This is a genomic window from Pseudomonas sp. 2822-15, assembly GCF_002742515.1.
Lineage (GTDB): Bacteria > Pseudomonadota > Gammaproteobacteria > Pseudomonadales > Pseudomonadaceae > Aquipseudomonas > Aquipseudomonas salomonii.
Genome location: NZ_LJRY01000188.1, coordinates 55,339 through 111,884, shown reverse-complemented (window position 1 = coordinate 111,884; position 56,546 = coordinate 55,339). Strand labels below are relative to the sequence as shown.

Genomic DNA, 56,546 nt, shown 5'->3' with positions numbered 1-56,546 from the left:
TGGCGCCGTTGAACAGCCACGGTGATCGTCAGGGCTGCCGCTGGCAGGCGGGCCAGGTCAGCACCCCGGACGGCTTCGTCGAGGCCTATCGTGCTTACGTCGAGGGTGGCTGGCCGGCGCTGGCGTGCGCCCAAGAGCAGGGCGGGCAGGGCCTGCCGCAACTGCTCGACGCGGCGCTGCAAGAGATGCTCTACGCCAGCAACCATGCCTGGGCCATGTACACCGGGATCGCCCACGGCGCCTACCTGTGCCTCAAGACTCACGCCGACCCTTGGTTGCAGGCACGCTACCTGCCGGAGATTGTCTGTGGCCAGGCGTTGCCCACCATGTGCCTGACCGAATCCCAGGCTGGCAGCGATGTCGGTTTGCTGCGCTGTCGCGCTGAACCCCAGGCGGATGGCAGCTGTCGCTTGAGCGGCAGCAAGCTGTTTATCTCCGGCGGTGAGCATGACCTCACGGCCAATATTCTGCACCTGGTGCTGGCGCGCCTGCCCGATGCGCCGCCGGGCAGTCGCGGCATTTCACTGTTCCTGGTCCCCAGGCAGCTGGACGATGGCCGGGCCAATGGTGTGCATTGCGACGGTATCGAACACAAGATGGGCATCAAGGGCAGCGCCACCTGCTCCCTGGTATTCAACGCCGCCCAGGGCTGGCTGATCGGCAAGGCCAATCAGGGCCTGGCGGCGATGTTCGTGATGATGAATTCGGCGCGCCTGCATGTCGGCCTGCAAGGCCTGGGGCATGTCGAGGCGGCTTGGCAGAATGCCCGGCAGTACGCTGCCGAGCGTGTGCAGATGCGTGCACCGTCCAGGCCCGAAGAGGTGGCGGCCCAGGCCGCTGACCCGATCCGTTATCACCCGGCCATGCGCCGCGTGTTGCTGGAGTTGCGCACCACCAGCGAGGGCATGCGTGCCATCGGCTATTGGGCGGCGCACCTGCTGGATCAGGCCGAGCATGGCGAGGACGCCTCGGCGGCCCGGTTGGCGCCTTTGCTGACGCCCATCATCAAGGCGTTTTTTACCGAACAGGGCTTTCGCCAGGCCAGCAATGCGCTGCAGGTATTTGGCGGTTACGGCTATGTCACCGAGTTCGCCATCGAGCAAACCCTGCGGGACAGTCGCATCGCGATGATCTACGAGGGCAGTAACGAGATCCAGGCCAATGACCTGTTGCTGCGCAAAGTGCTCGGGGATGAAGGTCAAGCCTTTGGCCTGCTGCTGGCCGTGTTGCGTGCCGAGGCCGGGCAGGGCGTGCAGTCTGTCGAGTGCGCAGGGTTCGCCCGCGCATTGGGCAGCCTGTGCGACGCGCTGGCCAGTGTGGTGAGCGCCGTGCGTGAACGCGCGCAGGAAGACAGTGAATACCCCTATCGGGCCGCGCCGGATTTCCTCCAGCTCTGTGGCGTGGCGTTGCTGGCCTTTGCCTGGGCGCGGGCTGCGCGGGTCTCCAGGGCATTGCCCGAAGACGATCCATTGCGTGCCGCCAAGCTGCAAAGCGCCGGGTTCTTTTTCGATTACCTGCCGTCGCGGCTCGCGCAACACCTGGGTGCCATAGAGGCGGCGCGCGCCGCACTGGCGTTCGTCTGACGGGATCGGATGCTTGCGGTACTATGGCAGGCCACGTGTTCTGGAAGTTGCCTGGATGAGTAAGCCCGGTCAATTGGTGCTGGTTGCACTGCGCAAGATGATTGCCAACGGTGAGTTGGTGGCGGGGGAGCGCCTGATGGAAACCCCTACGGCGCAACGCTTTGGTGTGTCGCGCATGCCCGTGCGCATGGCATTTCGTACCCTGGAGCAGGAAGGGCTGCTGGTGCCGTTCGGCGGGCGCGGCTATCAGGTGCGGTCGGTCAGCCCCAGTGACATTGCCGGCGCCGTCGAAGTGCGCGGTGTGCTGGAAGGCCTGGCTGCGCGGCAAGCCGCCGAGCATGGTCTTTGCGATGCGGCGCGTGCGGCGCTGGAGCGCTGCCTGGTGGAAGGCGACCAACTGTTCGACAAAGGCTACGTGACTGAAGAGGACCTTGAGGTTTACCACGACCTGAACATGCGCTTTCACCAGGTCATTGTGGAGGGCAGCCATAACCCGGCGATCACCGATGCGCTGGCACGCAATGATCACCTGCCCTTCGCATCGGTGACCGCGCTGGCGGTGGATCGTGAGGACATGGCTCGTGAGTACCGGCGCTTCAACTATGCCCACATGCAGCATCACTCGGTGTTCGATGCCCTGGTCAATCGCCAGGGCGCGCGCGCCGAAGCCATCATGCGCGAACACGCCAATGCGACGTTGCGTTATGCCGAGATCTTCAGTTCAGCCACCGCCGACGCGCGCATGAAGGTGATTTTGCCCGCGTCGTGACACGGTTCAGATGTCGAGCACCAACAGTGGGGTTTTCGAGCGTGAGCAGCAGGGCGTGAACTGGTCGTTCAGCGCCTGTTCCTGCTCGGTGAGGAACAGGTCGCGGTGCTCCGGGATGCCGTCCAGCACACGGGTCAGGCAGGTGCCGCAGATCCCTTGTTCGCAGGACACGGCAATCTCGATGCCCTGGCTTTCCAGGACCTGGACCACGGTCTTGTCGGCGGGGATCGTGAAGACCTGGCCGCTGCTGCCGAGCTTCACCGAAAAGCTGCCGTCGAGGCTGTTGTCCACTGGCGCCGCCGAGAAGTACTCGCGATGCAGGCAATCCTCTTGCCAGCCTTGGGCCCGCGCGCTGTCGAGCACGTGTTGCATGAAACCGCCGGGGCCGCAGACATACAGGTGCACATCGTCTGCGGGCGCAGCCAACACCTCGGCAGTCTTGAGGGCTGTGTGGGGCTGCTCATCGAAATGCAGGAACACGCGCTCGGCAAACGGTGACGCCTTTAGCCGCTGTACAAACGCCGCACGTTCACTGGCGCGGGCACAATAATGCAGGTCGAAGTCGGCACCTGCATGGGCGAGGCGCTCGGCCATGCACAGGATCGGGGTGATGCCGATGCCGCCGGCGAACAGCAGGCTGCGTCGTGCTTCATGGGCGAGGGGGAATAGGTTGCGTGGTTCGCTGATCCTCAGGTGGGCGCCCTCGTGTACCTGCTCGTGCAAGCTGCGCGAGCCGCCGCGAGAAGCCGGGTCGTTGAGTACGCCGATCAGATAGCGATGACGCTCCTCGGGGTGATTGCACAGCGAATACTGGCGCACCAGCCCGTCCGGCAGATGCACGTCAATGTGCGCGCCGGCACTGAAGGCGGGCAGCGGCTGGCCATCGACCCTGGCCAGTTCATAGCTGCAAATGTCCTGGGCTTCGTTATTACGGGATACCACCACCACATCGATCATGTTCGGTCCTCGCAGAGTTGTCGCGCCGTTCAGGCGGTGGTGGTCGTGATCAGCTGTGGTTCGAGGGTGCGTTCCTTGGCAATCAGTCGCTCCAGGATTTTGCGCGACTGCACGCCGCCGGCATCGATATTCAACTTGAGCAGGTTGCGTTGCGGGTGGGCCAGCAGGTTCTGCTGCTGACGTTCGAGCATCTCCAGGTCTTCGCTGAAAATCTTCCCTTGGCCTTCGCGAATGCTGGCGGTCAGCGCCTCATCGTGAGGGTTGAAGTTGCGCGCCATGCCCCAGAAATACCAGATCGACGTCTCGGTTTGCGGGGTGATGAAGTCGACCACGATGCTTGCCGCCTTGTGTTCGGGCGCTGCGTGGTAGCCGCCCTTGCCGGCGTGGGCCACGCCGACTTCGATCAGCACGTGGCTGGGCGGAGTGAAGCGACAGATCTGCCAGCGGTCCACCGGCACATCGTCGGCGAGGTTGTTGCCGCGCAGGGCCATGCGCCAGAACGGCGGAGCCAGGATGTTTTCCATGTGCCGGGCGGTGACGACTTCGTCGCCTTCAACCGTGGTGACGGGAGGCGCTTGATCGATTTCCTTTTGGCCGATGCTGGAAGCGTGGACGTAGGTTTCGTGGGTCAGGTCCATCAGGTTGTCGATCATCAGGCGGTAATCACACTGGATATCAAACAGCCCGCCGCCGTACGCCCACTGGTCACTCACTGCCCACTCCAGGTGATGAATCAGCGCCGGGTCGGCAAGGGCCTGATCGCCGGGCCATACCCAGATAAAGCCATAGCGTTCAACCGCGGCAAAGGTCTTGTTGCACGGAAAACCACGCACCCGCTGCCCGGGCATTTCGACGGTCTTACCGTCGGCCCCCATGACCAGGCCATGATAGCCGCACACCAGGTTGCCATTTTCGACATAACCCAGTGAAAGCGGTGCGCCGCGATGGGGGCAGAAGTCCTCGATGGCGACGACGCTGCCGTGTGGGCCACGATAAAACACCATTTTTTCACCGCAGATCTGCCGACCCAGGGGGTTTTGGGCGATTTCATCGGGTGTGCAGGCGACGTACCAAGTGTTTTTGGGATACATGGCAACTCTCTGGCTGGTTAATTATTTTTGTTTAATGGATCCATTAAATTTCCAGAGCAGCTGGGAGTCAATGTATGAATCAGTATTTTTAAGGTTATTTTGGGCGATTATCGATCAATTCGATTTTACTGGATCCATTGATCGGGAAGCGTTTGATGCGCTGATGGCAAAAAAAGGCCTGCCAGAAAATACCCTGTGTAGATCATCAGGCGTCACCAGGCCCTTCACCGGACATCCGCTACTTTCTTGCGCAGAAATGGGAAGTTGCTGCGTCATTTGGTAGCAAATCGCTTTGCCCGCTTTGCGCAATTTTCCCCACCCGAATGGAAGACTTCATTTAAATCAATGAGTAACGTTCTGGGCGAGGTGTTGGCACGCGTTATGCTTTTTGTATTCGTGGATAATTGGATACAAAAATACAAAGAGGCCGCCAATGCAATTCGCTCCCGCTTATGTTGACCGCCAGCCCCTCACTGCCGAGGAGGAGGCCTACAACTTCCTCCTCGACGCCATCTGCGGCGGTCGTTTCCGCAAGGGCGACCGCCTGATCGCCGAGGATATCGCCGGCGAGATCGGCATGAGCCGCATGCCGGTGCGTGAGGCATTCCGCCGCCTGGATGCCCAGGGCCTGGTGACGCTGCGGCCCAATCGCGGTGCCATCGTCAGTGGCCTGGATATCGCTGAGCTGTACGAAGTGTTCGAGATGCGCAGCGCACTGGAAGGCCTGGCGGTGCGCGTCGCGGTCAGCCGCATCGGTGAGCGCCAGTTGGCGGCTCTGGAGCGCTTGCTGGACGAGATGGATGACTACCGCGACGAGAGCGCCGCGTGGGTCCGTTGCCACCGTGCCTTTCACGAATACCTGTGCGGGCTCAGCGGCCGGCCACGCTTGCTCAAGCAGATTTCAGCGTTGTATTCGCTGGTGGAAGCGCCCATGCGCTTGTGGCTGCAGCACAGCGAAAAACCCCTCGGTGCGCGCCAGGAACACGCGGTAATCCTCGACGCGATTCGCGCCGGTGACGCTGCCGGTGCCGAAGCTGTGGTACGCGAACACATCGAAAGCACCGTGCCGCTGCTGATTCAATTTCTGCAATTGGAAAAATAAAAGAGGCGGGGCCCACCCCGTCCATGTTTAGACGTTGATTACTGCCCCGTTATTTAACGAAGTGGAGTGTCTGGTCATGCATAAACAACACCGCGCCTTGCTGGTGGCTGTAACCCTGGGTCTCTGTACACAATGGGCCTGCGCCGCAGTCCAGGTGCCTGAGCGCCTGAAGAGCGTCGACAAACTCACCTATTGCTCGGGGATGGACTCACCGCCCCTGGTGTCCTTCGACGAATCCCAGAAACCGCGCGGGCTCACCGTCGACCTGGGCCTGGAAATCGCCAAGCGCCTGGGCAATAAAACCGTGCAATGGCGGGTCATCCCGTTTTCCGGCCTAGTGCCGGCACTGCTTGCCCAGCAGTGCGACATGATCGTCGACCAACTGTTCGACAAGCCCGAGCGCCGCCAGGTGATCGACATCGTCAACTACATGTACTCCAGCCAGGCGGTGGTGGTGCCCAAGGGCAACCCCAAAGGCATCAAGACCCTGGATGACCTGTCCACGCGCAAGGTGGCGGTGCTCAACGGCTCTACCATCAAGACCCTGCTCGATACCCAGAACGAGAGCCTCGCCAAGGCCGGCAAGCCACCGATGAAACTGGTGGTCTACAACACCGACACCGATGCGTTCCAGGCGCTGCGCATCAGCCAGGTGGACGCCTATGGCACCACCGTGGAAACCGCCGGTTACTACGCGGCGATGGCCCCGGAGCTGTTCCAGGAAGGGGTACCTGCATTCAGTCGCATCCTCACCGGCCTGGGCATGCGCAAGGACGACCCGCAACTGACCGCCGCCGTGCAGCAGATCATCAGCGACATGCGCAGCGACGGCAGCTATGTGCAATTGCTCAACAAATGGCATGTCAGCAGCGACACCCTTGACTGAGGTTCTACCACGATGAATTTCAATTGGGATGTGTTCTGGCAATACCTGCTGCAGCCCAGTGGGGTCTACCTCACCGGGTTGTGGCTGACTTGCCTGATCAGCGTGCTGGCGATGCTGCTCGGCTGTGCGCTGGGCCTGGCGGCCGCGCTGTTGCGCCTGTCGAAGAACCCGCTGCTGCACCTGCCGGTTCGCCTTTATGTGTGGCTGATGCGCGGCACGCCGTTGCTGGTGCAGATCGTGTTTTTGTACACCGCACTGGCAGCGGGCGGGATCTTCCGCTTCGAGGACATCGAGCTGTTCGGGCTGATCATCCCCGGCAATATCCAGGCGGCGATCATCGCCCTGGGCCTGAATGAAGGCGCGTACATGGCCGAAATCATCCGCGCCGGCATCGGCGCGGTGGACAAGGGCCAGTACGAAGCCGGGCGTTCCCTGGGCATGGGGTTCGGCAAGCTGATGCGGCGCATCGTGCTGCCCCAGGCGTTTCGAGTGATCGTGCCGCCGCTGGGCAATGAGTTCAATGTGATGCTCAAGAACACCACGCTGGTGAGTGTGATCGGTGTGCAGGAGTTGTTGCTCAGCACGCAGATGGTGACCTCGGCGACGTTTCGCGTATTCGAGCTGTACCTGGTCGTCGCGATTTACTTCCTGACCTTGACCACGCTGTGGGGCTTTTTCCAACGCTGGCTCGAAAACCGTTTCGGCCAGTCCGATCGACCTTCGGCGCCACCTCCGGCCGCCAGCCGCATGTTCGGACGCAGCACCCTTAAACTGCTGAGGGGACGTTAACCATGGCGCACCAAAGTGAAGAGCTGATCATTGACGCACAGGATATCCAGAAGTCGTTCGGCGAGTTGCAGATCCTCAAGGGCATCTCCCTGCAAGTGCGGCGTGGCGAAGTAGTGGTGCTGATCGGCGCCTCCGGCTCCGGCAAGACCACCTTTATCCGCTGTATCAACCTGCTCGAAGACATCCAGGGCGGGCGCATTCGCGTCAATGGCCGCGCCATGGGCTATCGCGAACGTGCCGATGGCAGCCTGGTGCGCGATTCGGAGCGCAACATCGCCCGTCAGCGCCGCGACATCGGCATGGTGTTCCAGCGCTTCAACCTGTTCCCGCACATGACCGCATTGGAAAACATCATCGAAGCGCCGATCCAGGTGCTCGGCGTACCGCGTGCCCAGGCGCTGGAACAGGCTCGGGGCTTGCTGGCGCGGGTCGGCCTGGCGGACAAGGCCAGTCACTATCCGTCGATGCTCTCCGGCGGCCAGCAGCAGCGGGTGGCGATAGCCCGTGCGCTGGCGATGAAACCCCAGGCGATGCTGTTCGACGAGCCCACCAGCGCCCTCGACCCGGAAACCGTCGGCGAAGTGCTGCAGGTGATGAAGGAGTTGGCCGAGGAGGGCATGACCATGGTGGTGGTCACCCATGAAATGGGCTTTGCCCGTGAAGTGGCCGACCGCGTGGTGGTGCTCGACCAGGGCGAGCTGATCGAACAAGGGCCGCCGGAGCAGATTTTCAGCCGTCCCAGCCATCCGCGTACCCGGGCGTTTCTCAGCCGCGTGTTATGACCTTTTTTTTGAAGAGCCTTTGCCATGTTGAAATTCTCCGCTCACGAATACCCCTACCCGTCGCAACGCCAGAGCGTATTTGCCCGTCGCGGCATGGTCGCGGCGTCCCAGCCGCTGGCGGCCCAGGCCGGCATCGAAATCATGCAAAAGGGCGGCAATGCCATTGATGCCGCCATCGCCACCGCCGCTGCGCTGACCGTTGTAGAGCCCACCGGTTGTGGCCTGGGTGGCGATGCCTTTGCGCTGGTGTGGTGCAAGGGCCAGTTGCATGGCCTGAACGGCAACGGCCATGCGCCGGCCGCCTTGAGTATCGAGGCGGTCAAGGCGGCGGGGCATCAACAGATGCCGCTCTACGGCTGGACCTCGGTGACGGTGCCCGGTTGCCCGTCGGCGTGGGCCGAATTGTCCAAACGCTTCGGTAAATTGCCGTTTGCCGATTTGCTGCAGCCGGCCATCAGCCTGGCGCGCGACGGTTTCCCGTTGTCGCCGGTGGTTGCCCATCAATGGCAGATATCCTTGAACGAATTCAGCCCGCACCGCGATGACGTGCTGCAAGCCTGGTTCGACACCTTCCTCATTGACGGGCGCGCCCCCCGGGCCGGCGAGATTTTCCGCAACCCGGCCCAGGCCCGTACCCTGGAAGAACTCGCCGCCACCGGCTGCGAAAGCCTGTATCGCGGCGCGCTGGCCGAGCGCCTGGATGCGCATTCGCGCGCCAGCGGTGGTTACCTGCGGGCCAGCGACCTCAAGGATTACCGCGCGCAGTGGGTGGAGCCGATCCACATCAATTACCGGGGCGTGGATGTTTGGGAAATCCCGCCGAGCGGCCAGGGCCTGGTTGCACTGATGGCGCTGAAGATCCTCGAAGGCTTCAACTTCGATCACCGCGACAGCCAGCAAACCTGGCACCGCCAGCTGGAAGCCATGAAGCTGGCCTACAGCGACGGCCTGCATTACATCACCGACCCTGCGCACATGCGCGTGGCGGTGGCCGACCTGCTGAGTGACGCCTACAGCACCCGTCGCCGTGGCGAGATCGGCGAGCAGGCGCAGCCGCCCAAACCCGGCGCCCCCCATGCCAGCGGCACGGTGTACCTGGCGACCGCCGACGCCGAAGGCAATATGGTGTCGTTCATCCAGAGCAACTACCACGGCTTCGGCTCCGGCGTGGTGCTGCCCGACAGCGGCATCGCCTTGCAGAATCGCGGGCAGGAATTCAGCCTCGATGAGTCCCATTCCAACTGCCTGGCACCGGGCAAGAAAACCTTCCACACCATCATCCCGGGGTTTCTCAGCAAGGACGGCCAGGCCCTTGGCCCGTTCGGCGTGATGGGCGGCTATATGCAGCCCCAGGGCCATGTGCAGATGGTGATGAACCTGGTGGACTTCGGTCTCAACCCCCAGGCGGCCCTCGACGCACCGCGCTGGCAATGGCTGGGCGACATGAAGGTCGGCATCGAACACGGCGCGTCCCGCGACCTGGTCAATGCGCTGGCGCGACGCGGGCACAAGGTGCAGACCGACAGCGACCTGACCGACTACGGGCGCGGGCAGATCATCCTGCGTGACCCGGTCACCGGCGTGTTGTGCGGGGGCACCGAGCCACGGGCGGACTCACATATCGCGGTTTGGTGAGCGGCTACACAAGCGCTGAGCCAGACGGCTAATAATGACGGGGGGATGAGTTGTTTGATCTTCGCGACGGCGAGTGGGCGCCGCCGCAAGCCTCAATGTGCACGTTGACTCATCAAGTACGACGAGGCTCGCCCTGGGTAATTTCGCGTATCAGGCTCAGGTAACGAAGCGCGCCCAGTCCCAGGGGCCGGTTTTTTACCCAGATGATATCGACCCATAACCGCATCTGACTTGGCATGTAGTCAAACACCACCTCCGTCAATGCGCCTGAGGTGATGAGAGGGTGTACCAGCGATTTTGGAAGGTAAGCCCAACCCAACCCTTGCTGCACCAGGTCCAGCGTGGCCAGATAATTGTCGCTGTGCCAAATCCGCCGCGACAGCACAACACGTGGGTCAGAGTCTGCAGGCCCTCCTGTGGCGACGATGATCTGCCGAACGTTGACCAGTTGCTCCTCGCTCAAGGGGCTTTTCTTGCCGGCGGCCGCAGGGTGATCTGGAGCAGCAACCGCGACCAACAACTGGCTCCCGGCTTCAAGAAATGTTTCTCGCTCATCAAGCCCTGGTCGTTCAAAGCCAAGTGCCAATTGCACACGCCCTTCATGGAGCATGCGCATTGCCTCTGGATGGGACGCAGAGCGAATCTCGATTTCCAGTGTGGGAAACTCCCTGGCGATAATCGCCAGCGGACGATTCCATACGCCTGTTTGCAACTCCGGCGCCATCGCAAAGACCAGGCGCTCCTCCAGCCCCTGATGCAACTGGAGGGCATGGGCATCCAGCAGGTTTATCTGGCTCGCGACCTGGCGTGCCTGGGGCTCAAGTGCCTTGGCGGCGGCCGTTGGAATGGCTTTGCGGGTTGATCGGTCAAACAGCAACAAATCCAGCTCGGCCTCAAGCTGCGACACCGCCATGTTGATGGCCGAGGGCACACGGCCTAATTTTCGCGCCGCCGCCGAAAAGGATCCGCTGTCGATGACCGAGAGGAAAATTTTAAGTGACTCACTGGTAAACGCCATGGGAGTTGTCAGATTTTCTGATGATGATTGTCTTTATGTATCAGATTTATTCGCCTAGTTTCTACTCTCTTTCGCATTAAATACGTGGGGCACACCCTGTTGGATACGCAAATGAGAGGGCAGGTTGCGCTCATCAGTGGTGCCGGGAGTGAATCCGGGATCGGCATGGCGATTGCCCGCAGGCTGGGTGCATCCGGGGCGAAGTTGATCATCACTGCCAGCAGCAACCGCATTGTGGATCGGGTTAAAGAGCTGCGCCTTGAAGGGTTTGAAGTTGAAGGCCGGCCCACTGATCTTACCGATGAAAGTCAGGTGCGAGACTTCAGCCTCTGGGCAGAGTCAGTCTGGGGGCGGGTCGATATTCTGGTGAACAATGCCGGTATGTCCATGCACGGCAGCCCTGAGATTTTCTCGGAATTGGCGTCGACGGAACTGCATGACTGGAACCTTTCACTGGCCCGAAACCTGACCACTGCCTTTCTGCTGACCCGAGCCGTGTTGCCCGGTATGAAGGCGAGAAGTTGCGGGCGCATTGTCAATATCAGTTCCACCACGGGCACCCGCGGGAGCAATCCGGGGGAAGCCGCTTATAGCGCCGCCAAGGCCGCGATGGTGGGCATGAACATGGGGCTTGCGCTTGAAGTCGCCAGGCAGGGGATTACCGTCAACAGCGTGGCCCCCGGCTGGATCACCACGGGCTCAACCACCCCCGTTGAAGCCGAGGCGGGGCGCTTCACCCCGATAGGGCGTGCAGGCAGCCCCCGCGAAGTGGCGGCGGCGGTTGCATTTCTGGCATCGCCTGACGCCAGCTACATCACCGGGGAAGTCCTTGTGGTGGATGGCGGGAACTGTCTGGTAGAGAACAAAGCCCCTCACGGCGATTGTTAAGTTTGAATACGCTCCAGCGCGCTCAATCCACGATGGTGGGCGGGGGGCTATAACCGAGATTTATAACAGCGCGATGTATCAAGGATACAGTTGAGTTTTTTGAGCCGTATCCGGCTGTCATCGAGCAACGAACTTTTAATTAATTTGATAATTAACATGGGGTATTGATCATGTCGAAAAGTGGAATCAGTGAATCAGCGATTGCTGCTTTTACCGCCTCCGAGCGTGCCCGGTTTATACAAAACAACCCCACTTCACTGGCGCTGGCCGAGCGCGCCAAGGCGAATCTGTTCAACGGTGTGCCCATGCACTGGATGAGCGATTGGTCGATGCCTTCGCCGCTCTTCGTCCAGCGTGCCAAAGGGGCGCGCTTCACCGACGTTGACGGGCATGAATACATCGACTTTTGCCTCGGCGACACCGGCACGATGTTTGGCCATTCACCTGATCCTGTTGCCCGCGCCATCGCCGAACAGGCGAACAATGGCTTGACCACGATGCTGCCGGGCGAAGACGCAGTGGTCTGCGGCGAGTTGCTGGCTGAGCGATTCGAGCTGCCTTACTGGCAAGTGACCGCCAATGCGACTGACGCCAACCGTTATGTGCTGCGCTGGGCCCGCGCGATCACCCAGCGCAAGGTGTTGCTGGTGTTCGATGGCTGCTACCACGGCACCGTGGATGACGTGATGGTGCGCTACCGCGACGGCAAGACAGTGCACCGTTCAGGCCTTGTGGGCCAAGCCTACGACTTGAGCCAATACAGTCGATCCATCCCCTTCAACGATGTCGCCGCACTGGAGGCGGCGTTAGCCCAGGGTGACGTTTGCGCGCTGATGTGCGAGCCGGCGATGACGAACATTGGCATGGTTCTGCCGGATCCGGGGTTCATGCAAACGTGTCGAGAGCTGACCCTTAAATACGGCAGCCTGTTGGTCATTGATGAGACCCACACTATTTCCACCGGCCTCGGTGGATGCACGCGCCAGTGGGATTTGAAACCCGACTTTTTTGTGGTGGGTAAACCCATTGCAGGTGGCGTGCCTTGCGCCGTGTTTGGCGTTAGCGAGCCAATCGCCTCGGCCATGCGCGACGTCCAGAAGACCATCAGCGAGGAGAGCGGCGGGCATGGCCACAGTGGCATGGGAACGACGCTGTCGGCCAACGCACTGGCGATGCGCTGCATGCGCGTCAGTCTTGAAGAGGTCATGACCGAGTCTGCCTACGAGCACATGCTGCCCCTGGCCTCTAGGTTGGCCCAGGGGTTTCGAGGGGTGTTCAAGCGGCACCAGCTGAACTGGTCGGTAACAGAGTTGGGCGCGCGTTGTGAATTTCAATTCTGTGCCACACCGCCAAGAACAGGCGCGCAAGCCGAGGCGGCTTTTCACGACAGCCTTCAAATGGCGCTGCATCTCTATCTGATCAATCGCGGAATTCTGATCACGCCTTTTCACAACATGACCCTGTGCTGCCCGCAGACACGTGATGGGGATATCGACAGGCTGATCGCTGAGTTGGATAACGCCCTGACCACGCTGCTTGCCCTGCCTGGCGCGCGGGTTATCGCTTGATAACGGCACGTCTGAAAACGCCATTGTTCTTACATACTGCCAGTCGCTTGAATGAGCGCTAAGAGGTTTGACATGCAATTTGCGGATAAAAAAGAGGCCCTGGATTATCTGGCCGCCCACCCTGAAGTGCTGAGCATCGAGCTGTTCCTTATCGACGCGAATGGCGTTCCACGGGGCAAACTGTTGCATCGCGACGAACTGCTGGCGATCTACGAAAATGGTCGGCCATTGCCAAGTTCCATTCTCGCCTTGACCGTGCAGGGTGAAGACGTAGAAGACACCGGCTTGGTCTGGGAGGTTGCTGACGCCGATTGTTGGACATACCCCTTGGCGGGAAGCCTGACCTTGCAACCCTGGCGCACCAACCCCACCGGTCAAGTACAGGTGAGCATGCACCCGACCCAAGGAGTTCCCGCCGCACCGGCAGACCCGCGCCACGTACTGGTGAACACCATCGAGCGGCTCAAAGCCGATGGGTTGCATCCGGTCATGGCCGTTGAGTTGGAGTTTTACCTGCTGGACCGACAACGCGACGTCAACGGTCGGCCGCAGCCGGCGTTGCAGGCCAATGGCGTACGCCCTGTTGCTCCACAGGTCTATGGCGTATACGAGCTGGAGCAGCTTCAACCGTTTCTTGATGACCTTTACGCGGCGTGCGCGCTGCAGGGCTTGCCGGTACGTACGGCGATATCCGAATACGCGCCAGGCCAGGTCGAGTTGACGCTGGAGCATCGGTTCGACGCACTCCAGGCCATTGATGAAGGCGTACGTTACAAACGCCTGGTCAAGGGTGTGGCCAACAAACATGGGCTGCAAGCGTGCTTCATGGCCAAGCCATTCAGCGATCAGGCCGGCAGCGGTATGCACCTGCACGTCAGCCTGGCCGACGAGCACGGCAATAACCTGTATGCGAGCGAAGACCCACAGGGCACGCCACTGTTGCGGCACTCCATCGGCGGGATGATGGAGACCTTGTTTGACTCGCTGGCGATATTTTGCCCCCACGCCAATTCCTATCGACGCTTCCAGACCGGTAGTTACGCGCCGCTGGCTAAAAGTTGGGGCGTCAACAACCGTACCGTTTCGTTCCGCGTGCCCGGCGGCCCTGCCATCAGTCGGCATATCGAACACCGCATTTGCGGTGCCGATGCCAACCCCTATCTTGCCGCTGCTGCGTTACTGGCGGGCATTCACTACGGCATCACTCATCAAAGCGATCCCGGCGCGGCGATTGTGGGGAATGGCTATGAACAGGCGACCGATTTTCTACCCACCGACTGGCTGACAGCGTTGCAGGCACTGCAACGTTCAACCTGGGCACGGGAGGCGCTGGGCGCTGAGTTCCTGAAGGTGTTCCTGGCGATCAAGTGGCGCGAGTTCCGTCAATTCAATGCTGAGGTCGGAGAACAGGACTGGCGCTGGTACCTCACTCACGCATAAATGTTGGCCCGCCAGGCTTTACTGAGGGCGATGCCGGTACGCTATTGAGCGCACTTGCGCGTTTGCGGGGTGCAGGCGAGCGATGCGTCGAGCATTCCACGGAGCATGACGCGCTGGTGCATATGTAGCCCCTCGGCTGAAACTTGAAACGCCAGAGTGATCTTCAGCAGCCAATCCGGCCCGGAGAACACTCAATGAGCACTGACGCCTCACCGTATTTTTTCAGCGAAACCCAAACCGATCGCACGCAGCTAAGCGAGCGCCAACGCGCTCGCAATTTTACCCTCAAGGACCTTGACTGGTTCGACTCGGTCTATCTGGCCACCGATGCTTTGCGGCAGGCACACAAAGCGCCGATGCACGTCCAAACCCTGCAACTGAAGGTGCTCGGTCAACTGGCTATTGAATTGGCGGGTGCATTCGTCATGAGCCCCGCCCCAGAAGGCGGGGTTGTTCTCTATACACCCGCTCGTGGTCTGGAAAAACTGGAAAGCCATGAAACACTCAAGACGCAACTGAAGTCGCGGCTCAAAGACTCGTCACAGCGCCAGGCGTTGCTTGATTACCTTTCCATCTCCCAGCAAGTATCCCTGACGCCTACTGCAACCCTGACGATTACCGCACATACCGTGGCTGGCGCTGTCTTCGAAGCACAACATACGACCCTCTCCAATAACCTGCTCGAAAATGCGCGTTTGATGCGCGAGGAGCTGCTCAAGCTGCCCAGTTTCACTGCTCTGCTGGATGAATACATTTCCTCCAAGTTGGCGCAGTCTTTTCCGGGTGTGGATCAGCGCCAAATCCAGGTGCAGAGTTATGTCATCGACGCATCCCGCGAATCAGGCAATTCTGATACGCCAACGTCCCGACACACGACCACCCGCTCCTTGAGCGAAACCGTCCTCAGGTATTTCGTCGTCAATGGCTGGCCTGTGGGTGAAACCCGGCGCTACTACAACCCCCGGCAGCCTGTTCAAGAAGCTGATGATCAGTTGCGTTGGGACGTATCAGTCCAAGGATTGGCCCAGGGCTTGAAAGCCTATATGAAGCTACAGCCCAAGACATTTTGGGCGCTGCCGGCCGCCGCAGGGTTCTCACGGCTACAACTTTTTACCCATGCCATGGCCAATGCCTTTTTCACGGTGGCGCTGGAGCAACAACAGCAAACTAAAATTACGGTTGAGCAGCGTCTGCAACTACAGGCCTTGCCGCTCAAGGCTGCGCTGCCCGCGACAACGCTGGCTCCCGACGTTGATGTTGAAAAGGCACTGCTGAGCGAGCCTGAACAGGCCTCCGCCGAGCTGGCAGGCACACTCATCATCAGCAGTAACAAAAGCGACGATGGCTCGCCCTGGCTGCTCTATACCCCCCATCAGGGCCTGCAATCGTTTACCGAGTTGGAAGCACTCAAAACCCACCTTCTTGATGGTCTCAACTCCCGGCAGCATGCCGATGCCTGGAGAAAGCACCTGTCCAGGCCGGAACGCTATAACGAAGTCGACCTGCTGGCCTGCGACGTCACCAAAGGCCCCATCACCGGGGTTATTTTCCAGCGCATCATGGAGGGCATCATTGAGAAACAAGGTCGCAACCTTGAATACGCCCTCGATCAGTATCGCCTGAGCCAGGGCACGATGGACCTCGATGCCCTGGTCGACCATGTGCTGGATGTGCGTGACATGATTGACCCAAAAATACTGACCTTCGAACCCATGGGGCGTTGGAGTACCCAGTTGGCAGAGACCTGGACTGCGACGGCGACCGAACCCAGGGTTCCACCCACGCTTGCTGCAATGCGCACAACTGTGCATTTACTCGAAAACGTCACTGCCGAAATCGAACAACACCTAGCGTTTCGCCCCTCGCTGGAGCGTTCCGTTATCACCTGTCTCAATACCAAACTGCACGCTATCAAGCAGCAACACTTGCAGGCTGCGTGCCTCTCGGTACGCCAATACAGCAACCCGTCGAGTAACACTGGCAAGCCTGAACTGCTGTCATCGAGCAGTATGGTCGACTATTTTCTGGCGCGTTTATGTGGCGAAGCGGGCCCACTCATTGATTCGCTGAACACCCACGTTTACTCAACGGCGCCTGACAAACCCCCTACCAAGATCTCGGGCATCGACGCCGCCACCTTCAATACGCTGATCAACAGTGCAGTCGCTGAGTTTAAACAGTACCTGCGTAGAACCCACGGCGTGTCCCCCAACCTGCAGCCCTTGCTGAGAAAGGCAATGGAGATGGGCTTGACAGGGGAGGTGCAAGTCAGGCTTTGGAACAACGCTTTATTGCCCCTCGACTACGAAGTGCTGTTGACCGTGTTAGGTATTTACGCCAGAGACTTACGCCCTGGCGTCAACGGGTTCCGCCCTGATGCGTTTTCTTTGCAGGTCGTACCGACTGGGCAGAATACGCCGTTGGTACTCAATAACTGTTTCGTGCTGACCGAGCGGGGCGGGCTTGATCCTCGATATTCCGGCCGCACGCTGCTGTGGACGCCCGCGTTGGGCCTGGAAACGTTCTACTCGTTAAATGACTTCAAAGCAGAGATGGATCGACGCCTGGCAATCCCCAACGAGCGACAGGCTTTCCTGGCGAACCTGGCGCCACCGGACTGGGATGCACAACCGAGCTATGCATTCAGCGCCCTTGAACTGATCGAAGACAACCTCGTCGAGCACTTGCAACGAACCTACGCTCAACAAAAAGACCGTGAACTGGCGCACATCCTGTCCATGCAGCTGTCGGTCGAACAGTTGCGTAAGCTCTGGCAGGTTCAAGCCACACAAAGCCTGGCGCCCACCAACGTGCAGCGTGCCAAGGACATGGTCGAAGCCATGATCCTGCGACAGGGTTTGCAATGGTTGGGCAAAGCCTGTGCAGTGGATCAACAGCTCTACGTCGAATTGCTGGAGCAGTACCGAAACACTGTCACCGACAATCAGGATTACCTGCACGGGATCGACTCACTGGCGCAGTTCACGCACAAGAAACTCAGCGCTTTGCTCAAGGACCTTGACGTTCAGGACAGCGTCACACCCGATGGAGTCGAAGTCGGGTTACCGGCGCAGGGCAGTACGCCTGCCCGCAACCAATACCTGCTGGACTATGCCTTGAGTCACCAGTCGTACTGGAAGGATGAGGTGCCCCTCTTCGCCAGCACCGGTACAACGCCGTTGCCATCCACCCTGGATGGGCAGACGCTGAAAACGCGGATACAGGCGTTGAACATCAACGCGGCTTACCAAACGTACCTGAAATCCTTCCTGGGTCCTGCCAGCCCGGACTTTGAGCAACGTTCTACGCGATTCGCCAAGCAACTGCCGTGGCAATTGATGCAATACGCTCACGGCATGAGGTTGCAAGACCAGCTTTCACCGACGGCCTTCGGGCTCATTCAACAGATCATGGACATGCCCGATGCGATCGCCCGTGCGACAGTGGTGGGTGCCAACGCCATGATCCGCCCTCTGGAACTGTTGGTCGATGACGGGAAGAAAACCATCAAGATTCCCGGGGCTTATTTGATCGGCTCCGCCTCCGGTGATGAGGGGCCTCAAGTCCTGTATGCCCCCTATAGCCCAGGCTACACCCTCAAGGAATATACCGTTGAGGCTGCACTATGTGCTGAGTTGACAGCCTGCGGCGAATTACAGCGTTGGGTTCGGCAGGTGGTCCCGGCCGTTGACCTCGCAGCACTGACAAACGCACTGGAGCAACCCCAAGCCAGCACCACCCTGCAGCTGGCAAGCAACCCCATCAACGCTGCTCTGTTCAAACAGCTGTTCACCGACAATGTCGAGCTGCTGACAACGCTGCTGGGCTGCCAAAAAGCCGCTGATGCAGGCACTGCCTGGGATACGGCCAAGGCCGTGTTCTCTGAGGGTGTGCAGGCGGCCACTGTATTTTTTGCCGGTAAACTGGCCTACCCCCTGGTGGTCTGGCAGAGCTATAAACTGTTCAAGGCTTCTGCCGAAGAGCTGCAAAGCCACCAATGGCATAAGGCACTGGGGCATTTCATCAGTGGTGTCGCCTTGCTGGCCGGTTTGAGCGATTCCATGCCTCCCGTATCAGAGGGCGGCATGCCCCCGGCACCCGAGCCGATCTCGCCGCCTTCCACACCTGCGAGCTCTGTGGTGACCTGGCCCGCGCTGGACATTACCGCTGCTTCCCGCACCCGGCTCCAGCGTTTCGAAGTCCTTGAGCCGAGCTTGGCCAACCTGATCAAAGACACCTCACTCAACCTTTACCGATCGACCTCCAGCCATTACTACGCGGCGGTGGCAGGGAAAGTGTTCGAAGTCATCAAGCATGGGCTGGGTTGGCGCATCATCGGTGATGGCGAAGTCGGTCCTGAGGTACAGAACAACCCTCGACAACAGTGGATGCTCAGTAGCGCAGGTCCAGTGCTGACGGGGCGACGGGCAATTGCACGATTAATTAATCGCTTCTACTCCGAGCCCTATGCGCGCTCCAGCATGAATGTATTGGCCAGCGGGATGCGCGAGATACGAGCGCTTTACGCTCGGGAATCCTGGGTTATCACCGATGCACTTGCCTTGGCGACGTTTTATGCAAAGAACGCCCAGGAAAATTTGCGCCTGATCGCACAAACACCCCTTGCCGCACCTGAGCTCGTCAAACAGATCAAAGCGTTTTTCGGCTTGCAAACGCTCGAGGTCGAACACCTTGAAAAAATTCAGGAGATCGTCGATAAGGTCTGCAGCGCGTTGATGGAGCCCTCACTGACCTCCTCGGACTCAGCGCGATTTGTCATTGGCCGTTCGCGGTTGCCGGCTCTTCATGGCGGGCACACCTTGATGGCCTTTACGATAGTCCCAGACCCGCTTCAACTGGTGTACTTGACCGAGGTGTTTTTCGATCCAGGTCTGAACTACAGTCATTTGTTGATAAAGCCGTTCTATGTCAGCGTCCACGCCCGTGCGACGACTCTCATTCACGAAATCACTCATCATGTATGTGAGACGTTGGACTTGGCTTACGTGCATTCAACCCATCCCTTTGATGACCTGATTGATCCCCAAACGCCTGAGGGCCGTAGCACTAAAGTAACCCTGGAAAACCGCCATCTTTCAAGGCTGTCGCTCAATACCCCGCCCCATGAGTTGTTCCAGGTTGTCGATATTGCAACCGGCCTCAAAACAGACCCTGCACAGGGCACGTCAACCCAGCATGTGCTCGACAGGCTGCTCACCGTTACCGGCGCCCAAACCCTCGCCGAGGCCCGGCGAGTTTTCCGTACCAATGCGCTTAAACGCATCCTTACGGTACTTAACAACGCCGACTCCGTCGCCTACCTGATTGCACAATTGGGGCGTCGAAAAGAGATACCTGTTGGCCTGATCAGCAATTCCCCCTGATTCGCTATGCCCATGACTGCAGCGTCAGGCCTGCTCCTGTACAAGATGCGGAACAGAGGTTCGCGCGTGTTGCAGGCATCCCGCCTGACTGGGCGCACTGCATGTCGATATCAGGCGCTTGTGTGCCGCTATGAGGCTATTTTTGCGCTGGGAAGGCCGCGTATTGTGACCCGTCATTGGAAAATGATGATCGCCTGACCCTCTAGTCAGTACGTCTTAACGTCGATCAAAGAGAACAATAAGAATGATCAACAGCCCAAGTTCGAAGGATGCAAGCGGCCAGCTGGCGCAGGGTTTCAAGCCGCGTCACGTCACCATGCTCTCCATTGCAGGGATTATCGGCGCAGGGTTGTTTGTCGGGTCTGGGCACGCCATTGCGGCGGCGGGCCCGGCGGTGATGCTGGCCTACCTGTTTTCCGGCCTGCTGGTGGTGCTGGTGATGCGAATGTTGGGAGAAATGGCGGTCGCCAACCCTGACACAGGATCCTTCTCCACCTATGCCGATCAAGCCATCGGCCGCTGGGCCGGGTTCACCATCGGCTGGCTTTACTGGTGGTTCTGGGTGCTGGTGATTCCCATCGAAGCATTGGCCGCCGGGCATATCCTCAACCAGTGGTTCCCGCAGATCGACGCTTGGCTGTTTGCCTTGTTGTCGATCTTTTTGTTGGTGGTGACCAACTTGTTCAGTGTGTCCAAGTACGGCGAATTCGAGTTCTGGTTCGCGATGGCCAAGGTGGTGGCGATCATAGGTTTTATCGGCCTGGGGGGCGCAGTGTTGATGGGCTGGATTCCCGAACGGGAGGCCAGCGGTTTGAGTCGACTGATGGATGAGCATGGAGGCTTTGCGCCTAATGGTTTGTCGGCCGTCGTTGGCGCATTCATTACCATCATGTTCAGTTTTATCGGCACTGAAGCCGTCACCATTGCGGCTGCGGAGTCCAGCAACCCGGCGCAGAATATCGCCCGGGCGACACGTTCGGTGATGTGGCGCATCGGCGTGTTTTATGTGTTATCGATCTTCGTGGTTATTTCCGTGGTGCCATGGAATGACCCGTTGCTGGCGTCGGTCGGCTCTTATCAGCGTGCACTGGAGCTGATGAACATTCCCCATGCCAAGCTGCTGGTGGATGTCGTCGTGTTGATTGCGGTGGCCAGTTGCATGAACTCCTCCATCTACATTGCTTCGCGCATGCTGTATTCACTGGGCAAGCGTGGGGACGCGCCGGCCTTGATGAAAAAGACCTCGGCACAGAGTGTGCCCAGGGCTGCTGTGATCGCCAGCACCATCCTGGGCGCTGGCGTGACCTTGCTCAGTTACTTCATGCCGGCTGGGCTGTTCCAGTTTCTGCTGGCCAGTTCGGGCGCCATCGCCTTGCTGGTGTACCTGGTGATCGCCGTTTCACAATTGCGCATGCGCAGAGTATTGCAACAGCGCAATATTCTGCTGACGTTCAAAATGTGGCTGTTTCCCTGGCTCACCTGGGCGGTCATTGTATTTATCTGTTGTGCATTGGCGGTGATGCTTTTAACCCCCGAGCATCGCTTCGAGGTGTCTTCGACGATCGGCCTGGCCTTGCTGATTTCACTGCTCGGCGTCATCACCGCGCGGGAGCCCCACCCTGTACAAACACCGATTCCCGCCGTCTCGCGCCCATGAAAGCACGGCCGGTCACCGCTGCTGTTGGATCAGTTCGCCCTGACCTCGTTGGCGACTGCGCTGGCGCCGCCCTCTATTTTTTCGAGCGCGTTTTGGCTGTCGTTGGCTCTTGTGCATCGGCCAGCGCATCGCCGCCGAGGCTGCGGGTGAGTTGCACGGCGGCGCTCTGAAACAGCGGGTGCAGGGTGTGTGCCTGCTCGGCCGTCAACCGGCTGGCGGGTCCCGATAAGACAAGGGCGCCAATCAGGTTTTCCCCTGGACCGAAAATGGGCAGTGCCATGGATGACGCGTGCGGATCTGTCGCGCCTACGGAATAGATCGGCTTGATCATCTTCGCCGCCAATGAGTAGGGCGTGCGCAGCGCTTCGGCGCCGGCCGCGCCGTCCATTGGGCGGGTGTCGCCGGGTTGCAGGTGCAGGCGCAAATGATGGGGTGAGTTGACTCGATACAGGCACATTCGGTAGGCGCCATGCCTGACGTAGAACGAGGCTGTCTCACCGGTTTCCTGGGTCAGTCGATGCAGCAGGGGCGTAATGTGGCGCTCCAGATCCAGCCCGTCCTGGTAGACAGTGTTCAAGCGCATGATCTCTGTGGCCAGTTGATAGCGGCCATCGGCCAGGCGAGTGATCAGCCCGTAATTTTCCAATGAGACCATCAAGCGCATGATGGTGCTTTTGATCAGCCCGGTTCGGTCTGCCAGCTCCGCCAGTTCCAGGGCAGTGTCACCTATTTTGAACGCGGTGAGCACGGTCAGCACCCGATCAGCCGAAGCCACCCCGGTGACTGCCGGGCGCGGGCGAATTTTTACCATTGGGTTGCTCCTTGTGAGTTGCGGTGTCGGGCGGCGCGTGAACAGGCTGCAAAATACTGCCATTGACGCGTGGGGGCAATGCACACGGACCATCAGCCTGGCGCTGCAAAAAAAACGCTGCCGGCGGGCGCGACCCGACAGCAGCGAGGGTGCAGCTTTTACAGAGGTCAGCTGGCCTTGGCTTGCTTCTTGAACGCCACAGGATCACTCGATGTGTTCATGTGTTTGCGGCCGATCAACAGCACCATCATAGCGCCCAACGCGCACAGTGCCGCGAGCGGCAGCAAGGCCAGTGCGTGGCTGCCGGTGGCATGTTGGATGGTGCCGTAGACGTTGACCATCAGGCCCCCGCCGATCAGGTTGGCCATCGCGCCAACCGCCGCCAGGCCTGCCGCTGCGGTGGAGGAAGACAGCCACGTCGACACCAGTGCCCAGAACGGTCCTTTCATCGAGTAAGCGCCGATCAGCACCATGGACATCATCAGTACCGTCGCCGACAGCGAAGAGGTCAAAAGCGCCAGTAACAGGCCGACGGTGATCAGCAGCAGGGTGGTCGCGGTGTGCCAGCGGCGTTCGCCGGTCTTGTCGGAGCTGCGGCCCCACACAATCATCAAGATCGACGCCAGGCCGTAAGGAATCGCGTTGACCAATCCGATTTCCAGGTTGTTCAAGCCGAATGTCTTGAGGAGTTGCGGTGCCCAGACGCTCATGGTGCTGCCCGCTGCCGACGCGCCGGAATAGATCAGCGCCAACACCCAGATATGTTTGTGACGCAGCAGCTTCCACAGCGAGATATGCCCGATCGCGGTTTTGCGTCCGCGTTCTTCAGCCAGTCGCAGGGTCAACCAGGTGCGTTGCTCGTCACTCAGCCATTTCGCTTGCTCGGGGCGATCGGTCAGCACAAACAGGCAGGCGATACCCAGCAACACCGCTGGAATGCCTTCAATGATGAACAGCCAGTGCCAGCCGCGCATGCCGAACCAGCCGTCCATGCTCAGCAACAGGCCGGACAGGGGCGAACCGATAAAGTTGGCGCCGGGAATGGCGACCATGAAGATCGCGACCATGCGCCCACGGTACGACGCCGGCAGCCAATAGGTCAGGTAAAGCAACACGCCAGGAAAGAACCCGGCCTCCGCAGCGCCCAGCAGGAAACGCATCACATAGAGGGAGTTGGCACCCTGCACGAACGCAGTGCCCGCCGACACAAGCCCCCAGGTGATCATGATGCGGGCGATCCAGACGCGGGCCCCAAAACGTTGCAACGCTAGGTTGCTCGGCACCTCGACCAGGAAGTAAGAGACAAAGAACAGGCTGCTGGCGAAACCGAAGATCGCGGGCGTCAGCCCCAGGTCCTGGTTCATCTGCAGGGAAGCCATGCCGATATTGCCGCGGTCGATGATCGCCAGCAGGTAGCAGAGGATCAGGAACGGCAGCAGTCGCCATGCCACCTTGCGCATGGTTGAACGCTCGATGGCGCTGATTTCGGTGGAGCTGATAGACATGACGCTCTCCCATTTTGTTTTTTTTGGAGAAGTGTTCCGGCCCGTGCCTCGTTCGGAGAAGCACGGGCTATATGAGTTCAATCACTGCGCATACAGGTGACGATTGACCACTGCGCGCGGGTCGGGCGCGATACCGTCCCAGAAATTGATAATCTGCCGCACCGCCAGCAACCCCACGCGGTCCCGCGCTTCGGCGGTATTGGCGCCGACGTGGGGGGTCGCCACCAGCGTCGGCAGGCCCCATAACGGCGAATCGGCAGGCGGCGGCTCGGGGTTGAACGTATCCAGGCCGGCGCCGCCGATATGACCCGTACTCAGTGCCTGTACCAAAGCGTCGGTATCAATCAGCTCGCCACGTGCGGTGTTGATCAGCAGGCTGCCTGGGCGCATGCGCTTGAACTGCGCCTCACCGAACAGGTTGCGGTTCTGTTCCGTGAGCGGGCAATGCAGGCTGATAATATCGCAGCCCGCCAGCAGGGCTTCGAATTCACTGACCTGCTCAACGTTGGGCAAGTCGGGCAGGCTTTTCAGGTACGGGTCATAGACCTTGACCTGCATGCGCAGCGGGGCGACCAGGTCCATCAGAATCCGGCCGATTGAGCCCAGTCCAACCAGGCCGAGGGTCTTGCCTGACAGCTCGATACCTACCGAGTGGGCTTTATCCCAGTGCCCATCACGCATACGTGCATCCAGCAGGGCAGTGTTGCGCGCGACGCTGAACATCAGTGCCAGCGCGTGCTCGGCGACCGACTGCGCATTGGCGCCGAGGGCGATGGTCACGGGAATCTCACGTTCGGCGGCGGCCGCAATGTCGATGGTGTCGTAGCCCACGCCGTGTTTGGCAATGATCTTCAACTGCGCGGACGCCTGGATCATTTCCCGCGTCAGGTGGCCCTGGCGCACGATGATCGCGTCCGGTTGCTCGCGCGCAATGATCGCAGTCAATGCTTCGGCGGCGGTGTAGGGGAGGGTGGGTATCACACGCACGCCGTGTGAAGCGGCAAAGGCCATGGCTTCGGCAGTCAATTCAGGGCCGGTCAGCAGAAGGGTTCGGGTCATGTTGCGCACCTTGGTTTTTTTATCTGTGTGCAGCTGAGGTTGAGTGAGATGCCCCTCAGTGGTGACTAAAACTTATCATAATGAAACGTCGTTGCAATAAAAAAGATTGGTGTAGAGGTGGGTGCGCGATTTTCGTCGCCGTCGAGCGTCACATATAGTCTAAATAAATCACGTATCTAGCTCACTTATCCGCCTGATTGAGAGCATTAATGGTGCGAGGGCGAGGTGATGAGCTGCCTGCAAGGCTCCCTTGCAAGGCAAAAAATGAAGTGGTAATTTTAAAACGTCGTTTCATTTTAAGTGATTTCGTAATCACGCACGGCCTACAAAAAACACAAGAAGGTGTCCCCATGTCCATTGGTTTCAGAGTGCTCAAACAAGATCGCAAAGTGTCTGCCGAATGGGTTGAGCGCTATCGGACGGTGCCCGTCGCCAATATCAGCGACTCGATGAATCGCATGACTGCCGGCGGCGCCAGCCTGCGGAGCATGCATCGCCAGGGCGTGTTGGTGGGGCCGGCGTTGACGGTCAAGGCACGCCCCGGCGACAACTTGATGCTGCACTACGCCATTGATATCGCGCAGCCGGGCGACGTCATTGTGGTCGATGCCGGCGGCGACCTGAGTAACGCGCTGATCGGTGAAATGATGGTCGCCTATGCGGCCAGAAGAGGCGTGGCCGGCATTGTGATCAATGGTGCGATTCGCGACGCCGCGAGCATCGGCGCGGGTGACTTCCCATTGTTCGCCGCCGGCGTTACACACCGCGGCCCTTACAAAGATGGCCCAGGCGAAGTCAATGTGCCGATTGCACTTGATGGCATGGTGATCGAACCCGGCGATCTGATGATCGGCGACGAAGACGGCTTGCTTTGCGTGCCGTTTGACCAGGTGGGTGAAGTGTATGATCGTGCCCACGCCAAGCATGCTGCCGAACAAAAGCAGCTTGAGCAGATTGCCCTGGGTGAAAATGACCGTACCTGGGTCTTGAAATCTCTTACACAGAAGGGTTGCGAATTCCCTGGCTGATCCTTGACACCCTGGCCGTAGCATTCGGCCAGGGTTTACGGGTAAGGCATCGCAGTCTTCATAACTCAAAGGCTTGCTGTGACTTCCGCTCCCACCACCCGATGGCCCGCGCCGATTCGCGCATTGAGCCACCGCAACTTCCAGATCTACTTTGTGGGCCAGGGCCTTTCCACCCTCGGCAAATGGATTCAACAGGTCGCGCTGGCCTGGTTGGCCTATCACTTGACGGGCTCGGCCGTGTTGCTGGGGACGATCGCCTTTTTGACGTTGCTGCCGCAGTTATTGATCGGGCCATTAGCGGGAGCCTGGTCGGACCGCCACGACAAGCGCCGCCTGTTGATGGGCGTGCAAACCCTGCTTTCCCTGCAATCGCTGGTCCTGGCCGTGCTGACCTGGCAGCACTGGATGAACCGGGAGGTGATCATCGTCATGGCTCTGATCCTCGGCTTGCTCAATGCCCTGGAAACCCCCCTGCGCCAGGCGCTGATCAGCAGTTTCGTCGATGACCCCAAGGACCTGCCCAACGCCCTTGTATTGAATGCGATGCTGATCAACGCCGCCCGCTTCATCGGCCCGCCCTTGGCGGGGCTGCTGATCAACTGGAGTGGTGAGGCCGGCTGTTTTCTGCTGACGGCTGTCGCGTTTGGCATGTTGCTGATCGGGCTGGGCAGGGTGCAGAGCCGTCTGCAAGCCAAAGCCCAGGGTTCTACCGGAGAAATATTCCGTGAGGGGCTGCGATATTTGTGGAGCACGCTGCACATCCGGCGCCTGCTGATCAGCGTGATCATGGTCAACCTGCTGGCTTCCTGCTACACCGTGCTGTTGCCGATTCTGGCAAAAAACGTGTTTTCGGGTGACGCACAAACCCTGGGTTGGTTATGGGGTGCCGCCGGTGCGGGGGCGTTTGTCGCGACGATTTTTCTGGCGTTCGTCGGCGGAGCGTCGAACCTGCAACGCATCATTGGCATGGGGGCATGGGTGTGCGCGATATCGTTGTGTGCGGTGGCCGCCAATCCCCCGTTGTGGTTTACCCTGATCGCGCTCGCCGGTCTGGGTTTCGGCATCACTGTGAGTAATGTCAGCAGCAACATGACCCTGCAAAGTGCCGCCCCCGAGGCGTTGCGGGGGCGAGTGATCGCGTTCTATATCGCCATGCGTTTCGGCTTTGAGGCCATTGGTGGGCTGTTGGCCGGGCTGGCGGCCGCTGCCTTCAGTGTGCAATGGACCTTGTTGCTGGCCGGTGCATTTTTGTTGGTGTATCAGGGGGCGAGCGCATGGGTTGACCGCAAAGCGCGTGAACGCCAGTGATGCGCGACTGTTTGCTGAAACGACTCCACTCCTGTTTTAGGGATTACGGTAAATTTTTACTCTGCAGCCAGGTAGTCATGACCTCAACCAGTTCCGCCTTGCACTCCACCGGCAACCAATGCCCGCCGGACAAGCTGGTTACGCTGAGGTCTGCGCAAGCCGCACGCATGGGGTCGCCCAACCGGTTGCCCTTGATGGTATTCATTGGGTCGTAGTCGCCGTTCACAAACAGCACGGGCAATGACAGGCGGCCGCCATCGGGCGCTCGGTGCGCATAGTCGATATTGGCATCGTCGTTTAAATACCACGCGCAGGGCGCGCGGAAGCCATGGGCTTTGAAACTGTGCACCAGTGCAGCGAAGTCCGCCTGCGGCCATAGCGCCAGGTCGGGTTGGGTGGGTGGCGCCCGATGCGCCTCGCCAAACCGCCCACCTTTGCGGGTCACTTCGGCATTTGATGCCACCTTGGTGATGTTCGCCGGGTCGCCGCGTCGATAAATCGAGGCCAGCGATGCGGCTTTATCCGCATCAAGATCAGCGACGGCAGACGCAAAGTGCGTGTTGTAGTAGCGGTAGTAATCCCATTGACCATCAGGGTACTGGTCTACCGGATAAAGCGTGCGGTCCACCAGCGGGACGAGCGTGGGCAGTGCATTGGTGCTCGGGAAGTACGGCACCGACACCAGCACCACGCCACGGCCGCGCTGCGGTTGATGGGCGGCCAGTTCACCTGCCACCACGCTGCCCCAGTCATGGCCCACCCAAATGGCGGGTGCGCCACCGAGATGGTCATGCAGCTCTGCCATGTCGGCCACGATGTTTTCAAGGGTGTAGGCATTGAGGGCGCAGGGCGCAGATGAGCCGCCATAGCCGCGCATGTCGGGTGCGACGCAGTGCCAGCCTTGGGCCGCGAACGCCTGTATTTGCGCGCGCCAGATCAGGCTGAGTTCGGGCCAGCCGTGCAGGAAGATCATCAACGGCCCATTGGCCGGGCCCGACTCCAGATAGTGCGTGGTATGGCGGGGTGTGTGGAAAATCCGCGAAGTCAATGTGAATGTGGACAAAGGAAATCCTCCTGATTACCGCACGAACTTTACATAGACAAGCTCAAGGTCATGCTCATCAAGGTTCTCGATTCGCCCGCTCGGTATAAACCCGGCCTTGGCGAGCATGGCTTGGGACGCCAGGTTGGAGGCATTGGTTGACGCAAACAACTTGGGCGTTTTGCACAACGCTTCTGCGCCCGCCAATAATTGCAGCGCCAGACCCTGACGTTGATGCATCGGCGACACGACCACCAGCGCAACAAAGTCGTAGCTGAAAAACTCATCAGTCAACACCAGGTAGCCCGCACATTCACCGGCAGTGACGACGACCAGGCATTGTTGGCCAATCACCGCGTCATGGATAAACACGCGCCGATGAGCGTGGGCTGTGGCGTAGGCGTCCAACTCCACCAGGGCGCGTACGTCATCAGGCGTGGCCTGGCGGATCAGCCGGTTTTCAGGGGCCGGCGGGTGTCGGTCTTGGGCCATTGGAATCACCGTTGGGGCGAATGGGTAAGGTATTAGTGTTGAAGGCGTTTTCAGTGTTCAAAAAAAGAACGGCGGGCACGTGCATCAGCAGCATACAGCCAGCGCTGGCCGTGAGCGCCTCCTTGGCCAGCGCTTTGCTGTCAGCGTGTCAAGCGCCAGGCCTGACGCGGAATGCCAGGAAGACCGGGCCGGCAGGGAAGGTACTGACTTCCAGCTCATCGAGGGGATTGAGTGTTTGTGTTCGCACCCCTGCGTTGCTGTAGAGCGTGTGGCTGCCCAATGCCGCAATGTTGATCTTGCCGGCAGCCGCCTGGATCAGCGTGGCCTTGAACCCTTCAGTCACATCGTCACCCAGGGTGAGTGTGACGTCAGTGTTGCTGATCACCAGGATCGACTTGCCTGAATCGGCCATGGTCAGGGGCCTGCTGGCCGTGATCGAGGCACTGGTGTGCACGTGGCCCCCGGCGTGGTAGCTGACCATCCTGGGGTCGGCGAAGATACGCGCGAAGGCCCCGACATAGTTGACACTGGCGCGCATGTCATCGAACTGTTCCAGCACATAGGTGCCGATGCTGCCGGAGACGTCAGTGCCGGGGTCCAGCGCCCATTTGCGCCCGACCATCAGCCCGATCCGGGTGTTGGCACGCACACCGGCGCGCAGCTCTTCGAGAAACAGTGTGCTGATCTGGCCGCCGCCTTTGCCCTGGGCATAGGTAAACCGGGCAATGGAGTGGCTATCGCCCGTAGGGCTGCCCTGGGAGGTATCGACCTGGTAGTCGATGTAGTCTGCCGAGACGATGGTGCTGGTGGTGTTGGCGTTAGGCGCCCAGGTGAAATCCAGAACCCTGCCGGTTTTGATCTGTTGCTGCGAGACGGTGGCCTGGGTGGTTGTGGTAGAGCCTGACTGCTGCAAGTCGTCATTCATGATACTCATCCTTAAGTAATGTGCGTGCTCGTGTAGGGGGCGACATGGCCCGACGCGCATGACCGCCGTCATAGCGCTATTTTTCTACAGCCTTAGCGTGCGCTTTAGGCTGTATGGATAAACAGTAGTTCGGGTTTTGTCGCTTTGCAACTGTGGCGAGGGAGCTTGCTCCCGCTGGGGTATGAGTCGGTCAGCTCGTTTATCAGCATGTTTCGCAAGACCCTGGGTTCACCGCCTGCACGTTATATCCGCAGTACCCAGCCCGCTAGTCGTGCGCTCAATACTGATCCACCAGGCGCTGCAACTGCGGGTCTCGTAGCGTAAATACCTCGAACAGCCCGAGGGCACGTAATGCCGGTAGCAACGCCAGCAGGTCCTGCTCGGCGATGGTGCGCTGCTGTGCATCGGTGTTTGGGTCACACCAGGCCCGGGCGTTCACCAGAAAGGCGCCCACACTGCCTTTGCGGATGACCACGCCGTGGCGTTCAGTCTGATTCTGGTTATCGGGCAACAGTTCTTCGGCGCGCATGGGGTGTATTCCTGGGAGTTGAGGCTGCGACTATAGACGCGCCAATGTGGCCTGGGTACGCTATTAAAGACAATCGATAGTCCATCAAGGCCACTTATGTCCGCTCCGCTGATTCCCTCTTCGGTATTAACGGCTGCCGATGACCCGCTGGTTGTCGCCGTGGTCCGAGTGGACGCTGAACCGCGTATCACCGAGCGCCATTGCCATGCGCGTGGGCAGTTGCTGGGCACACGCCAGGGCTTGTTATCGGTGGACGCCGGGGTCAGCCAGTGGGTGGTGCCGGCAACCCATGCGGTGTGGATCCCGCCGAATATCTCCCATGGCGCGCGCTCCCACGGCCCCTTCGCGGGGTGGAGTGTCTACGTGTCGCCGCAGGGCTGTGTCGAGCTGCCGGATACGCCTTGCGTCCTGGCAGTCTCCGGACTTTTGCGCGAGGCGGTGATGCGCGCTGCCGCCTGGCAGAGCCCTGAGCTGGATGCTGCGCAGTTGCGCCTGGCCGGGGTGATTGTGGATGAGATCCGGACCTTGCCACGGGTGACCCTGGGCTTGCCGATGCCTCAGGATGCGCGCCTGCGCAAGATCGCCCAGGCGCTGTCCGATTGCCCGGACGACGAGCGTCACCTGCAGGAGTGGGCGGCCTGGGCGGGCATCGCCCCGCGCACACTGACGCGTCGCTTTGTGCTGGAAACGGGTTTCAGTTTCACCGCGTGGCGCCAGCGCGTGCGTTTGTTGCGCGCGCTGGAGAGGCTGGCGGCGGGTGTGCCGGTCACGGGTGTGGCGCTGGAGTTGGGCTATGACAACGTCAGTGCTTTTATCGCACTGTTTCGCCGCACGTTTGGGGTGACGCCTGGACGTTACTTCACGGCGCATGAGCGTTTATAAGTAAAAAATCAATAGCTGAAGTTAGCGGTTTGCACTTTTATTGATGGTTATTCAGCTGTTGTTCAGGCCAAATTAAACTGAATAAACAGGGTGTATAACCTTTACAACTCTTTACCTTTGCAGTCTGGATGATTGAAAAAACAACATGCTAGCCTGCGCGCTTTCAACAGGCAGCAGGCGCGTATGAAAAGGCTAAAGGAACTGGCTGTAAACAAGCCCTGTTCATCTATATTTATAGTGGCGTTTATTGTATTGGCTGCGCTGCAATACAAACCGGCCGTGCTCAACTACACCACACGCTTTGTCGACTTTGCCGAGTATATGCTCGCCCATGGCGTGACCCTGTTTCCCATTGCTGATGACTTGCAGCCATACCCTGATTACACGGTGCTCAATACACTGCTTGTGTACCTGGTTTCCTTGCCGTTCGGGCGTGTATCCATCCTGTCGATGGGGCTGCCTTTTTGCGTGGCGGCCGCCTTGATGCTGGTGTTTATTTACAAGCTGGGCGCCTTGCATGAAAAAAAATGGGGCGCCTTTGCGGTGGTCTTTGCGCTGTTTACCTGGTCATTCCTGGACGGCGTGAATTCCCTGGCGCTGGACATCTATCCGGCGCTGTTTACCGTGATGTGTTTTTACCTGGCCTATGCGGGCCAACTGCACCCGCACCGCTTTCACTTGCTGCCGGTACTCCTGGGCCTGGCGCTGGGCTTTGCCTTTCGTGGCCCTATTGGCCTGATCGGCCCGGCGGGCGTGGTCGCCTCCTATTATCTGTTAAGTCGACAGTGGCGCCTGCTGCTGGTGTTCTGCCTGCTCGCGGGCCTGGTGCTGGGCGCAGGCATTGCCGTGCTGAGCTGCGCGGCCTACCTGCAAGGTGGGCAGGCTTTCCTGCAAGAGGTGCTGGTCATGCAAGGGTTGGGGCGCTTTGGCGCTGATCATGCTCCGCGTTATTACTTCTACTTCTCCGCGGGTTTGCTCACCTATGGCATCACTGCCTTTATCGCATTAAACGTGATTATCAAGAAGGGCAAACACTTCTTTGAACGCTCGCCGGCTCCGGCCACCCAACTGCTGCTGTACCTGACGGGTTGGCTGTTGGTGGTGATCGTGCTGTTCACCCTTCCAAGTTCCAAGAAAGCGCGTTACATCCTTTCGATTACGCCGGCGATTTCATTATTGGCCGCCTATATCTTCGTGGATCGCAGCCAGCGCTTTGCAAGTACCCGCGACAAGTTGCTGAGGTTCTGCCTCAACTTGCCTGTGGTGGGTCTGGGGATGTTGTTACTTGCCTTTATTTACAGCTTTTATGCAGCCGCGCCGCTGCGGCCTAACTATCTTGGCGCCTGTGCAGGGTTGATCGGTCTTATTGCCATTCGGCCCTGGATACAGTTACGGTTTCATGCACATCCACAACGGGAGTTCGTGCTGTTGTGTTTTGGTGCTGCCGCCTTCCTGGTCCTGGATATGTTCTTCTTCAATGCGATTACTTACCACCTGGAATTGGCCGATGAACCGACCCCCAAGTTTCTGCCCTATTGGTTTTGGTAAGGCATGGTTTTGGTAAGGCATGGTTTTGGTAGAGCATGTTTTTATCGCAGCCAGACCCGGAATCAAGCCAAACAACAACGTCACGCGCCAACCTCAATCGCGCATCGGACGGGTCAACTGAACACTAACGTGTCAGGCTCGCGCCCGCGTGCCTGGCCGAGGGCGATCACCGCCAACTGCTCAATCACCGCCGCGCCAAACTGACGGCGAGCGCCGGGCGTCCATACCCAGGCAGGCAACCGGTATGCCAATAAAACAGTACTGACGGCTGGCTTGGGAGTGCTTGAGCTTTTGGCTGATCAAAACCTGCATCTGCCCATTCGACCGTCCCCGGCGATTCTGCTGACGTTTGAAGTGGCGAAGGCACTGCTCAATGGCATTGAACGCCGAAATGGAGGCGCGCCAGGGCGACACGCATACCTTGATTGCGGCTGAAGACTACATCGACGATACGCCGGAAAATGGCCCCGCTGCCATTGGGCTCAGAGCCCTCGACGCGATTCGTGGGCAGTTGAGCGGTGCGCAATCCATAGCGCTGAAGTCCGTAGCAGTAGGGTGGCGGCCGCTGTCTGGCGACGGCCTGCCTATCGTGGGGCCAGCGCGCGACGACGGCAGGCTGTATATCTTGAGCGCCCATCCAGGCTTGACCCTGGCGCCCACCTTGGCGCGGCTCTTGAGCGAAGAACTGATCATCGGGGTGGCTTCGCCATTGCTGAGCAACGTTCGGCCGCTGCGTTTTCGGGTGTGAGTGTCAGAACCCTGTGCCGTCAGCTGCTGTTCAACTCACTTTCAATATTCCATTGAAAGTCTATGTGCCCCGTGCGGATGGCTGATGCAACCGGGGTTTCATTACGCTGGGGTTCTCCTAAACCACCTGCGGCGTTTATCAACATGGTATTTAAAACCCCCATCACTTCGATCGGTGTGACGCTGCTTGCGCTGTTGATCGCAGGTTGTGCGAGCCATTCCCCTGACGGAGCGACCCCTATGCCAAAACCCTTGGTTTCCATCGCCGTACTCAAAGCCAAACCTGGCAAACAGCAGGCCCTCAAACACGGCTTGCTGGCTCTGGTTGCGCCAACGCGCACCGAGCCCGGTAACCTCGACTATGTGCTGTTTGAACTGCGCGACGCGCCCGGCACCTTCTACATGCGTGAAGCGTTCAAGGACCAGGCGGCCCTCGATGCGCATTTTGCCACGCCGTATTTCAAGCAATTTGCAGCCACGGCCGACGATTTGCTCAGCGAGCCGTTGCAACTGATCTTCCTTGAGCAAGTGTCGAACTGAGCCATTCGTTATCTTGCACAGTTATCTACTTAACTGTGGTGCGACGCTGGACCTGTGGCGAGCAGGCTTGCCCTGCGTTGGGCTGCGCAGCAGCCCTATCCGGTTACGACTGACTCACCGAGTCGCCTGAATTGGGGCGGCTCCGCCACCCAACGCAGGGCAAGCCTGCTCGCCACAGTGAGCGTGTTCGTCCTTTCGCGTTGCAGATCAGTGCGTGTTCTTGGCGGCAAACACTTGCTTGGCGTGCGCAAAACACTTCTCGGCGATGGCCGAGCGCGGTTCGGTCTTGCGCATCACCAACCCCAACGGCGCAAGCACGCTGGCGTCCGGCAAGTTGATAAAGGCGAGGTTCTCGATCGGGTTTTCCATGCCGCTGTCCAGCGGCATGATCGCGCAGCAAAACCCTTCGTGGATCGCCTGGAACAGCTGATAGGTCGAATCGCTTTCGAGAATGGGCTGCGGGTCCAGGCCCCGGCTGCGGAAGCTCAAGTCAATGGATTTTCGATAGTGCATGCCATTGCTGATCATCCCCAGGGGCAATTGCGCGGCGTCTTCCCAACTCATTTCGGTGCCTTCGAACTGGAAGTGGCGCGTGTCGTACAGCAGGCCGACGCGGGTTTCGCCCAGTTCGAAAACCTCCAGGTAATTGGGGTTTACGTGGTCCAGGTAGCACACGCCCAAGTCCAGTTGGTTGGTGCCCAGGGCTTCGATGATCTTGTCCGAGCTCATCGACGACAGGCTGAACTTGAGCTCTGGAAACGTCTGGGACAGACCCTGGATGTAACTGATCGAGTTGAACCCGCTGAGCGGCACCAGCCCCAGGCGCAGGCTGCCCACCAACTGCCCGCGACACGCCGCCGCTTCGGCAAACAAACCGTCATGGGCGGCGAGCAGGGTTCTGGCCCAGGCCAGCACGCGCTCGCCGGCCTGGGTGAAACCTTCGAAGCGCTGGCCACGGGTGACCAGCTCCAGGCCCAGCTCATCCTCCAGATTGCGCAGGCGCATCGACAGGGTCGGCTGGGTGATATGGCAGCGCGCAGCCGCCTGGCCGAAGTGCCGAGTCTGCTCCAGCGCGATCAGGAATTTGAGTTGCTTGATGTCCATTTAAAGCCCCAGCCTGGGAATAAGTGAGCGGTCATGATAAGTGCCCGTGCCTGCACCCGCAGCAGACCCTCTCATTGTAAGGCCTGCGCGTCCAATCGCCTGCATTGACGTGATCCTCACCAGCGGATCAAAAGCAGAGCAGCAACCTGATTTTCGCCGGCGTGACCGGCTTTTTTGCGTCCCCTGAAACCTGTACACAATTTGAAATGTTTAAGTGGTTTAATGTTTATGTCGGCTTGCGATGGATCGCAGCCGCCGACAGACCTTTTGTCATTGATTCGCCCAAGGAGCTACACCCAATGAGCTACACCCTGCAAGGAAGTATAAAGTCCAAACACTTAGCGTTTCTGTTGATCCCGCTGATTGCCGCCTGTACCACACCGGACAGAACCCGTGAGTCGGCCATCACACCGCAAGCCCAGCCGCAACAGGCCTGGCAGTTTGACAACTGCGCAGTCGGCTGCCCCAGCGGCGGCAGCCCGCTGACGCTGAACCGTCAGGCGTACACCCTGAACAACAACGGTTCGACCAAGTTTGCCAACTGGGTGTCGTACAAAATCACCAAGACCACCCCCGCCAGCGGCCGCGCGCGCGACTGGCAGACCGACCCGGACATCCCGGCCGGCGAAACCCTCGACCCGGTGGATTACAACGGCGCCAATGTCGCGCTCAAAGTCGACCGTGGCCATCAGGCCAACCTCGCTTCGATGGCGGGCGTAGCGGATTGGCAAAGCCTCAATTACCTGTCGAACATCACACCGCAAAAGTCCGACCTCAACCAGGGGCCTTGGGCGCACCTGGAAGACCAGGAGCGCAACCTGAGCAAGCAGGCGGGAGTCGACGCGGTGTATGTCGCCACCGGGCCGCTGTATGAGCATTTTGTCGGCACGCTGCCGGGTACGAACAAGGTGCACACCCTTCCCAGTGGCTACTGGAAAATCATCTTCGTCGGCAGCTCGCCTGAAAGTGGCATGTATGCCTCGTTCGTGATGAACCAGGAAACGCCCAAGGGCGCCAATTTCTGCGATTACCAGGTGCCCGTGAGTCAAATCGAAGAGCGCTCGGGCCTGACATTCTGGAGTGGTTTGCCGCAAGCGGTGCAGGCCGCGTTGAAGGCCAGGCAAGGGCAGTTGCCGGGCCGCATCGGTTGTAAACAGGCGTTGTAATGCCATGGGCAGGGGCCTTGATGGCCCCTGTTTGAATCAGCGCCGCTCGGCGTTCGGGTGCGTCTCGCGCCCACGAGCATGGCGCAAGGGCTTGCCAGGAACCTGCGCTGATCAGCACAGGAAACGGTTGCGCGCCTCCCTGAGCAAGTCGCGCACCTGGTCAACGCGCAATAACAGTGTCATTTGCCGCTCATCGACGATGATTTCCGCCACGATCAATGCGCAAATCATCGGCGCGGTCACCAGCCAGTGCTCGTAACATTGGGTAGTCAACGATACGAACACGCCCACAATCCACAACGCCAGCACCCACTTGGGCGCACGACGTTGCAGGGGCACCCCGAAGCGCTGCAACCTTTTCAAACGGGCCGTGTGCAGCCTTAACGAAGCTTCGAGACGGGACAGCTCATTGCTCATGTTTAAACTCGCTCAACGGTACGGGCGCAGCCTGGGAGCGTGGTTCCCAGCCAGGACAGGTTGGCCCGTTCAACTTCTACCCAATGCTCGCCGGCAGGTTTTGTGCGGTAGCTTTTAAACGCAATACACACTTGCTCCATGTCCAATAAAGCAAAGTGCCGGTAACGGGGCGGGCGCTTGAACACCGAAAAAAACATACGCATCGCCGCGCCTCGCTCAATCAAACGTGCCAACTGAGTTCAAACAGCGTGCCGCCGTTTTCCATGCGGCGGCACGTCACGGCGCCGCCATGGGCGAGGGCGATGGCGCGCACCACGGCCAGGCCCAGGCCACTGCCGCCCTGGGCGCGTGAGCGGGAGTTTTCACCGCGTTGGAAGGCGTCAAACAGGCGCGCGGCAAAACCTTCGTCGATGCCGGGGCCGTCATCGCGCACACGCAGGTAGTTGAAGCCGTCGCGGGTGCTCAGGTGCACGATGACATTGCCCGGTGTCGCGTGCCGCCGAATGTTATCCAGCAGGGCCAGCAAGGCCTGGCGGATGCGCGCCGGGTCGCAGCGCAGGGTGCGGCGTTGCAGGTCCAGTTGCAGTACAAAACCTGCGGCCACCAGGCTCGGTTCAAACAAGCGCACATCGTCTTCGATGCCCGTCGCCAGGTCGGCTTCTTGCAGGTTGAGTTCCAGGTAGCCACTGTCGGCCAGGCCCACCACGCGCATATCCTCGATCAAGCGCGTCAAGCCTTCGACCTGGCCCAGCAGGCTGTAGAACTGCGCGGTGTCGGGTTCGAATACACCCTCGGCCAACCCTTGCAGGCGCCCGCGCAGAATAGTCAGGGGCGTGCGCAGTTCATGCGCAATCGCGGCATTCCAGAACGCCTGCTCCTGCGCCATGCGCTGCAAGCGCTTGGCCATGCTGTTGAAGTCATTGACCAGGATCGCCGCTTCGCCGATCGACTGGTCACCGGCAACCGCCTGCACGTCCAGGTCGCCATCGGCCAGTTTGCGCAGGTTCTCGGCCACGGAATTGAGCGGCATCAGAATTCGCCGCGACAGTTTCAGCGCGACGATCGAGCCCACCGCCAGGCTCACGCACGTGGTCAGGCCCATCCACACCCATTCAGCCTTGGCCGGCAGCCAGGCATCCACTTCGGCGTCGGTGAGCGGCCAGTAGGTCCATAGCAATGCATAAAAAATATACGAGCCGATCACCGCCAGGGCGATCACGCACAGCACCACGGCGCACATCGACAGGATAATCTGGCGGCTCAGGCCATTGAGCCCTTTCACACCACGCTCCCGAACCGGTAGCCGACGCCACGGATACAGGTGGGCACACCCTGCACGCCAAGGTCTTCGAGCTTGCGCCGCAGTTTGCTGATATGGCTGTCGACCGTGCGCTCCAGGCTGTCGCTTTCCGGCGAACACTGGGCCAACAACTCGGCGCGGCTGAACACCCGTTTCGGTGCCTTGGCCAGTTGCACCAGCAGCCTGAATTCGGTGACGGTCAAGGCCAGCGGCACTCGGCGCCCGGCCTGGGTCACCGTGGCTTCGTAGCTTTCCAGGTCAATTTCAAACGCGTCCACCCGCAGTACCGTGGGGCAGGCGCGGTCGCGATAAGCGATGGAGCGGCGCAGTACCGCCTGGGTACGCGCCACCACTTCGGCCGGGTTGAACGGCTTGACGATATAGTCGTCGGCGCCGATGCGCAGGCCCATCAGCTTGTCCATGTCCTGGTCTTGCGCGGTCAGCATGATCACCGGCGTATGGCCGCGTTGGCGCACCTGCGCGAGCACCTGCCAGCCATCCACGTTGGGCATCAGCACATCCAGCAACATCAGCTCCGGCTTGAGCGCCAGGTGCATGTCCAGCGCCTGTTGGCCGTCACGTGCGTGGGCGGTGCGAAAGCCGCTACGTTTGAGGTAAGCCACCAGAATGTCAGCGATTTGCGGCTCATCTTCGGCAATCAGCACGAGGGCCTGGGGTTCTCTGACACAGTCCGGGCGGGGCATCGATGCAATGGGAAAATCAGTCATGGTCTGCTCGGTGAATACGCGGCGAGCCTGTGCATCCCTGCGCTCGGGCTTATCTGCCTGATCGTGGCTGCCGGTCCATGGCCACGTTTGCCAGTAGTGATCATAGCTTCTGGGGGAGGGTGCTGGACTCCAGGGCAGGAATCATCGTGTTCTCCTGGTAGATCTACGCAACGGTGAACGCAAGTGTGCGCAACCAACGTGCGCTTTCATGGGAGGTTTTGTGGAGAAACGATGGAGACGGGCAATAATTTGTGCCCGAGAGCAGGGCGTTGGGATGGATTGACGACCAATACCGTGAAACAGCAACAGTAGATCCATACTCGGTCAACTGTGGGAGCTGGCTTGCCTGCGATGGCATCACCCCGGTATGGCTGACGCACCGAGGTGTCTGCATCGCAGGCAAGCCAGCTCCCACAGTTTGACCGTGTTGATTCAGGCTGGAGCTTTTGTGGGCTTCAGGCACTCAATGGAGCGGTCCACCGTGGTCTTGGCCATCTCCAGCAAATGCCCCACCGCCAGAATTTTCGCGCGCTGGGGGCTGGCCAGTAAATCACCGCAATTTAGCGCGGTAGCGCAAGCACTGTCGAGCAAGCTGGCGGTGTAGAGCAGGGCGTCTTCGAAGCTCAGGTCTTCGATTTTAACGCCGTTGGAGGGCAGGTAATGGTCGATGGCGCGGTTGAAGGCGGCGCGGTCTTTGGCGGTGTTGCGGGGTGGGTCGGGGACGACTTTTTTCATTGTTTAGTTACCTTTTGGATTCAAGGAGCCGAACCGTTCGCGACTAAACGTAGGGTGGCGGCTGTACGCAGGTTAGTCGACCGGACCAAAAGGTAAAAACCGGCGCACCCGAGGGCGCCCTGCGCACAGCCACCATAAAACCTCATGGAGGACCATGCACCTTTTGGAATACCGAGCGACTAAACCCGATCACTGATAAGCAGTGACGGATCGCAGACTAGCCATCGATTCCAACAGGCACAAGGCGGCAAGGATTGTCTAGGAAACGTCCTGCAATTTAAAGAGACGCGGCCTGCTGGCCCTTTAAAAACCATGAGCAAATGCCACTGGCCTCGCCATTTTTGTAGGTGTCTATTCCTGGCGATGTAGGCAACTTCCCAAATATCACTCAGCCATCCCGACCTTGTGTCCGAGGCCTGTTCGCCTGCTTATATTCCGATGCCATCTTCATTGCATTCAGGGATACGAAGCATGGCGCAGGGCTATATCAACGACCGCCTCACGGACTACCTCAGTTTGAAAACCCAGTTGATGGGGCATGCCCCGGGCCGGCAGCGTGCCGATCATTTCGATGTGCTGAACCGGCACTTGCGTCATGGGCTGGTGAGGCCGGGGCAGTTGGTGATTATTCCCGATCCCTACAGCGTGACCTGCTCACTGGAAGAGGCCTGGCTTGTGCGCCATGCCGAGGCCATCAGTCGGGAGCTGGACGCGCGCGTTGCAACCCAAGTGGTCAACAGCTATGACTTGCTGCAAAGTCTTCTGGGGTACGGCTCGTTGGGAGTGGGCAGCGCAACATCGGCGTGGGCGCGGCATCTGGACGAAGTGGCGCAGACGCTGGAAGAAATTGAGCGGCTGCACCAGCGCCTGAAAACCGCAGGCTTGGAGCGTGAGGCTTTTTTGCGCCAGCGCCAGGCGCTGTTTGGGCTGCTGGACACCCAGTTGCAAGGCGCGGCGCGATTTAGCACGGGGTTGCGTGGTAATCAGGCGCTGAAAAAGATAGTGGGGATTTCAACCAAAAGCTATCTGCACAAGGGTGAGATTGCCGGGTATGCGCAGCGGATGCGGAGCATTGCGCAGACCTCGAAGTGGTTGGGGAAGGGCACCTATGTGGGCTTGGCACTGGACGTGGGCGTGGCCGGGTTGGAGATCAAGGAGGCGTGTGTGGAGGGGCGCGAGGCGCAGTGTCGGCGGGCGAAGTATGTGGAGACGGGGAAGTTGGGGGGGCGGCGTGGTGGGGGCTTATGTGGGAGGGACGGTAGGCGCGAAAATAGGCCGACTCGGCTGTAAGGTGTTTTTGGGGGTAGTGGCTAAAGGAAACGGGGACCTGGCCTGCGCAGTGATTGGCGGCGCTGCGGTAGGGTATACAGGAGGCACCTTATTCGGCGCTGGCGGCGCCTTTCTAGGCGGGCAAATCGAAGAGATCGACGGTGATTTGATCTTCCAACCAGAAGGTGCTTAAGCATGGATTTTCAACTCGCCCTGGCAATTTTTTTATGCGTAGGGGGGCTAATTTTCGCAGGGCTGACTTTATACGCTGAGTACACAAAGCTCGAAGCGCTGGAAAGCTACTTCAGTGAAAACAAGGTGGTCTGCGACAACAAACGGTTTTGGGGTAGAAACAAGCATATCGACAGGTTTCATCGCATGCTCCTGATCACAGAGCTGTTAGGCATGCCTAAATTTCACATCAAAAGAGGCGAGGTGACCGAGGCTGAACTGGCTTCCGTTCCCCTTTCCCTCAAGCGTTGGGCGTTGTGGCCGTATCATTTTGGGATGGTATTGGTCGCTGGCGCTGTTCTCTGGGCCTACTTGTATGGCTGGTAGCCTGCGGCCATCAGATCGTTCCCGCGCTCTGCGTGGGAATGCAGCCTGGGACGCTCTGCGTCCCGCTCACAACATTCAAGTTTTGCGCAGCTGTGACGCGGAGCGTCACGGGCTGCATTCCCACGCGGGAGCGTGGGAACGATCTGTTAGCGCATATGCAAAATGATCGGGCTACTACTGGCCGGGTCCGTATGCCCGCGCAGCTTGTTCACCGCCGCAGCCTCCACCGCGCCACCGTTGTTGCCCCATGTGCCGCGCACGTAGCTCAACACCTGGGCGATTTCCTGGTCGGACAATTGCTCGCGGAATGCCGGCATGCGGTACGCGTCCGGCATTCCGGCGGTCACGATGCGTTGCGAGCCGTTGAGGGTGATGTTGATCGCCGAGGCGCTTTCCTTGGCCAGGGCTGAGGTGGCACCGGCCAACGGTGGCATCCACTCCGGCTGGCCTTTGCCGTCCAGGCCATGGCAGGAGGCGCAGCGGGTGGCATAGGTGTGGGCGCCTGGGGCGCTGGCGTCGGCGGCAACCGCTTGGTACTGCCACGGCGAACCGTCACGCTGCGGGTCGCCCGGCAGTGATTTGAGATAACGCGCTATGGCCGCCAGGTCGTCGTCCTGCATGAACTGTGTGGAGTTGTTAAACGCCTCGGTCATTGAGCCATACACCACCGCGTGTTTATTACGCCCGGTTTTGAGGAACTGCACAATCTCCGGCTCGCTCCAGCGGCCCAGGCCGGTGTTGTGGTCCTGGCGCAGGCTGGGTGCATACCAACCGTCGAGCAGGGCACCGGCGAGGAACGGTGCGCCGGACTCGTCCAATGCCTTCTCGTTAAACGCCAGCCCACGCGGCGTGTGGCAACTGCCGCAATGGCCGGGGCCTTGGACGATATAGGCGCCACGGTTCCACAACGCGTCCTGCTCGGGTTTGGCGGCGTAGGGGTGAGTGGGCGCGAACACGCCGTTCCACAGCGCGATGGGCCAGCGCATGTTCAGTGGCCACGGGATGCTGCTGGGGATGTTCGGCTCGCTGGCCGGTTGCACGCCTTGCATAAAAAACGCATACAGCGCACGCATGTCATCGTCGCTGAGTTTTACGTAGGACGGGTAGGGCATGGCCGGGTAGAGCCGTCGCCCACCCGGCGCCACGCCGTGGCGCACGGCGCGGTCGAAGTCAGCCAGGCTGTAGGTGCCGATGCCGACGTTTTTGTCCGGCGTGATGTTGGTGGCATGAATGGCGCCCAGCGGCGTGGCCATTTCCAGGCCGCCAGCGAACGGCGCTTTGCCCGGCAGGCTGTGGCAGGCCACGCAATCACTGACGCGGGCGACGTATTCGCCACGGCTGACCAGGGTCGGGTCGGCGGTGGCATTGGCCTGTTCAAACGGCGAAGCCGGTTGACGGGTGACGTACCAGGCCAGCAGGCCGGCGGCGACTGCGCCGGCCAGCACCAGCCAGCCAGCGGTTCTAGCCAATCGTTGGTTGTTCATAGGCGTTCCTTGTCGGTCAGGCGAAGGTGTAGCGGCTCAGGGGCAGACTGCGGATGCGCTGGCCGGTCAAGTGCGCCACCGCATTGGCCACGGCAGGCGCCACTGCGGGCAGCGGCGGCTCGCCGATACCGCCCATCTTTTCGCCGCTCTCGACGATCTTTACGTGCACCTTGGCCATCCGCGAGGGCGGCAGGATCGGGTAAAGGTCGTAGTTGCGCGCCCGTGGTTTACCGTCCACGTACACCGCTTCTTCCACCAACGTTTGTGACAAGCCCAACGCTACGGCGCCATTGACCTGGGCCTCGATGATCGCCGGGTTGACGATGCTGCCAGGGTCGATGGCTTCCCAGATGTGATGCACCTTGACCTGGCCGTTTTCGATCGACACTTCGGCAACCACCGCCGCATGCGAGCCAAAGGGCGAGGCCATGGCCACGCCACGGGCACGCCGGCTGCCGTCTTCGGCGGTGTAGGGGCCACGCTTCCAGCCACCGGACAACTCGCCCACCGCTTGCAGCAAGGTGGTCAGGCGTTTGTTGTCGCGCAGCAGGTGCAGGCGCAACTCGTACGGGTCATGGCCGCCTTTGTCGGCCAGTTCATCGAGGAAGGCTTCGTAGAAAAAGTCATTCAGCGAGTTACCCACCGAACGCCAGTAGCCAAGCATGGTCGGGCCTTTGACGTAGATCTGGGCGATGCGTTTGTTGGGAATCGCGTAGGATTTGCCCGACAACCCTTCAAGGGCCGTCGGGTCGATTTTGTCGCCCTGTTTGCCGGCGATGGCCTCGGATGGACCTTCGGTGGCGCTCACGGCTTCGATGGCCACCGGCAAGCCTTTGTCATCCAGTGCCGCGCGGAACTTGACCACTGCGACCGGGCGCAGCACATCACGCAGGAACTCTTCTTCACGGCTCCAGATCAACTTGACCGGGCGGCCCACGGCCTTGGCCAATGCGACGGCCTGCGGGTACGGGTTGGCCGAGTCGTACAGGAAATGCCGCCCGAAAAAGCCGCCCAGCAACGGCGAATGCAGGGTGATCTTTGACACATCCAGCCCGGTGCGCTTGGCGATGTCGGCGCGGAACATGTCTGGCGCCTGGTTGGGCAGCCAGACTTCCAGCGTGCCGTCCGGGTTATAGCGCGCCAGGGCCGATGGCGGCTCCAGTTGGGCGTGGTTGACGTACTGGTTGTGGTAGGTGGCTTCAACCTTGGTCTTGGCGTTTGCCAGTGTGGCGTTGACGTCGCCTTCGTTTTCTTCGTCGCGGGCCGGGCCTTGCTGGGCGGCGAGGAAGTCACGGTATTTGTCGCTGGAAAAGTCTGCCGGCATGGCGCGCACTGTGGAGTCGGCGGCGGCTTCCAGCCATTCGACCTGAATAGCTTCTACTGCACGCTTGGCGTGCCACCAGCGCTCGGCCACCACGGCTACGGCGCCAGGCAATTGATGCACCGAGTGCACGCCTTTCATGGCTTCGACCTGGGACTGATTGCGCAGGCTGCCCACGGTCATGCCCAGGCGCGGCGCATGCTGCACGGCGGCGTGGAGCATGCCGTCGACCTTGAGGTCGATGCTGTATTGCGCCTTGCCGGTGGATTTGTCGTAGGCATCCAGGCGTTTGACCGGCTTGCCGATCCAGCGGAACTGGCTCGGGTCGCGCAGGGTGATGGTGGACGGGTCAGGCACCGGCATGTCGAGGGCGCGGCTGGCCAGTTCACCGTAGCCCAGTGAGCGGCCCGAAGCGGCGTGTACTACGCGGCCGGGTGTGGTGGTCAGTTGCGCGACCGGCACGCCCAGTTGCTCGGCGCCGGCCTGCACCAGCATGGCGCGGGCGAGGGCGCCCAGGCGACGCATGGTCGGGTAACTCATGCGCACCGACATGCTGCCGCCGGTGATGCGCATGCCGTTTTCCATCACCACATAGGCATCGCCCGGTGGCGCGGCCTCGACGACAAAGGTGGCAGGGTCGGCGTCCAGTTCTTCACCGACAATTTGCGCCATGGCGGTGTGGGTGCCTTGGCCGCCTTCCATAAAGGGGCTGAGCAGGCGCACCGTGCCGTCCGGGCGAATCTCCAGAAACGCCGGCACCTGCGTGCCGCGCTCCGCAGGGTTGGCGGTGGCCGCGAAGGCGCGGCCACCGCCCAGCGGCAGGCCGAAACCAATCACCAGTGCGCCCACGGCGGTGCTGGCCAGAAAACGTCGGCGCGACAGGTTGACCGGCTCGCCCAGGGCCACATCCAGCAGTTCGTTGCGCGTATTCATCAGACGCGCTCCTTCTGCTGGGCCAAATCCTGCATGGCGGTGTGGATGGCGTTATAGGTGCCGCAGCGGCACAGGTTGACCATCGCCGCATCAATTTGCGCGATCGTCGGCGCGGGGGTGTGCTTGAGCAGCGCCGTGGCCGCCATCACCTGCCCGGACTGGCAATAACCGCATTGCGCCACCTGATGTTCGACCCAGGCAGCGACTACATGCTTGCCCACCGCATCGTCCTCAATGGCCTCGATGGTCGTGACCTCGCGGCCGACCACGCCCGCCACCGGCGTGACGCAAGAGCGCACCACGTTGCCGTCCACCAGCACCGAACACGCGCCGCACTGGGCCAGGCCACAGCCATACTTGGTGCCGGTCATGCCGAGGTCGTCGCGGATCACCCACAGCAGCGGCGTGTCGGCGTCGGCATCGACCTGGTAGGTCTTTTGGTTGATACGTAATTCCATGGCGGGTTTACCTGCTGATCATCGGTTGGTGGTGCTGAGCCCTTTTGAGCTCTTATAAGAATGTTGGACTCGTGGCCCATCGTTGCACTCTAGACCACGGCGCAAAAGCTATCTATCCACCAGTCGATAAGTCGGAGGATCAGGCAAGTATTTCGCAGGAATGCACTACTGGCGGCTTGATCGTTCCTACGCTGCGCGTGGTAACGCATCCTCTGACGCTCTGCGTCACGGCGTTAGTAGCGGGACGCGGAGCGTCCAGGGCGGCATTCCTTTGCGGCGCGTGGGAACGATCCTATAGGCACTCTTTTGTGCGTAGGCAACCTCTGAACTGACCCGGCTCGCCGCACTTTTTTTCATTCTGCGGATCTACCCCTGTCACGACCCCGCTCATTCAGAGCGAGGGCAGCAGAACCAGACCCGGTGACGATGGATCGAACTTCACATATTTTTTTCACGCGCTGGCCGTTGTTGTCAGCGGCTCTATTGGCACTGTTTGCCAGCGGTTGCAGCCAGCAGCAGGGCCGCGATATCGCCAGCCAGTTCAGCAATGGCAGGCCCGATGAGTTCTTTCAGACCAGCGTCGACCGCATGGCAACCTTGAGCATGCGTGACAACCTGCAAAGCCTGTATCTGCTGATGAGCAAGCTTTATCTGCGCAACCCCAACCAGTGGCGCCAATCCGGTTACCCGGATGCGGTGAGCGCCGCGCGGGAAATCCGCCAGGCCATCGAGCAGCAGCAACCGCTGCCGGCCCTGGGCGAGCGGCGCGATCTCGCGGCCTTGAGTTACTCGTTGAGCCCCGACTTCAAAGGCGACCGGGTCGGCGCGTTTATCTACGCGATCGGCAGCATGCTGGTGACCGCCCACGGCGGCCGCACCCAGTTTTATATGACCGACTCGATCAACCCGCAGTTTGTCAGCAACGCCGCACGTAATATCGAGAAAGCCACCTGGCTGCTCAGCCAGCGCCAGGACGCCAACGGGGTGTTGCTGCTGTTTTCCAACGAGATATCGGAGGAGGGCAGCAACCTCAGCTTTGCCGTCGAGTTCGGCAAAGTGGTTGCGCGCCTGGACCTGCTCGCCCAGATGCTCGATGAGCGCTACCGACGTGTGGCGCTCAACTATGCGCAGAGTTTGTTGCTGATGAATTTCTTGCCGGTGCAGTGATGTAGGTACGGTATTTCCCTTTCAAATGTAGGAAATGGCCTATCTTAATCCCCTGTGCTTGAAACACCCTTCGGTGGGCAATAGCCTCGGGCTTTTCTCAACGGATGAGTGCCTACCTTGGGTAAGCGAAAAACGGTTTGGCCTACGGATCGCGAAGTTCGCCTGCGATTTATTCTCTTTGCAGTAATCGATGTGGCAAGCGCCCAAGGCGTTCCTGCCGAGGTGTTATTGACCGCACATAAACTGCTGCGCGACTCGCCGGCGGAGTCTCAGTTACGCAAAGCCCTGGCCGAGATCCTGGCATGCGATGAAATGGCGGGGTTCAGTTTCCCCAGGGGGTCTGAGGCGGATGATTTCATGCGCTCGATCGAACTGCTGACGGACGAGACCGATTACCGGGTTTTGCCCTCGGGTTAGATCGTTTATTTCCTTAAGTGAGGTCGCAAGGCTTTAATCGCATATCCATGCTGACGTTTATGCGGTGCCAGTAGCGGCTTTAAACGTCTTTGCAGCAATTCGTCTGTTATCACGTAAAACGTCGCTGTGTTGATCACCCAAGCAAGCTCCCGAACAGCCGTTTGTGCTGCTCTGCCGTCGTCTTGCACCGTCGCCCGGTGTCTCTAGAATCGGCGCCAGAACTTAGCCATTTCCTGTCGATTACGGAGTTTCGAACATGATGAACGCAATGCAGATGCCGATGAACACGTCCATGCCAATGATGCCGATGATGGGCATGCCGATGATGATGGCGACCATGAAGTGCGAAATGGCGGGCGATGCCATGATGTGCACCATGAAGCCGGCGGCCGGTATGGACATGGCGCAGTTCAAGACCAACGCCGAGATGATGGCGATGATGATGAACTGCGGCATGCCGATGATGATGCAGTGCGCAAACATGTCGATGCTGTGCATGTCGGCCGATGCCATGAAGATGATGGCTGACATGAACATGCCGATGATGACCATGGGCATGTCAATGCCGATGATCAAGTGCATGATGGAATGCACCCTGATGGGCGACAGCATGATGTGCAAAATGATGCCGATGCCAGGCATGGGCATGGCCATGATGGATAACTGCTGCATGCTCATGAACAAGCTGATGAACGACTGCGCCATGCCAATGATGATGAGCTGCAACGGCATGCCGATGATGTGCTGCACCTGCTGACCGCTGCTGCGTAAAACATGTGCAAAAAAGCCCCGACTTGTCGGGGCTTTTTGCATTCAGTCCAGGCGTTCCGGGTAGGTGATTACCAAAAATGCCACCGCCTCGCTGTCCGCCGGGTTGCGGTAGCGGTGGGGCTGGTCGGCGTAGAACAGGATCGAGTCGCCGGTGGAGAGCAAGTAGCGCTCATCGTTGACGCTGACTTCCAGTACGCCCTGGGCCACCACCAGGTTTTCCTGAATGCCGGGGCCGTGACCGGCTGAAACTTCCTCGCCGAGTGCCCGCAGGCGGATTTCGTAAAATTCCGATTGGCGTGCGGTATCAAAGGGAAACAACGCACGGCTGACGAATGCCCCGTCGGCACTCACCAGGCGTTTGCTCTGTTGCGCCGGCAACACCTCGACGCCTTCAAACCCACGGTCCTCCAAAAACGCCGCAACCGACACCTTCAAGCCTTTGGCGATTTTGCACAGCACCTTGATCGACGGCACGCTGCGCCCGGACTCGATCTGCGCCAGCATCGCACGGCTCACGCCGCACGCGCGTGCCAGCCCGTCCAGCGAAAGGTGGCGTTTACTGCGCAACCGTTGCAGGTTCTGCGCCACGCACAGGCTGGTGTCGTCATCCTCAATCGCAGGTTTTGGCAGGGGTTCGGCTGATTCGGGCAGTACCTGTAAAAAATTCATCGGCGTTACGCCCGGCGCGTATCACTGGCGGTTGCGGTGTGGGCGGAGAACACCGCAAGCCCCGCGCGTGCCGCGTACATGGCCCACATCAGCTCGGCCGCGGCACGCGCCTGGCGGCGTTTACGGTGGAGGGTGAAGTCAATAACACTGGCGGATGTTTGCATGGGGGAAATCTCGTGGGCGACTCAATGGCTCCAGAGTAATGCGTGCTGGTTATTTCTTTAAATACTGAGTTTTCATGTGTTAATGCGATTTTGGACTTAGAAAATAATCCCGGTCCGAGGCTGTTGTGGGAAGGGTCCGGTCCGTTAATTAAGCGTGACCTGGTGAGCCTGCCTGGCTTCCCATCACTGTTCGCGTGATGGCCGAGGCTTTTTCACGCCCCCGAATGCCAAGGATTTGACCCATGCTGTTGCGCCAACCCCCACTGCTGTTTGCCGCCCTGACCCTCAGTTCACTGGCGCACGCCGACACCCTGCAACTGGCCCCGGTCGAGGTCTCCGGCAGCGAAGCCAGCGACGCCGAAGTGGCCCAGGCGCAGCTCAAGAGCGTGCCCGGCGGCACCAACTTCATCGATATGAGCAGCGTGCAGCAGGGGCGCGTCAGCACCAACGAAGACGTGTTCAAGTACCAGGCCGGCGTCTACGCCAAGGCGGCGAATAATGAAGGGGTGAAGCTGTCGATCCGCGGTTCGGGCCTGAACCGCAGCCCCGGCTCCCACGCCTCGGGCCTGTATGAAATGCTCGACGGTTTGCCGCTCACCGACCCCGGCGGCACGCCCTATGAACTCAAGGACCCGCTGTGGCAGAGCCGCGTCGAGGTGCTGCGCGGCGCCAACGGTTTTGACCAGGGCGCCCTGGCCCTGGGGGGCTCGGTCAACTATGTCACGCACACCGGCTATGACGCGCCGAAGTTGCAGGTACGCTACGAAGTGGGCAGTCGCGGTTATGCCCAGCGCGAAATCAGCTCCGGCCAGGTGCTGGGCGACGCCGACTATTACATCAGCCTCACCGACTCCGAATCCGACGGCTACCAGCATCAGAGCGCCGGCACCGGCAAGGGCATCGCGGCCAACTTCGGCTACCGCTTCAACCCGGACCTGGAAACGCGCTTCTATTTTCGCTACCGCGAGACCACCAACGACAGCCCCGGCAAGCTGACGCGCTATCAGATCAGCCATGACCCCAGCGCTGCGAACCGCCTCAACGCCGCCCGCGACTCCAAACGCCTGCAGCCGGGCTCGACCTGGATCGCCAACAAGACCACCTTGCAGCTCGATGACAATGCTCGCGTCGAGGTGGGGCTGGCCTATCACGACTACCCGATGGATTTGCGCGAAGGGCTTAACCGCCTGAAAGTCGCCTACACGGATGTGAGTGGCACCCTGAACTACATCCGCCAGGACAGTTGGTTCGGCCACGCCAGTAAAACCACCGTTGGCCTGCGCACCACCCAGGCGATGCCGAACAACGGCGCCTCGGAATATGTGCGCGTGCCTTCGAGCAACCCGGCCACCTATTACGCCCCGGGCACCAAAACCCGCGACTACAGCTATCTGGGTTCCGACACGGTGCTGCATATCGGCAACGAACTGGAACTGGCGCAAGACCTGTGGCTGACCACCGGCCTGGCGGCGATCTACACCCGCCGCGAAACCCAGGTCAGCTACCCCGAAGGGCAGGCGCCGCTCAGTCAGCATGATTGGGACTACGCGCCGCGCATTGGCCTGCGCTATGACTTCACCCCGCAGTTGCAGGTGTACGGCAACCTCAGCCGTTCGGTCGAGCCGCCGCATGCGTGGTCGATGATCTGGGGTTCCAACAAGTACTTTTCGGGCGGCCCCGCTAACGGACTGGCGCGCGAAGGCGTGAGCTTGCGCAATCAGACCGCCACCACCCTGGAGATAGGCGGGCGCGGTGAGCAATGGTTCGGCCAGTGGGACCTGGCGCTGTACCGCTCCGAAGTGCGTCACGAACTGCTCGCTGTGGAAACCCAGGCGCAGACCCAGACCAGCAGCGCCGTGGTCGCAGAGGCCAACGCCAGCCCCACCGTGCACCAGGGCGTGGAACTGAGCCTGCTCAGCCCGTTGTGGGACGGCGGTCGCAATGGCCAGGTGGCCTTGCGCCAGGCCTACACCTACAGCGATTTCCACTACCGCGACGACGACCGCTTCGGCGCCAACACCTTGCCGGGCATCCCCAAGCATTACTACCAGGCGCAGGTGCGCTACAGCCACCCGACCGGTTTCTACACCAGCCTCAACACCGAGCACGCTTCACGGGTGGCGGTGGATTACGCCAACTCTTACTACGCCGCAGCGTACACAACCCTGGGCGCCACCTTCGGCTACGACGCGCCGAAGCAGGACTGGCAAGCCTGGGTTGATCTGCGCAACCTCACCAATCGGCGTTATGCCAATACCGTCACTCCGGGGTATGACGACAAGGGCGTGGATGTGGCGCGTTCCACACCGGCTGATGGTCGCGGCGTCTATACCGGTGTGTCCTGGAGCTGGCGTTAAGCCAATTCAACTGTCACCCAGGTCAAACTCTGGGAGCAGGGCTTATGTGGGAGCTGGCTTGCCTGCGATGCAGGCGCCTCGGTCATTCAGTTGAACTGAGGGGATGCCATCGCAGGCAAGCCAGCTCCCACACAAGCCAGCATCCATACAAGCTCTGCTCCCACACAGACCACCTCCCACACAAGGCCGCCCACGATATCCGGGCCATCCGAGTGGCCCTTGCCCCGTCGCCGTTTTACTGGCATTGTTTGCGCAATTGGTAATATTTCCCATTTGAGAAGTTTTTGCGCATGCATGACATTCCGGCCGCGCCGGGCGATTGCGCCCGTCAGCAGACCCTTACGGCGATGTACCGCGAGCACCATGCCTGGTTGCACGGCTGGCTGCGCAAAAAACTCGGCTGTTCCCACTACGCCGCCGACCTGGCCCACGATGCGTTTATCCGCGTGTTGATGCTGGCCGATCCGCAGGCCATCAAGGAACCTCGCGCCTTTCTCGCCACCACTGCCGGGCGCCTGTTGATCGATGGCGCGCGCCGCCGCCGGATCGAAAAGGCCTACCTGCAAGCCCTGCTGGTGCAGTGTGAAGATGCCGGCATGCCCGACCCGGCCGCCATCCATGTGGCGCTGCAAGCCCTGGAGCGCATCGCCGAGATGCTCGCCGGTCTGCCGGCGAAAACCCGTGAAGCCTTCCTGTTAAGCCGCCTGGACGGGCTCACCTACAGTGAAATCGCCGCACGCCTTGAGGTGTCATCCAGCACGGTCAAAAACTACCTGTCCACCGCGCTGGTGCATTGCTACCACAGCCTGTACGGGGCGGACCTGTTGCCGTGAACTCCGAACACATCATTCAACAAGCGGCGAATTGGCTGACGCGGCTGCACGATGAAGACGTCAGCGAGGCCGAACGCCAAGCCTTCAACACCTGGTGCCAGGCCGACCCGCGCCATGCCGTGGCCATCGAGCGCATGCGCTCGCTCTGGGGTGACTTCGATACGTTGCCCGCGCAACCGGCACGCATCGCCCTGAATCGTGCCTTTGCGCCTCAACGTTCGCGCAGGGTGCAGGCCTTGGGTGTGCTCGGCGTAGTGCTGTGCGGCTGGTTCGGTGTGCAGCACATGCCGGTGTGGATGGCCGATCAGCGCACCGGCATCGGCGAGCGTCGCCAGGTCGCCCTTGAAGACGGCAGCCAGTTGCAGCTCAACAGCAATTCGGCCGTGGACGTGAAATTCGACGGCCACCAGCGCGTGATCGAACTGCTGCAAGGCGAGCTGTGGGTTGACGTGGCCAAGGACGCGCAACGGCCGTTCGTGGTACGCACCGATCAAGGCACGGCCACGGCCCTGGGCACGCGTTATCTGGTCAAGCGTGCGGCGGACGGCAGCACGGTGGTCACGGTGATCGAGTCCGCCGTGGCGGTCCAAGGGGACACGGGCGAGGGCGTCAAGGTCAGGGCCGGGCAGCGCGCGATTCTTGATCATGGCCACGCGGGGCCTGCACAGGCGAGCGGCAGCGCCGACCCGGATGCCTGGACCCGTGGCTTGCTCAAGGTCAACGACCAACCGCTGAGTGAGGTGCTGCAAACCCTGGCCAGCTACCGCCACGGCCTGGTGCGCTTCGATGCCCAGGCGTTGAAAAACCTGCGCGTTTCCGGGGTGTTCAAGCTCGACGACACGGCGGCTGCGCTCTCGGCGCTGGCCGATAACCTGCCGATCCGAGTGGAGTACTTCACCGACCTGATGGTGGTGGTCAAACCGCGCTAGCTCAACCTTCGTGCTGGCGCAGGCGCTTGTACAGGGTGTTGCGGCTCACGCCCAGTTCCCGCGCCAGATGGGAGATGTTGCCGCCCGCCGCTTTTAGGCGCTGCGCCAGGTCGCTGCCGTCATCCACGCTGGCATGGGTGGGCAAGGGCGCCGCCACGTTCAGGTCGACGAAGAAATCATCCGGCAGATGCTCCGGTCGCACCGGCTGCTCCTCGGCCATTGCCAGCGCCACCTGCAATACGCTGCTGACCTGGCGCAGGTTACCCGGCCACGGGTGTTGTTCGAACAAGGCCAGCACCTCGGCACTCAGCCCGGCCCATTGGGTCGGCTCACGGTGCTGCTGCCACAACTGCTGGAACAGCGCCTGTTTGTCGGTGCGCTCGCGCAAGGGCGGCAGTTCCAGGGTCAGGCCACCGATGCGGTAGTACAAATCCTCACGAAAGTGCCCGGCCTGCACCCAGTCGCGCAGCACGCGGTTGGTGGCCGAGATAATGCGCAAGTCCACCGGGAACAGCTCGCTGCTGCCCACCGGCTGCACGCAGCGCTCCTGCAGCACCCGCAGCAAGCGGGCCTGGGTCGGCAGGGGCATGTCGCCAATTTCATCCAGAAACAGCGTGCCCTTGTCCGCCTTGCGGATCAGGCCGATGCTGCCTTTCTGGTTGGCACCGGTGAAAGCGCCTTTTTCATAGCCAAACAGCTCTGACTCGACCAGTTCGGCGGGGATCGCTGCACAGTTCACCGCAATGAACGCCTGTTTGCTGCGCGAGCTGGCCTGGTGCAGGGCTTTGACGAACACCTCTTTGCCGACGCCGGTCTCGCCGTGAATCAACAACGGAATGTCCTTTTCCAGCAATCGCTCGGCCTGGCGCACGGCCTTTTCCACGCGCACATCGCCAAAATGCAGGGTCTGGATGCTCATCGGCGCAGGTTTGCCGGGTTTGGGCTCAGCAAAGACCCGCGCCTGCACCGGCATTTTCTGCGGCCGCTTCAATAAACACTGGAACCGATTGCGGCCCGCCGCCTGCAACGAGAACGGCAAGCCCTCCGGTTGATTCAACAACTCCAGCAGCGAGACCTTGAACAAGCTGTCGATCAGCACCCGCGACAGGCTGATGCCCAGCAAGTTATCGGCGCGGCGGTTGGCCGACAGCACCTGGCCGCTGTCATCAAAAATGATCAGGCCCGCCCACTGGCTGTCGAGGTTGTTCAGGCCGGTGTTGAAGGTCAGTTGAAAATGCTCGCCGCGAAACAGGTTGAGGATCAGCCGGTTCTCGACGGTCTGGCTCATCATCTTGACCATGCCCAAAGTGTGGGAGGGCGGCAGGTAGCTGTCACTGGACACATCCAGCACGGCAATGATTTCGCGCTGGGCATCAAAGATCGGCGCCGCCGAGCCGGTCATGAAGCGGTTGGCCTTGAGGAAGTGTTCATCGTGCTCGATATGCACCGCCTGGGCACAGGCCAGCGCGGTGCCGATGGCATTGGTGCCGCTGGAGCGCTCCATCCAGCTGGCGCCGGCACTGAAGCCGCGCGCCAGCTTCGGCTCGATAAAACGCTGGGTGCCCCACGAGGTCAGCACCTGGCCCTGATTGTCGGCCAGCATGATCAGGCAGTTGGAATTGCTGAGGATGTTTTCGTAGTAGGGCAGCACTTCCTGATGGGTGGTCTGCACCAGGGAATGCTGGCTTTCGAGCAACTGGCTGATGCCTTCAGCGGGCAGCTGATCGAAGCTGGGCGTGCTCTGGTGGTCCAGGCCGAAGGCGCGGCAACGGCGCCAGGATTCCTGGATAAGGGTGTCGTGTGCCAGGGGTTCGGCCATGGGGGCGACCTTCTTTTATTTTTATTGTTATCAAGCCTTGCGCCGTCCAACTGTGGGAGCAGGCAAGCCAGCTCCCACATTAAATCTGTGGCGCCCATCGATTGTTGTTCAGAATTGTTCAATGTCAACCCGCCCGCTGTTCAGTTGTTCAGCGCTGATTGTTCATTTGTGTTCATGCCTGAACGTCCTGTTCGGCGCATTTCCTTACAGATCAGCCACCTGCCACTTCTGGCACGAAACTCGCTCTTACGAATGGCCAGAATCATTCCAATAATAAAAAGGGCGTGTCATGTCATTGACCCTGGAACATGTCTCCCGCGTCGTCGAAGGCCAGACCTGGATCGACAACGCCAACCTGCGTTTCGAAGCCGGTTCCTTCAACGTCTTGCTTGGTCGCACGCTGTCCGGCAAGACCAGCCTGATGCGCCTGATGGCCGGGCTGGACAAACCCGACAGCGGCCGCATCCTGATGAACGGCGTCGATGTCACCCACAAGCCGGTGCGCCTGCGCAACGTGTCGATGGTCTACCAGCAGTTCATCAATTACCCGACCATGACCGTGTTCGAAAACATCGCCTCGCCGTTGCGCCAGGCCGGTGTGTCCAACGAACTGATCCACAGCAAGGTGCTGGAAACCGCGCAGATGCTGCGCATCGAGAAGTTCCTGCAGCGCCACCCATTGGAGCTGTCCGGTGGCCAGCAGCAACGCACGGCCATGGCCCGCGCCTTGGTCAAAGACGCCGAGCTGATCCTGTTCGATGAGCCGCTGGTGAACCTGGACTACAAATTGCGCGAAGAACTGCGTCAGGAAATGCGCGAACTGTTCAAGGCCCGCCACACCATTGCCATCTACGCCACCACCGAACCCAACGAGGCGCTGGCCCTGGGTGGCACCACCACCATCCTGCACGAAGGCCGGGTGATCCAGAGCGGCAAGGCCGCCGAGGTGTATCACCAGCCCCAGACGGTGCTGGCCGCCGAACTGTTCTCCGAACCGCCGATCAACCTGATGCCGGGGCGCATCAGCGGCAATGAAGTGAGTTTTGCCAATGTTGTGCACTTCCCGTTGAACGTGGATCTGCGCCCGATCGGCGAAGGCGAGTTCCGCTTTGGCGTGCGCCCCAGCCATATCAGCCTGGTGCCGAGCAACGACGATGACCTGGAACTGGCGGTGACCGTGGAAGTGGCCGAGATCAGCGGCTCGGAAACCTTCCTGCATGTGCGCAGCGAGCACTTTTTGTTGGTGCTGCACTTACCGGGCGTCCATGAGTACGACGTCGACGCGCCGATTCGTGTGTATATCCCTACCCATAAACTCTTCGTGTTTGATGGCCAGGGCCGTTTGGTCCAGGCCCCCGGGCGCCGCGTTGCGAGGGTTGCCTGATGGCCGAGATCCATTTGCAGAACCTCGCGCACAGCTACAGCCCTACACCCAATGGCCCTGAGGACTACGCCATTCGGGCCATGAACCATGTGTGGGAGCAGGGCGGCGCCTACGCCTTGCTCGGGCCGTCGGGCTGTGGCAAGTCGACCTTGCTCAATATCATCTCCGGGTTGCTCAGCCCGTCCGAAGGCCAGGTGTTGTTTGACGCCAAAGTGGTCAACGACCTCACTCCCGAGAAACGCAATATTGCCCAGGTGTTCCAGTTCCCGGTGGTGTACGACACCATGACGGTGTTCGACAACCTGGCGTTTCCCCTGCGGAACCAGGGCATGGCCGAAGCGAAAATTCACAGCAAGGTGCAGGAAATTGCCGAAGTCCTCGACCTGCAAGCCCTGCTGAGCAAAAAAGCCCGCAACCTCACCGCCGATGAAAAACAAAAAGTTTCCATGGGCCGTGGCCTGGTGCGCGATGACGTGTCGGCGATCCTGTTCGACGAACCGCTGACGGTGATCGACCCGCACCTCAAATGGAAACTGCGCCGCAAGCTCAAGCAGATTCATGAGCAGTTCAATATCACCATGGTCTACGTCACCCACGA

General features: G+C 60.3%; 53 protein-coding genes and 2 pseudogenes (2 of these 55 only partly in view). 30 read left to right on the top strand and 25 right to left on the bottom strand.

Translation table 11 applies throughout. The features are described 5' to 3' along the window. Both AOA59_RS18960 and AOA59_RS18955 read left to right on the top strand, forming a co-directional pair. A protein-coding gene (locus AOA59_RS18960; RefSeq protein ID WP_099488699.1) for an acyl-CoA dehydrogenase crosses the window boundary here: on the top strand, positions 1-1,583 show its 3' portion. It extends 160 nt beyond the left edge of the window; the window shows 1,583 of its 1,743 coding nt (coding positions 161-1,743); its start codon lies beyond the left edge, outside the window; its stop codon occupies positions 1,581-1,583. A gap of 55 nt (positions 1,584-1,638) precedes the next feature. Then, a complete protein-coding gene (locus AOA59_RS18955; RefSeq protein ID WP_069785900.1) occupies positions 1,639-2,352 on the top strand; it encodes a GntR family transcriptional regulator in 714 nt (237 codons plus the stop codon). A gap of 6 nt (positions 2,353-2,358) precedes the next feature. On the opposite strand, the gene AOA59_RS18950 is transcribed toward AOA59_RS18955, so the two are convergent. Further along, positions 2,359-3,309 carry a PDR/VanB family oxidoreductase gene (locus AOA59_RS18950; protein WP_065931456.1) on the bottom strand — a complete coding sequence of 317 codons (951 nt, stop codon included), beginning with the start codon at positions 3,307-3,309 and terminating at the stop codon, positions 2,359-2,361. A gap of 29 nt (positions 3,310-3,338) precedes the next feature. Further along, entirely contained in the window at positions 3,339-4,400 is a 1,062-nt protein-coding gene (locus AOA59_RS18945; protein WP_099488698.1) for an aromatic ring-hydroxylating dioxygenase subunit alpha, read from the bottom strand. Between AOA59_RS18945 and AOA59_RS32055 the strand changes: the two genes are divergently transcribed. The 6 genes from AOA59_RS32055 to AOA59_RS18920 all read left to right on the top strand — a co-directional run bounded on the left by AOA59_RS32055 (position 4,399) and on the right by AOA59_RS18920 (position 9,594). Then, a complete protein-coding gene (locus AOA59_RS32055) occupies positions 4,399-4,683 on the top strand; it encodes a hypothetical protein (protein WP_143522792.1) in 285 nt (94 codons plus the stop codon). The genes AOA59_RS18945 and AOA59_RS32055 overlap by 2 nt on opposite strands. A 150-nt stretch (positions 4,684-4,833) precedes the next feature. Beyond that, a complete protein-coding gene (locus AOA59_RS18940; protein WP_099488697.1) occupies positions 4,834-5,502 on the top strand; it encodes a GntR family transcriptional regulator in 669 nt (222 codons plus the stop codon). Between the two features lie 76 nt (positions 5,503-5,578). Next, positions 5,579-6,388: an ABC transporter substrate-binding protein gene (locus AOA59_RS18935; RefSeq protein WP_099488696.1), complete on the top strand. Its 810-nt coding sequence runs from the start codon at positions 5,579-5,581 to the stop codon at positions 6,386-6,388. A gap of 12 nt (positions 6,389-6,400) precedes the next feature. Continuing rightward, the gene (locus AOA59_RS18930; RefSeq protein WP_003236553.1) at positions 6,401-7,177 is read left to right on the top strand and encodes an amino acid ABC transporter permease; all 777 of its coding nucleotides are present in this window, start codon (positions 6,401-6,403) and stop codon (positions 7,175-7,177) included. 2 nt (positions 7,178-7,179) lie between these two features. Then, positions 7,180-7,959 (top strand): amino acid ABC transporter ATP-binding protein, encoded by a 780-nt coding sequence (locus AOA59_RS18925; protein ID WP_065888097.1) that lies wholly within the window; start codon positions 7,180-7,182, stop codon positions 7,957-7,959. Positions 7,960-7,983: 24 nt separating this feature from the next. Next, complete coding sequence (locus AOA59_RS18920; RefSeq protein WP_099488695.1) at positions 7,984-9,594, top strand: gamma-glutamyltransferase family protein; 1,611 nt, start codon at positions 7,984-7,986, stop codon at positions 9,592-9,594. A 112-nt stretch (positions 9,595-9,706) separates the two neighbouring features. On the opposite strand, the gene AOA59_RS18915 is transcribed toward AOA59_RS18920, so the two are convergent. Beyond that, a complete protein-coding gene (locus AOA59_RS18915; RefSeq protein ID WP_099488694.1) occupies positions 9,707-10,612 on the bottom strand; it encodes a LysR family transcriptional regulator in 906 nt (301 codons plus the stop codon). 111 nt (positions 10,613-10,723) lie between these two features. Here AOA59_RS18915 and AOA59_RS18910 point away from each other — a divergent pair, with 111 nt between their 5' ends. The 5 genes from AOA59_RS18910 to gabP all read left to right on the top strand — a co-directional run bounded on the left by AOA59_RS18910 (position 10,724) and on the right by gabP (position 21,549). Next, a complete protein-coding gene (locus AOA59_RS18910; protein ID WP_178076271.1) occupies positions 10,724-11,500 on the top strand; it encodes an SDR family NAD(P)-dependent oxidoreductase in 777 nt (258 codons plus the stop codon). A gap of 170 nt (positions 11,501-11,670) precedes the next feature. After that, the gene (locus AOA59_RS18905; protein ID WP_099488693.1) at positions 11,671-13,068 is read left to right on the top strand and encodes an aspartate aminotransferase family protein; all 1,398 of its coding nucleotides are present in this window, start codon (positions 11,671-11,673) and stop codon (positions 13,066-13,068) included. Between the two features lie 72 nt (positions 13,069-13,140). Then, positions 13,141-14,508 (top strand): glutamine synthetase family protein, encoded by a 1,368-nt coding sequence (locus tag AOA59_RS18900; RefSeq protein WP_099488692.1) that lies wholly within the window; start codon positions 13,141-13,143, stop codon positions 14,506-14,508. 194 nt (positions 14,509-14,702) lie between these two features. Beyond that, positions 14,703-19,892 carry a dermonecrotic toxin domain-containing protein gene (locus tag AOA59_RS18895; protein ID WP_099488691.1) on the top strand — a complete coding sequence of 1,730 codons (5,190 nt, stop codon included), beginning with the start codon at positions 14,703-14,705 and terminating at the stop codon, positions 19,890-19,892. 244 nt (positions 19,893-20,136) lie between these two features. Beyond that, entirely contained in the window at positions 20,137-21,549 is a 1,413-nt protein-coding gene (gene gabP / locus AOA59_RS18890) for a GABA permease (protein ID WP_218177941.1), read from the top strand. Between the two features lie 73 nt (positions 21,550-21,622). Here the strand turns inward: gabP and AOA59_RS18885 are convergent, their stop codons facing one another. From AOA59_RS18885 to AOA59_RS18875, 3 genes are all read right to left on the bottom strand, one after another. Continuing rightward, positions 21,623-22,360 carry an IclR family transcriptional regulator gene (locus tag AOA59_RS18885; RefSeq protein WP_065931445.1) on the bottom strand — a complete coding sequence of 246 codons (738 nt, stop codon included), beginning with the start codon at positions 22,358-22,360 and terminating at the stop codon, positions 21,623-21,625. Positions 22,361-22,527: 167 nt separating this feature from the next. Continuing rightward, positions 22,528-23,865, bottom strand: coding sequence for an MFS transporter (locus AOA59_RS18880; RefSeq protein WP_099488690.1), 1,338 nt, complete (start codon positions 23,863-23,865; stop codon positions 22,528-22,530). An 81-nt stretch (positions 23,866-23,946) separates the two neighbouring features. Beyond that, positions 23,947-24,924: a hydroxyacid dehydrogenase gene (locus tag AOA59_RS18875; RefSeq protein WP_099488689.1), complete on the bottom strand. Its 978-nt coding sequence runs from the start codon at positions 24,922-24,924 to the stop codon at positions 23,947-23,949. 350 nt (positions 24,925-25,274) lie between these two features. On the opposite strand from AOA59_RS18875, the gene AOA59_RS18870 reads away from it, so the two are divergent. Together AOA59_RS18870 and AOA59_RS18865 are read left to right on the top strand one after the other, a co-directional pair. After that, on the top strand, positions 25,275-25,952 hold the full coding sequence (locus AOA59_RS18870; protein ID WP_065931442.1) for an RraA family protein: 678 nt from the start codon (positions 25,275-25,277) through the stop codon (positions 25,950-25,952). A 78-nt stretch (positions 25,953-26,030) separates the two neighbouring features. Further along, complete coding sequence (locus tag AOA59_RS18865; protein WP_239694316.1) at positions 26,031-27,260, top strand: MFS transporter; 1,230 nt, start codon at positions 26,031-26,033, stop codon at positions 27,258-27,260. Between the two features lie 43 nt (positions 27,261-27,303). Here the strand turns inward: AOA59_RS18865 and AOA59_RS18860 are convergent, their stop codons facing one another. From AOA59_RS18860 to AOA59_RS18850, 3 genes are all read right to left on the bottom strand, one after another. After that, positions 27,304-28,323 (bottom strand): alpha/beta hydrolase, encoded by a 1,020-nt coding sequence (locus AOA59_RS18860; protein WP_099488688.1) that lies wholly within the window; start codon positions 28,321-28,323, stop codon positions 27,304-27,306. Positions 28,324-28,338: 15 nt separating this feature from the next. Next, a complete protein-coding gene (locus tag AOA59_RS18855) occupies positions 28,339-28,794 on the bottom strand; it encodes a GNAT family N-acetyltransferase (protein WP_099488687.1) in 456 nt (151 codons plus the stop codon). 148 nt (positions 28,795-28,942) lie between these two features. Continuing rightward, on the bottom strand, positions 28,943-29,719 hold the full coding sequence (locus tag AOA59_RS18850; RefSeq protein ID WP_170875863.1) for a hypothetical protein: 777 nt from the start codon (positions 29,717-29,719) through the stop codon (positions 28,943-28,945). Between the two features lie 174 nt (positions 29,720-29,893). On the opposite strand from AOA59_RS18850, the pseudogene AOA59_RS18845 reads away from it, so the two are divergent. After that, positions 29,894-30,043 (top strand): annotated as a pseudogene (locus tag AOA59_RS18845) (hypothetical protein); the annotation flags it as partial. On the opposite strand, the gene AOA59_RS18840 reads toward AOA59_RS18845, so the two are convergent. Further along, entirely contained in the window at positions 29,997-30,248 is a 252-nt protein-coding gene (locus tag AOA59_RS18840; RefSeq protein ID WP_065931438.1) for a hypothetical protein, read from the bottom strand. The pseudogene AOA59_RS18845 and the gene AOA59_RS18840 overlap by 47 nt on opposite strands. 96 nt (positions 30,249-30,344) lie before the next feature. Here AOA59_RS18840 and AOA59_RS18835 point away from each other — a divergent pair, with 96 nt between their 5' ends. Both AOA59_RS18835 and AOA59_RS18830 read left to right on the top strand, forming a co-directional pair. Beyond that, positions 30,345-31,130 carry a helix-turn-helix transcriptional regulator gene (locus AOA59_RS18835; RefSeq protein ID WP_099488685.1) on the top strand — a complete coding sequence of 262 codons (786 nt, stop codon included), beginning with the start codon at positions 30,345-30,347 and terminating at the stop codon, positions 31,128-31,130. Between the two features lie 183 nt (positions 31,131-31,313). After that, a complete protein-coding gene (locus AOA59_RS18830) occupies positions 31,314-32,678 on the top strand; it encodes a hypothetical protein (protein ID WP_099488684.1) in 1,365 nt (454 codons plus the stop codon). Positions 32,679-32,791: 113 nt separating this feature from the next. Here AOA59_RS18830 and AOA59_RS33150 read toward each other — a convergent pair whose 3' ends face one another. Further along, positions 32,792-32,917 carry a hypothetical protein gene (locus tag AOA59_RS33150; protein WP_256593067.1) on the bottom strand — a complete coding sequence of 42 codons (126 nt, stop codon included), beginning with the start codon at positions 32,915-32,917 and terminating at the stop codon, positions 32,792-32,794. Between the two features lie 134 nt (positions 32,918-33,051). Between AOA59_RS33150 and AOA59_RS18820 the strand changes: the two genes are divergently transcribed. Next, positions 33,052-33,426, top strand: coding sequence for an FAD-dependent oxidoreductase (locus tag AOA59_RS18820; protein WP_178076270.1), 375 nt, complete (start codon positions 33,052-33,054; stop codon positions 33,424-33,426). A gap of 19 nt (positions 33,427-33,445) precedes the next feature. Here AOA59_RS18820 and AOA59_RS32050 read toward each other — a convergent pair whose 3' ends face one another. Continuing rightward, on the bottom strand, positions 33,446-33,688 hold the full coding sequence (locus AOA59_RS32050) for a hypothetical protein (protein ID WP_143522791.1): 243 nt from the start codon (positions 33,686-33,688) through the stop codon (positions 33,446-33,448). Between AOA59_RS32050 and AOA59_RS18815 the strand changes: the two genes are divergently transcribed. After that, positions 33,666-33,965, top strand: coding sequence for a putative quinol monooxygenase (locus AOA59_RS18815; RefSeq protein ID WP_058421281.1), 300 nt, complete (start codon positions 33,666-33,668; stop codon positions 33,963-33,965). The two genes, AOA59_RS32050 and AOA59_RS18815, sit on opposite strands and share 23 nt — an antisense overlap. A gap of 207 nt (positions 33,966-34,172) precedes the next feature. On the opposite strand, the gene AOA59_RS18810 is transcribed toward AOA59_RS18815, so the two are convergent. Continuing rightward, a complete protein-coding gene (locus AOA59_RS18810) occupies positions 34,173-35,069 on the bottom strand; it encodes a LysR family transcriptional regulator (RefSeq protein ID WP_099488683.1) in 897 nt (298 codons plus the stop codon). A 311-nt stretch (positions 35,070-35,380) separates the two neighbouring features. Between AOA59_RS18810 and AOA59_RS18805 the strand changes: the two genes are divergently transcribed. Further along, positions 35,381-36,235 carry a DNA/RNA non-specific endonuclease gene (locus AOA59_RS18805; protein WP_083221800.1) on the top strand — a complete coding sequence of 285 codons (855 nt, stop codon included), beginning with the start codon at positions 35,381-35,383 and terminating at the stop codon, positions 36,233-36,235. Between the two features lie 111 nt (positions 36,236-36,346). Here the strand turns inward: AOA59_RS18805 and AOA59_RS18800 are convergent, their stop codons facing one another. From AOA59_RS18800 to AOA59_RS18775, 5 genes are all read right to left on the bottom strand, one after another. Then, on the bottom strand, positions 36,347-36,652 hold the full coding sequence (locus AOA59_RS18800; RefSeq protein WP_065931432.1) for a hypothetical protein: 306 nt from the start codon (positions 36,650-36,652) through the stop codon (positions 36,347-36,349). Between the two features lie 2 nt (positions 36,653-36,654). Then, positions 36,655-36,855: a hypothetical protein gene (locus tag AOA59_RS18795; RefSeq protein ID WP_099488682.1), complete on the bottom strand. Its 201-nt coding sequence runs from the start codon at positions 36,853-36,855 to the stop codon at positions 36,655-36,657. Between the two features lie 17 nt (positions 36,856-36,872). Beyond that, positions 36,873-37,934, bottom strand: a complete 1,062-nt coding sequence (locus tag AOA59_RS18790) for an ATP-binding protein (protein WP_069785886.1) — start codon at positions 37,932-37,934, stop codon at positions 36,873-36,875. Beyond that, positions 37,931-38,680, bottom strand: a complete 750-nt coding sequence (locus AOA59_RS18785; RefSeq protein ID WP_099488681.1) for a response regulator — start codon at positions 38,678-38,680, stop codon at positions 37,931-37,933. Before AOA59_RS18785 ends, AOA59_RS18790 begins: the two co-directional genes overlap by 4 nt. 432 nt (positions 38,681-39,112) lie before the next feature. Continuing rightward, entirely contained in the window at positions 39,113-39,415 is a 303-nt protein-coding gene (locus tag AOA59_RS18775; protein WP_099488680.1) for a DUF6124 family protein, read from the bottom strand. 471 nt (positions 39,416-39,886) lie between these two features. On the opposite strand from AOA59_RS18775, the pseudogene AOA59_RS18770 reads away from it, so the two are divergent. Together AOA59_RS18770 and AOA59_RS18765 are read left to right on the top strand one after the other, a co-directional pair. Then, positions 39,887-40,877: pseudogene (locus AOA59_RS18770) on the top strand (hypothetical protein). Positions 40,878-40,879: 2 nt separating this feature from the next. Continuing rightward, a complete protein-coding gene (locus AOA59_RS18765) occupies positions 40,880-41,242 on the top strand; it encodes a hypothetical protein (RefSeq protein WP_099488679.1) in 363 nt (120 codons plus the stop codon). A gap of 146 nt (positions 41,243-41,388) precedes the next feature. Here AOA59_RS18765 and AOA59_RS18760 read toward each other — a convergent pair whose 3' ends face one another. From AOA59_RS18760 to AOA59_RS18750, 3 genes are read right to left on the bottom strand one after another with little or no spacing between them, the layout of a single operon-like run. After that, on the bottom strand, positions 41,389-42,726 hold the full coding sequence (locus tag AOA59_RS18760; RefSeq protein ID WP_099488678.1) for a cytochrome c: 1,338 nt from the start codon (positions 42,724-42,726) through the stop codon (positions 41,389-41,391). A 16-nt stretch (positions 42,727-42,742) separates the two neighbouring features. Beyond that, positions 42,743-44,980 (bottom strand): molybdopterin cofactor-binding domain-containing protein, encoded by a 2,238-nt coding sequence (locus AOA59_RS18755; RefSeq protein ID WP_099488677.1) that lies wholly within the window; start codon positions 44,978-44,980, stop codon positions 42,743-42,745. Continuing rightward, positions 44,980-45,438, bottom strand: coding sequence for a (2Fe-2S)-binding protein (locus AOA59_RS18750; RefSeq protein WP_099488676.1), 459 nt, complete (start codon positions 45,436-45,438; stop codon positions 44,980-44,982). Before AOA59_RS18750 ends, AOA59_RS18755 begins: the two co-directional genes overlap by 1 nt. A 426-nt stretch (positions 45,439-45,864) precedes the next feature. Here AOA59_RS18750 and AOA59_RS18745 point away from each other — a divergent pair, with 426 nt between their 5' ends. Both AOA59_RS18745 and AOA59_RS18740 read left to right on the top strand, forming a co-directional pair. Beyond that, positions 45,865-46,605 carry a hypothetical protein gene (locus AOA59_RS18745; RefSeq protein WP_069785881.1) on the top strand — a complete coding sequence of 247 codons (741 nt, stop codon included), beginning with the start codon at positions 45,865-45,867 and terminating at the stop codon, positions 46,603-46,605. A 117-nt stretch (positions 46,606-46,722) separates the two neighbouring features. Beyond that, positions 46,723-47,022 (top strand): hypothetical protein, encoded by a 300-nt coding sequence (locus tag AOA59_RS18740; RefSeq protein WP_099488675.1) that lies wholly within the window; start codon positions 46,723-46,725, stop codon positions 47,020-47,022. A 240-nt stretch (positions 47,023-47,262) separates the two neighbouring features. On the opposite strand, the gene AOA59_RS32680 is transcribed toward AOA59_RS18740, so the two are convergent. The 3 genes from AOA59_RS32680 to AOA59_RS32675 all read right to left on the bottom strand — a co-directional run bounded on the left by AOA59_RS32680 (position 47,263) and on the right by AOA59_RS32675 (position 48,626). Beyond that, positions 47,263-47,772: a hypothetical protein gene (locus AOA59_RS32680; RefSeq protein WP_178076269.1), complete on the bottom strand. Its 510-nt coding sequence runs from the start codon at positions 47,770-47,772 to the stop codon at positions 47,263-47,265. Between the two features lie 63 nt (positions 47,773-47,835). Next, positions 47,836-48,462, bottom strand: coding sequence for a helix-turn-helix domain-containing protein (locus AOA59_RS18730; protein WP_099488674.1), 627 nt, complete (start codon positions 48,460-48,462; stop codon positions 47,836-47,838). 5 nt (positions 48,463-48,467) lie between these two features. Further along, positions 48,468-48,626 carry a hypothetical protein gene (locus tag AOA59_RS32675; protein ID WP_017137721.1) on the bottom strand — a complete coding sequence of 53 codons (159 nt, stop codon included), beginning with the start codon at positions 48,624-48,626 and terminating at the stop codon, positions 48,468-48,470. A gap of 242 nt (positions 48,627-48,868) precedes the next feature. On the opposite strand from AOA59_RS32675, the gene AOA59_RS18725 reads away from it, so the two are divergent. The 3 genes from AOA59_RS18725 to AOA59_RS18715 all read left to right on the top strand — a co-directional run bounded on the left by AOA59_RS18725 (position 48,869) and on the right by AOA59_RS18715 (position 52,745). Then, a complete protein-coding gene (locus tag AOA59_RS18725) occupies positions 48,869-50,983 on the top strand; it encodes a TonB-dependent receptor domain-containing protein (RefSeq protein ID WP_099488673.1) in 2,115 nt (704 codons plus the stop codon). Between the two features lie 290 nt (positions 50,984-51,273). Next, positions 51,274-51,816 carry a sigma-70 family RNA polymerase sigma factor gene (locus AOA59_RS18720; RefSeq protein ID WP_099488672.1) on the top strand — a complete coding sequence of 181 codons (543 nt, stop codon included), beginning with the start codon at positions 51,274-51,276 and terminating at the stop codon, positions 51,814-51,816. Further along, a complete protein-coding gene (locus AOA59_RS18715) occupies positions 51,813-52,745 on the top strand; it encodes a FecR family protein (RefSeq protein ID WP_099488671.1) in 933 nt (310 codons plus the stop codon). The genes AOA59_RS18720 and AOA59_RS18715 overlap by 4 nt, the downstream gene beginning before the upstream one ends. Position 52,746: 1 nt before the next feature. On the opposite strand, the gene AOA59_RS18710 is transcribed toward AOA59_RS18715, so the two are convergent. Then, a complete protein-coding gene (locus AOA59_RS18710; protein WP_099488670.1) occupies positions 52,747-54,564 on the bottom strand; it encodes a sigma-54-dependent Fis family transcriptional regulator in 1,818 nt (605 codons plus the stop codon). A gap of 289 nt (positions 54,565-54,853) precedes the next feature. Between AOA59_RS18710 and AOA59_RS18705 the strand changes: the two genes are divergently transcribed. Both AOA59_RS18705 and AOA59_RS18700 read left to right on the top strand, forming a co-directional pair. Then, positions 54,854-55,948, top strand: coding sequence for an ABC transporter ATP-binding protein (locus AOA59_RS18705; RefSeq protein ID WP_099488669.1), 1,095 nt, complete (start codon positions 54,854-54,856; stop codon positions 55,946-55,948). Further along, positions 55,948-56,546: the 5' portion of an ABC transporter ATP-binding protein gene (locus AOA59_RS18700; RefSeq protein ID WP_099488668.1), read on the top strand. The gene runs 499 nt beyond the window's last position; the window shows 599 of its 1,098 coding nt (coding positions 1-599); it begins with the start codon at positions 55,948-55,950; the stop codon falls past the right edge of the window. The genes AOA59_RS18705 and AOA59_RS18700 overlap by 1 nt, the downstream gene beginning before the upstream one ends.

Bases quoted from the DNA above. Each gene is read 5' to 3' on its own strand.
- AOA59_RS18880 (WP_099488690.1), bottom strand. From the start codon at position 23,865: ATGTCTATCAGCTCCACCGAAATCAGCGCCATCGAGCGTTCAACCATG.
- AOA59_RS18775 (WP_099488680.1), bottom strand. From the start codon at position 39,415: ATGAAAAAAGTCGTCCCCGACCCACCCCGCAACACCGCCAAAGACCGC.
- AOA59_RS18935 (WP_099488696.1), top strand. From the start codon at position 5,579: ATGCATAAACAACACCGCGCCTTGCTGGTGGCTGTAACCCTGGGTCTC.
- AOA59_RS18815 (WP_058421281.1), top strand. From the start codon at position 33,666: ATGCCAAAACCCTTGGTTTCCATCGCCGTACTCAAAGCCAAACCTGGC.
- AOA59_RS18945 (WP_099488698.1), bottom strand. From the start codon at position 4,400: ATGTATCCCAAAAACACTTGGTACGTCGCCTGCACACCCGATGAAATC.
- AOA59_RS18850 (WP_170875863.1), bottom strand. From the start codon at position 29,719: ATGAATGACGACTTGCAGCAGTCAGGCTCTACCACAACCACCCAGGCC.
- AOA59_RS18750 (WP_099488676.1), bottom strand. From the start codon at position 45,438: ATGGAATTACGTATCAACCAAAAGACCTACCAGGTCGATGCCGACGCC.
- AOA59_RS18755 (WP_099488677.1), bottom strand. From the start codon at position 44,980: ATGAATACGCGCAACGAACTGCTGGATGTGGCCCTGGGCGAGCCGGTC.
- AOA59_RS32055 (WP_143522792.1), top strand. From the start codon at position 4,399: ATGGCAACTCTCTGGCTGGTTAATTATTTTTGTTTAATGGATCCATTA.
- AOA59_RS18705 (WP_099488669.1), top strand. From the start codon at position 54,854: ATGTCATTGACCCTGGAACATGTCTCCCGCGTCGTCGAAGGCCAGACC.
- AOA59_RS18710 (WP_099488670.1), bottom strand. From the start codon at position 54,564: ATGGCCGAACCCCTGGCACACGACACCCTTATCCAGGAATCCTGGCGC.
- AOA59_RS18925 (WP_065888097.1), top strand. From the start codon at position 7,180: ATGGCGCACCAAAGTGAAGAGCTGATCATTGACGCACAGGATATCCAG.
- AOA59_RS18895 (WP_099488691.1), top strand. From the start codon at position 14,703: ATGAGCACTGACGCCTCACCGTATTTTTTCAGCGAAACCCAAACCGAT.
- AOA59_RS18920 (WP_099488695.1), top strand. From the start codon at position 7,984: ATGTTGAAATTCTCCGCTCACGAATACCCCTACCCGTCGCAACGCCAG.
- AOA59_RS18885 (WP_065931445.1), bottom strand. From the start codon at position 22,360: ATGGTAAAAATTCGCCCGCGCCCGGCAGTCACCGGGGTGGCTTCGGCT.
- AOA59_RS18800 (WP_065931432.1), bottom strand. From the start codon at position 36,652: ATGAGCAATGAGCTGTCCCGTCTCGAAGCTTCGTTAAGGCTGCACACG.
- AOA59_RS18760 (WP_099488678.1), bottom strand. From the start codon at position 42,726: ATGAACAACCAACGATTGGCTAGAACCGCTGGCTGGCTGGTGCTGGCC.
- AOA59_RS18835 (WP_099488685.1), top strand. From the start codon at position 30,345: ATGTCCGCTCCGCTGATTCCCTCTTCGGTATTAACGGCTGCCGATGAC.
- AOA59_RS18765 (WP_099488679.1), top strand. From the start codon at position 40,880: ATGGATTTTCAACTCGCCCTGGCAATTTTTTTATGCGTAGGGGGGCTA.
- AOA59_RS18940 (WP_099488697.1), top strand. From the start codon at position 4,834: ATGCAATTCGCTCCCGCTTATGTTGACCGCCAGCCCCTCACTGCCGAG.
- AOA59_RS18720 (WP_099488672.1), top strand. From the start codon at position 51,274: ATGCATGACATTCCGGCCGCGCCGGGCGATTGCGCCCGTCAGCAGACC.
- AOA59_RS18730 (WP_099488674.1), bottom strand. From the start codon at position 48,462: ATGAATTTTTTACAGGTACTGCCCGAATCAGCCGAACCCCTGCCAAAA.
- AOA59_RS18950 (WP_065931456.1), bottom strand. From the start codon at position 3,309: ATGATCGATGTGGTGGTGGTATCCCGTAATAACGAAGCCCAGGACATT.
- AOA59_RS18820 (WP_178076270.1), top strand. From the start codon at position 33,052: ATGGCATTGAACGCCGAAATGGAGGCGCGCCAGGGCGACACGCATACC.
- AOA59_RS32050 (WP_143522791.1), bottom strand. From the start codon at position 33,688: ATGGAAACCAAGGGTTTTGGCATAGGGGTCGCTCCGTCAGGGGAATGG.
- AOA59_RS32675 (WP_017137721.1), bottom strand. From the start codon at position 48,626: ATGCAAACATCCGCCAGTGTTATTGACTTCACCCTCCACCGTAAACGC.
- AOA59_RS18930 (WP_003236553.1), top strand. From the start codon at position 6,401: ATGAATTTCAATTGGGATGTGTTCTGGCAATACCTGCTGCAGCCCAGT.
- AOA59_RS18905 (WP_099488693.1), top strand. From the start codon at position 11,671: ATGTCGAAAAGTGGAATCAGTGAATCAGCGATTGCTGCTTTTACCGCC.
- AOA59_RS18915 (WP_099488694.1), bottom strand. From the start codon at position 10,612: ATGGCGTTTACCAGTGAGTCACTTAAAATTTTCCTCTCGGTCATCGAC.
- AOA59_RS18870 (WP_065931442.1), top strand. From the start codon at position 25,275: ATGTCCATTGGTTTCAGAGTGCTCAAACAAGATCGCAAAGTGTCTGCC.
- AOA59_RS18910 (WP_178076271.1), top strand. From the start codon at position 10,724: ATGAGAGGGCAGGTTGCGCTCATCAGTGGTGCCGGGAGTGAATCCGGG.
- AOA59_RS18810 (WP_099488683.1), bottom strand. From the start codon at position 35,069: ATGGACATCAAGCAACTCAAATTCCTGATCGCGCTGGAGCAGACTCGG.
- AOA59_RS18900 (WP_099488692.1), top strand. From the start codon at position 13,141: ATGCAATTTGCGGATAAAAAAGAGGCCCTGGATTATCTGGCCGCCCAC.
- AOA59_RS18725 (WP_099488673.1), top strand. From the start codon at position 48,869: ATGCTGTTGCGCCAACCCCCACTGCTGTTTGCCGCCCTGACCCTCAGT.
- AOA59_RS18840 (WP_065931438.1), bottom strand. From the start codon at position 30,248: ATGCGCGCCGAAGAACTGTTGCCCGATAACCAGAATCAGACTGAACGC.
- AOA59_RS18745 (WP_069785881.1), top strand. From the start codon at position 45,865: ATGGATCGAACTTCACATATTTTTTTCACGCGCTGGCCGTTGTTGTCA.
- AOA59_RS18875 (WP_099488689.1), bottom strand. From the start codon at position 24,924: ATGACCCGAACCCTTCTGCTGACCGGCCCTGAATTGACTGCCGAAGCC.
- AOA59_RS18830 (WP_099488684.1), top strand. From the start codon at position 31,314: ATGAAAAGGCTAAAGGAACTGGCTGTAAACAAGCCCTGTTCATCTATA.
- AOA59_RS18795 (WP_099488682.1), bottom strand. From the start codon at position 36,855: ATGCGTATGTTTTTTTCGGTGTTCAAGCGCCCGCCCCGTTACCGGCAC.
- AOA59_RS18955 (WP_069785900.1), top strand. From the start codon at position 1,639: ATGAGTAAGCCCGGTCAATTGGTGCTGGTTGCACTGCGCAAGATGATT.
- AOA59_RS18855 (WP_099488687.1), bottom strand. From the start codon at position 28,794: ATGGCCCAAGACCGACACCCGCCGGCCCCTGAAAACCGGCTGATCCGC.
- AOA59_RS18785 (WP_099488681.1), bottom strand. From the start codon at position 38,680: ATGACTGATTTTCCCATTGCATCGATGCCCCGCCCGGACTGTGTCAGA.
- gabP (WP_218177941.1), top strand. From the start codon at position 20,137: ATGATCAACAGCCCAAGTTCGAAGGATGCAAGCGGCCAGCTGGCGCAG.